Source organism: Olegusella sp. (genome assembly GCF_057238325.1).
Genome location: NZ_DBHHGF010000008.1, coordinates 1 through 57,671, shown reverse-complemented (window position 1 = coordinate 57,671; position 57,671 = coordinate 1). Strand labels below are relative to the sequence as shown.

General features: G+C 44.4%; 44 protein-coding genes and 1 tRNA gene (1 of these 45 running past the window's edge). 29 read left to right on the top strand and 16 right to left on the bottom strand.

All coding sequences use genetic code 11. The features are described 5' to 3' along the window. The 3 genes from ACO5JD_RS06820 to ACO5JD_RS06810 form a co-directional block, all read right to left on the bottom strand. Positions 1-842, bottom strand: partial view of a glycosyltransferase gene (locus ACO5JD_RS06820; RefSeq protein WP_484988648.1) — the 5' end (the start) only. It extends 1,309 nt beyond the left edge of the window; 842 of the gene's 2,151 nt are visible here — the first part of the coding sequence; it begins with the start codon at positions 840-842; its stop codon lies beyond the left edge, outside the window. 63 nt (positions 843-905) lie between these two features. Next, entirely contained in the window at positions 906-2,045 is a 1,140-nt protein-coding gene (locus ACO5JD_RS06815; protein WP_484988646.1) for a CDP-glycerol glycerophosphotransferase family protein, read from the bottom strand. Positions 2,046-2,054: 9 nt separating this feature from the next. Beyond that, positions 2,055-3,371 (bottom strand): CDP-glycerol glycerophosphotransferase family protein, encoded by a 1,317-nt coding sequence (locus ACO5JD_RS06810; protein WP_484988644.1) that lies wholly within the window; start codon positions 3,369-3,371, stop codon positions 2,055-2,057. A gap of 283 nt (positions 3,372-3,654) precedes the next feature. On the opposite strand from ACO5JD_RS06810, the gene ACO5JD_RS06805 reads away from it, so the two are divergent. From ACO5JD_RS06805 to ACO5JD_RS06780, 6 genes are all read left to right on the top strand, one after another. Further along, on the top strand, positions 3,655-3,930 hold the full coding sequence (locus tag ACO5JD_RS06805) for an AlbA family DNA-binding domain-containing protein (RefSeq protein ID WP_484988642.1): 276 nt from the start codon (positions 3,655-3,657) through the stop codon (positions 3,928-3,930). 27 nt (positions 3,931-3,957) lie between these two features. Continuing rightward, a complete protein-coding gene (locus tag ACO5JD_RS06800; protein WP_484988640.1) occupies positions 3,958-5,121 on the top strand; it encodes an ATP-binding protein in 1,164 nt (387 codons plus the stop codon). A 489-nt stretch (positions 5,122-5,610) separates the two neighbouring features. After that, the gene (gene tagD / locus ACO5JD_RS06795) at positions 5,611-6,039 is read left to right on the top strand and encodes a glycerol-3-phosphate cytidylyltransferase (protein ID WP_021625507.1); all 429 of its coding nucleotides are present in this window, start codon (positions 5,611-5,613) and stop codon (positions 6,037-6,039) included. Positions 6,040-6,053: 14 nt separating this feature from the next. Then, positions 6,054-8,207, top strand: a complete 2,154-nt coding sequence (locus ACO5JD_RS06790) for a CDP-glycerol glycerophosphotransferase family protein (RefSeq protein ID WP_484988638.1) — start codon at positions 6,054-6,056, stop codon at positions 8,205-8,207. 123 nt (positions 8,208-8,330) lie between these two features. Continuing rightward, positions 8,331-10,994 carry an RICIN domain-containing protein gene (locus tag ACO5JD_RS06785; protein ID WP_484988636.1) on the top strand — a complete coding sequence of 888 codons (2,664 nt, stop codon included), beginning with the start codon at positions 8,331-8,333 and terminating at the stop codon, positions 10,992-10,994. A 32-nt stretch (positions 10,995-11,026) separates the two neighbouring features. Then, complete coding sequence (locus ACO5JD_RS06780; RefSeq protein WP_484988634.1) at positions 11,027-13,144, top strand: DUF6541 family protein; 2,118 nt, start codon at positions 11,027-11,029, stop codon at positions 13,142-13,144. Here ACO5JD_RS06780 and ACO5JD_RS06775 read toward each other — a convergent pair whose 3' ends face one another. Together ACO5JD_RS06775 and ACO5JD_RS06770 are read right to left on the bottom strand one after the other, a co-directional pair. After that, complete coding sequence (locus ACO5JD_RS06775) at positions 13,145-14,335, bottom strand: Coenzyme F420 hydrogenase/dehydrogenase, beta subunit C-terminal domain (RefSeq protein ID WP_484988632.1); 1,191 nt, start codon at positions 14,333-14,335, stop codon at positions 13,145-13,147. Further along, a complete protein-coding gene (locus ACO5JD_RS06770; protein WP_484988630.1) occupies positions 14,332-15,489 on the bottom strand; it encodes a CapA family protein in 1,158 nt (385 codons plus the stop codon). The genes ACO5JD_RS06775 and ACO5JD_RS06770 overlap by 4 nt, the downstream gene beginning before the upstream one ends. A 133-nt stretch (positions 15,490-15,622) precedes the next feature. On the opposite strand from ACO5JD_RS06770, the gene ACO5JD_RS06765 reads away from it, so the two are divergent. Beyond that, a complete protein-coding gene (locus tag ACO5JD_RS06765) occupies positions 15,623-16,702 on the top strand; it encodes an NAD-dependent epimerase/dehydratase family protein (protein WP_484988628.1) in 1,080 nt (359 codons plus the stop codon). A 40-nt stretch (positions 16,703-16,742) separates the two neighbouring features. Then, positions 16,743-17,660, top strand: coding sequence for an ATP-grasp fold amidoligase family protein (locus tag ACO5JD_RS06760; RefSeq protein ID WP_484988626.1), 918 nt, complete (start codon positions 16,743-16,745; stop codon positions 17,658-17,660). Positions 17,661-17,665: 5 nt separating this feature from the next. Here the strand turns inward: ACO5JD_RS06760 and ACO5JD_RS06755 are convergent, their stop codons facing one another. Genes ACO5JD_RS06755 through ACO5JD_RS06745 form a run of 3 tightly spaced genes read right to left on the bottom strand, consistent with a single transcriptional unit; the run spans position 17,666 to position 21,279 of the window. Next, the gene (locus ACO5JD_RS06755; protein WP_484988624.1) at positions 17,666-19,195 is read right to left on the bottom strand and encodes a lipopolysaccharide biosynthesis protein; all 1,530 of its coding nucleotides are present in this window, start codon (positions 19,193-19,195) and stop codon (positions 17,666-17,668) included. 24 nt (positions 19,196-19,219) lie between these two features. Further along, positions 19,220-20,326 carry a glycosyltransferase gene (locus ACO5JD_RS06750; protein WP_156894143.1) on the bottom strand — a complete coding sequence of 369 codons (1,107 nt, stop codon included), beginning with the start codon at positions 20,324-20,326 and terminating at the stop codon, positions 19,220-19,222. Positions 20,327-20,340: 14 nt separating this feature from the next. After that, a complete protein-coding gene (locus ACO5JD_RS06745) occupies positions 20,341-21,279 on the bottom strand; it encodes a glycosyltransferase domain-containing protein (protein ID WP_021625497.1) in 939 nt (312 codons plus the stop codon). Between the two features lie 256 nt (positions 21,280-21,535). On the opposite strand from ACO5JD_RS06745, the gene ACO5JD_RS06740 reads away from it, so the two are divergent. Genes ACO5JD_RS06740 through ACO5JD_RS06715 form a run of 6 tightly spaced genes read left to right on the top strand, consistent with a single transcriptional unit; the run spans position 21,536 to position 27,421 of the window. Beyond that, positions 21,536-22,690: an ATP-grasp domain-containing protein gene (locus ACO5JD_RS06740; protein ID WP_021625496.1), complete on the top strand. Its 1,155-nt coding sequence runs from the start codon at positions 21,536-21,538 to the stop codon at positions 22,688-22,690. Between the two features lie 3 nt (positions 22,691-22,693). Then, the gene (locus tag ACO5JD_RS06735; protein ID WP_484988622.1) at positions 22,694-23,080 is read left to right on the top strand and encodes an EamA family transporter; all 387 of its coding nucleotides are present in this window, start codon (positions 22,694-22,696) and stop codon (positions 23,078-23,080) included. A gap of 2 nt (positions 23,081-23,082) precedes the next feature. Continuing rightward, entirely contained in the window at positions 23,083-23,439 is a 357-nt protein-coding gene (locus ACO5JD_RS06730; protein ID WP_021625494.1) for a DMT family transporter, read from the top strand. Beyond that, a complete protein-coding gene (gene rffA / locus ACO5JD_RS06725) occupies positions 23,439-24,575 on the top strand; it encodes a dTDP-4-amino-4,6-dideoxygalactose transaminase (protein ID WP_484988620.1) in 1,137 nt (378 codons plus the stop codon). Before ACO5JD_RS06730 ends, rffA begins: the two co-directional genes overlap by 1 nt. 44 nt (positions 24,576-24,619) lie before the next feature. Further along, positions 24,620-25,594 carry a glycosyltransferase family 2 protein gene (locus ACO5JD_RS06720; protein ID WP_484988618.1) on the top strand — a complete coding sequence of 325 codons (975 nt, stop codon included), beginning with the start codon at positions 24,620-24,622 and terminating at the stop codon, positions 25,592-25,594. Then, a complete protein-coding gene (locus tag ACO5JD_RS06715) occupies positions 25,595-27,421 on the top strand; it encodes a DUF6020 family protein (RefSeq protein ID WP_484988616.1) in 1,827 nt (608 codons plus the stop codon). A gap of 7 nt (positions 27,422-27,428) precedes the next feature. On the opposite strand, the gene ACO5JD_RS06710 is transcribed toward ACO5JD_RS06715, so the two are convergent. Continuing rightward, the gene (locus tag ACO5JD_RS06710; RefSeq protein ID WP_021625490.1) at positions 27,429-29,924 is read right to left on the bottom strand and encodes a YfhO family protein; all 2,496 of its coding nucleotides are present in this window, start codon (positions 29,922-29,924) and stop codon (positions 27,429-27,431) included. Positions 29,925-30,017: 93 nt separating this feature from the next. On the opposite strand from ACO5JD_RS06710, the gene ACO5JD_RS06705 reads away from it, so the two are divergent. Then, positions 30,018-31,961: a glycosyltransferase gene (locus tag ACO5JD_RS06705; RefSeq protein ID WP_484988614.1), complete on the top strand. Its 1,944-nt coding sequence runs from the start codon at positions 30,018-30,020 to the stop codon at positions 31,959-31,961. A 16-nt stretch (positions 31,962-31,977) separates the two neighbouring features. Here the strand turns inward: ACO5JD_RS06705 and ACO5JD_RS06700 are convergent, their stop codons facing one another. From ACO5JD_RS06700 to ACO5JD_RS06690, 3 genes are read right to left on the bottom strand one after another with little or no spacing between them, the layout of a single operon-like run. Then, complete coding sequence (locus ACO5JD_RS06700) at positions 31,978-33,021, bottom strand: glycosyltransferase family 2 protein (protein ID WP_021625488.1); 1,044 nt, start codon at positions 33,019-33,021, stop codon at positions 31,978-31,980. After that, on the bottom strand, positions 33,021-33,365 hold the full coding sequence (locus ACO5JD_RS06695) for a DUF2304 domain-containing protein (RefSeq protein ID WP_021625487.1): 345 nt from the start codon (positions 33,363-33,365) through the stop codon (positions 33,021-33,023). Before ACO5JD_RS06695 ends, ACO5JD_RS06700 begins: the two co-directional genes overlap by 1 nt. 13 nt (positions 33,366-33,378) lie before the next feature. Next, positions 33,379-34,059, bottom strand: coding sequence for a glycosyltransferase family 2 protein (locus ACO5JD_RS06690; protein WP_021625486.1), 681 nt, complete (start codon positions 34,057-34,059; stop codon positions 33,379-33,381). A gap of 145 nt (positions 34,060-34,204) precedes the next feature. On the opposite strand from ACO5JD_RS06690, the gene ACO5JD_RS06685 reads away from it, so the two are divergent. Beyond that, a complete protein-coding gene (locus ACO5JD_RS06685) occupies positions 34,205-35,185 on the top strand; it encodes a glycosyltransferase (protein ID WP_484988612.1) in 981 nt (326 codons plus the stop codon). An 86-nt stretch (positions 35,186-35,271) separates the two neighbouring features. On the opposite strand, the gene ACO5JD_RS06680 is transcribed toward ACO5JD_RS06685, so the two are convergent. Further along, the gene (locus ACO5JD_RS06680) at positions 35,272-38,577 is read right to left on the bottom strand and encodes an RICIN domain-containing protein (protein WP_021625484.1); all 3,306 of its coding nucleotides are present in this window, start codon (positions 38,575-38,577) and stop codon (positions 35,272-35,274) included. A 174-nt stretch (positions 38,578-38,751) separates the two neighbouring features. Here ACO5JD_RS06680 and ACO5JD_RS06675 point away from each other — a divergent pair, with 174 nt between their 5' ends. From ACO5JD_RS06675 to ACO5JD_RS06640, 8 genes are all read left to right on the top strand, one after another. Beyond that, entirely contained in the window at positions 38,752-41,340 is a 2,589-nt protein-coding gene (locus ACO5JD_RS06675; protein ID WP_484988610.1) for an RICIN domain-containing protein, read from the top strand. Between the two features lie 30 nt (positions 41,341-41,370). Beyond that, positions 41,371-43,986 (top strand): RICIN domain-containing protein, encoded by a 2,616-nt coding sequence (locus ACO5JD_RS06670; protein ID WP_484988608.1) that lies wholly within the window; start codon positions 41,371-41,373, stop codon positions 43,984-43,986. A 30-nt stretch (positions 43,987-44,016) separates the two neighbouring features. Continuing rightward, entirely contained in the window at positions 44,017-44,337 is a 321-nt protein-coding gene (locus tag ACO5JD_RS06665; protein ID WP_021625481.1) for a VOC family protein, read from the top strand. A 339-nt stretch (positions 44,338-44,676) separates the two neighbouring features. Continuing rightward, positions 44,677-45,339 (top strand): class B sortase, encoded by a 663-nt coding sequence (locus ACO5JD_RS06660; RefSeq protein WP_021625479.1) that lies wholly within the window; start codon positions 44,677-44,679, stop codon positions 45,337-45,339. After that, positions 45,336-45,872 carry a hypothetical protein gene (locus ACO5JD_RS06655; RefSeq protein WP_021625478.1) on the top strand — a complete coding sequence of 179 codons (537 nt, stop codon included), beginning with the start codon at positions 45,336-45,338 and terminating at the stop codon, positions 45,870-45,872. The genes ACO5JD_RS06660 and ACO5JD_RS06655 overlap by 4 nt, the downstream gene beginning before the upstream one ends. A gap of 95 nt (positions 45,873-45,967) precedes the next feature. After that, entirely contained in the window at positions 45,968-46,885 is a 918-nt protein-coding gene (locus ACO5JD_RS06650; RefSeq protein WP_035438186.1) for a hypothetical protein, read from the top strand. Between the two features lie 16 nt (positions 46,886-46,901). Next, on the top strand, positions 46,902-47,318 hold the full coding sequence (locus ACO5JD_RS06645) for a hypothetical protein (protein WP_484988606.1): 417 nt from the start codon (positions 46,902-46,904) through the stop codon (positions 47,316-47,318). A 5-nt stretch (positions 47,319-47,323) separates the two neighbouring features. Then, positions 47,324-50,455, top strand: a complete 3,132-nt coding sequence (locus tag ACO5JD_RS06640; protein ID WP_484988700.1) for an RICIN domain-containing protein — start codon at positions 47,324-47,326, stop codon at positions 50,453-50,455. Between the two features lie 91 nt (positions 50,456-50,546). On the opposite strand, the gene ACO5JD_RS06635 is transcribed toward ACO5JD_RS06640, so the two are convergent. Continuing rightward, the gene (locus ACO5JD_RS06635; protein WP_484988604.1) at positions 50,547-52,088 is read right to left on the bottom strand and encodes an L-lactate permease; all 1,542 of its coding nucleotides are present in this window, start codon (positions 52,086-52,088) and stop codon (positions 50,547-50,549) included. Positions 52,089-52,325: 237 nt separating this feature from the next. Between ACO5JD_RS06635 and ACO5JD_RS06630 the strand changes: the two genes are divergently transcribed. The 4 genes from ACO5JD_RS06630 to ACO5JD_RS06615 all read left to right on the top strand — a co-directional run bounded on the left by ACO5JD_RS06630 (position 52,326) and on the right by ACO5JD_RS06615 (position 55,180). After that, positions 52,326-52,946: a hypothetical protein gene (locus ACO5JD_RS06630; RefSeq protein ID WP_484988602.1), complete on the top strand. Its 621-nt coding sequence runs from the start codon at positions 52,326-52,328 to the stop codon at positions 52,944-52,946. 76 nt (positions 52,947-53,022) lie between these two features. Continuing rightward, on the top strand, positions 53,023-53,637 hold the full coding sequence (locus tag ACO5JD_RS06625; RefSeq protein WP_484988600.1) for a DJ-1 family glyoxalase III: 615 nt from the start codon (positions 53,023-53,025) through the stop codon (positions 53,635-53,637). Between the two features lie 15 nt (positions 53,638-53,652). Beyond that, on the top strand, positions 53,653-54,987 hold the full coding sequence (locus ACO5JD_RS06620; protein ID WP_484988598.1) for a Y-family DNA polymerase: 1,335 nt from the start codon (positions 53,653-53,655) through the stop codon (positions 54,985-54,987). Continuing rightward, positions 54,974-55,180, top strand: a complete 207-nt coding sequence (locus ACO5JD_RS06615; RefSeq protein WP_484988596.1) for a hypothetical protein — start codon at positions 54,974-54,976, stop codon at positions 55,178-55,180. Before ACO5JD_RS06620 ends, ACO5JD_RS06615 begins: the two co-directional genes overlap by 14 nt. A 761-nt stretch (positions 55,181-55,941) precedes the next feature. Here the strand turns inward: ACO5JD_RS06615 and ACO5JD_RS06610 are convergent. Further along, positions 55,942-56,017 (bottom strand) — tRNA-Thr (locus ACO5JD_RS06610). Positions 56,018-56,121: 104 nt separating this feature from the next. Here ACO5JD_RS06610 and ACO5JD_RS06605 point away from each other — a divergent pair. Further along, positions 56,122-56,922, top strand: coding sequence for a radical SAM protein (locus ACO5JD_RS06605; protein WP_484988594.1), 801 nt, complete (start codon positions 56,122-56,124; stop codon positions 56,920-56,922). A 5-nt stretch (positions 56,923-56,927) separates the two neighbouring features. Here the strand turns inward: ACO5JD_RS06605 and ACO5JD_RS06600 are convergent, their stop codons facing one another. Further along, a complete protein-coding gene (locus ACO5JD_RS06600) occupies positions 56,928-57,428 on the bottom strand; it encodes an HD domain-containing protein (RefSeq protein WP_484988592.1) in 501 nt (166 codons plus the stop codon). Positions 57,429-57,671: the final 243 nt, after the last annotated feature.

The window sequence follows — 57,671 nt, the reverse complement described above, 5'->3', positions numbered from 1 at the left end:
CGTCGAGCAAAGTGACGATAAATCTGTGCGTCTGCCTGGGGATAACGATCAAAGATAGCGAGCATATCTTCCATGCGTGACAAAGGAATAGTGTAGTCAGTGGTAAACATCGAAGAGTTCTCATTAGTGCGGCGGTAATGGTAGTACGCTTTGGGTACCCATACCAAAGTTTTGGCACTCAGCGCCGTGTCAAAAAGCCAAGGATTATCTACCCATCCCGCGCCACGTGCCTCGACAAAGTGAATATTGTTTTGGATGAGATATTCACGACGATAAATACATGCCCAGACTGCGGGATGATCCCACACAGTTAAAGCGAGCTCGGGCACTGTGCCAAGTGTGACGCGATAAGGCAATCCTCCATAGCTTGGAGGAGTGGTTACCGTTGCAGGCTCATACTCATTGGCATCCCAATAATGGTAAAAAGAGGAGCGAACTATATCAGCCTTTTTTGTTTCTGGATGCTGAGTGAGATATTTTTTTGCAGCAGGCATGATGTCTTGTTTGGGCAGGGTATCTAAATGTGCATAATGGTAGAGTTCTTCAAACATATGGATATCAACGAAGTCATCAGGTTCAAGAATGCCAATATACTCGCTCGTTGATGCAGCAATCCCTATGTTGACTGCGCAACCATAACCACCGTTTTCCTTGTCAATAAGTTTAAACTGTGGATAACGATTGACATAGTCCTGCAAGATAGCAAGTGAATTATCAGTAGAGCCATCATTGACGCAAATGATCTCAATATCTTTTAGAGTTTGTTGAGCTAGCGAATCTAAGGCTTGTCTGAGGTATTCTTCCTCATTGTATGTAGGTACGATTACCGATACTGCAGCCATCTGATATCCTTTGTCTCGCTAGTTGTCAGTACTAATTATTATCGCAAATTATATGAATTGGTTTTATTTATCTATATGCTTGCAGATGAGCTGAATAACGCGTTCGGTTGAATGCCTATTAAGCCCAGTAAAGTAGGTATTGATAAAGTTGGCAAACTCGGACTGGATATAGCGTAGTGCTATTGGATTATTTAGTACTTCTGCGATTTCACTTGCCAGAGCCGTACCAAAGAGCTGATTATCTTTCATCGGATCAATATTAAGACCAGGTGAAAGACGATACTCTTCGTAATCAGGCATATAAAAAAGTACGGGACAACCAACAATACCAGCTTCAAGAGCAATTGCAGAATAATCAGATATGACAACATCTGCTAGTTGTAGTAATTCTTCGGTTTGATGACCAAGCATTACAAAAACATTTGAGGGCAGTTCCTTTGGGTTTTTAAGAGTAGTAAGAGGATGTTTGGAGACAATGAGGTTAACAGGGAGCGGGGCGATAGAGCGCGCTAATTTACAAATAGCATCTTCTGCCCAGTTATCTTTGATATGAGCAGTGCGAAGAGTGGGGGCATACAGGATGTTTTTATTGCCATTACAGAGCCAAGGATAGTCTTTTGCTAGGAGTTTTTTCACATGCTCCTTTGAAGGGGCTGCATACAGATTATCTATGCGGGGTAATCCCAAGGAAACTATTTTCTCTGCTGGATACCCAAAAGCTTCCGAATAAGCTTGCTTGCTTCCTAGACCAGTAGAGACTATGAGGTCATAGTTTTGATGCATATGAGCGAGTTTTGCATAGGAACTCGAACGACCAGCAGGAGTATCGAGACTTTGGTAACCAAACTTTTTAACTGCTCCCACGGCATGCCATAGTTGAATGACAAAAACTCCCCGTCGCTTTGGGGGGATACAGATGCAGGGGTTGTAGCCGTCAAGGATAACAACCCTCGAGGTGCAGGCATACCAGAGCTGGTTACACATAGGGCCTATGAGCTGCATGATTCCATGTTGTTCAGGTTTAGTACAGCGAATTATAACGGGGAGCGCAGTGTCTATCTCAGCTAGTTTGTCCTTGAGCATGAGAAAATCCACAGATGGCTTGCTTCCTTGGCGTGAAAGCATAACGACACGCCTCTGGAGAGGGAAATGCCTAAATATCCATGCAAGCAGACGTAAGCCTATGCCTAATACCCTCAGCATCTTGTTGTCCTAACGCTGAGCAGTATTCAAGTTAAAAATATGTTCGATGGCGCGCTCTGCTGCGTGGCCATCGTCTTTGGGGAGGAAGTACTTACGGAAGCGCTTATATTCCTCACCATAGCTTGTTTGCCAGCTATTCAGTTGTTGTACGGCGTTGACGACTTCTTCGCTGGTAGTACACTTGGGCCCTGGAATTTTGTGTGGATCAAAGTAAAAACCACGTACATGGTCATCATAATATTCAAAGTCGGGCCAGTAGAAAATCAGCGGTCTATCAGTAACAGCGTAATCAAAGAACACCGATGAATAGTCTGTCATGAGTGCGTCAGCTACGATATAGAGATCGTTGATATCGGGTACAGATGCCGCGTTATAGACGAATGAACCATACTTTTCAAAATCAAATTCGTTAGCGATGTAATAGTGTGGACGGAACAAAATACGCCACTCATTGCTCAGCTCTTTTTGAAGTAAGTCAAAGTTGATGAGTGTGTCTTGAACGTAGCCAATTCCCGCTTTATAGTCGTTGTCACGCCAGGTGGGAGCGTAGAGCAAGAGTTTCTTGTTGCGTGGAATGTCTAGTTCGCTGAGCACAGCTTCTCTTGCTGCAGCAAGAGAACTTTCTGACTCGCAGGCACGGGCGACACGATCATTGCGGGGATAACCAACCTCTAAAACAACAGAAGGACGGCGTTCTTCTTCAAGTCCAAAAGCGTCGCTAAGGTGCAGCGAAGTAAAAGGAGAAGGAGAGATGAGATAGCTCCATTTGGCGGAGTCCATCTTAAAGCGATCCGCTAGTTCAAGCGTAGTATTAAGGGCATTTGTGGTATCTACTTGCACATCATAACCCAGTCTTTTGAGGGGCGTTCCATGCCAGCATTGCACATAGACCTGGTCGGGTTTGGGTTGCACATACTCCGGGCAACGAGCATTAAAAATCCAGTACTTTGCACAACCGAGTAGGCGCTGGTATTCCTCGGTACTGCGTTGGACAATATGTGCGCGAGCTAGGCGAGGATCATTTTGGAACTGCTGGAGCCTGTCCTCGCGGAAAATCCACCAGAACTCATAGTCATCAAAACGAGAATCTGCACAGAGTGCCTCGTAGATAGCACGAGGGGAGTCTGCAAAGGAACGCCCCATAAAGCAGCTAAATACGACAACCTTTGGATCAGTTTTGATGTTTGCCGTGAGTTTTGCATAGGTGCGACCTTCATGAGCCCACCACTTTGCGCGTGCCTTTTGACGAGCTTTGGGAAAATACCTAAGTACTGCCTTGCCCGCGGTACGTGCTAATTGGCGTAGTTTCATTTTGGCTGTATTCACGCCAGTCCCTTCATGATGTGTTTTCTGTTAATCCGAGTATAGGTTAAGGCGGATGCTTTGGGGGAGGGATGGTAGAACCTGACTTTTGCAGTGAATTTCTCCCATTTCCGTGGTTTAGTTTGGGAAAAGGGGTCTATTGTTGTGACGATGTTTGTGTGGGAACTAGCTGGCTCCTCGGTTTTCTCATATCAGTCTGTTTATTGGAATGTTACCCCCGTCGGTAGCGTTTCGCTCTGCGATAGAATTAATTATGAATTGTTACCACATGGATGCGGAATGGTATATGAGCACAGACATTGACATTGCGTTGCTTGTAGAAGAGCTTCGTCATCACGATTCGGAAACCGAGTGGATTGAGTTCAAGTCAAATAATTCTAACCCAGAGATGATTGGGCAGAGAGTGAGTGCTTTGGCAAACTCCGCATGCAGACTTGGCGTTCCGACTGCTTATATAGTGTGGGGCATAGATGACGAGACACACGAGGTGACGGGCAGTTCGTTTTGCTATAGGCTCGAAAAGAGGGGCAATGAGGAGCTTGAGAATTGGCTCCATCACTAGCTTACGGATAATGCCTCTTTTGAGTTTATGGAGGCAGAGATTGATGGCAAGCACGTCACAGTGCTCATGGTGCGTGCAGCCTTCTATCACACGGTTGACTTCGAGGGGATTCCGTATGTCAGGGTTGGCAGCTACACAAAAAAATTGCGGGAGTATCCGACTGTCGAATCTGAGGTTTGGGATCGCATTACTAAGTCAGATTTTGAGAGCGTTACTGCGAAAGGTGGGCTTGTACTACCCGATGTGCTCTCACTACTTGACTACCCAAAGTACTTTGAGCTTCTCAACGCTCCGATGCCTCAGTCCCAGCAGAAGGTTGCTCACTACCTCCGCGAAGATGGGATTCTGTTGCGTCAGGATGACGGACGCTATGCCATCACGAATCTGGGAGCCCTCCTTCTCGCCAAGAGACTTAGAGATTTTCCCTCTGTTTCTCGCAAGGCTTTGAGACTTGTGCAGTATGAGGGACATGGACGTACCGAGATGTTACGTAGTAGAGACTACGAGGGAGGCTACGCTGTTGAATTTGAGGCGGCAGTTGAGATGGTCATGGCTCTCACACCCGCAAGAGAAGACATTATCGGTGCTGTCAGACAGCAGATGACAGCATACCCAGAGCGGGCAGTGAGAGAAATACTTGCCAATACCCTTATCCATCAGGACCTTGCTGTGGTGGGAAGTGGTCCAGTCGTTGAGATTTTCTTTGACAGGATTGATTTCACGAATCCAGGAATGTCGCTTGTCGATCTCATGCGTCTGGTGGATAACCCACCTAAGTCTAGGAATCAACGTCTTGCCAGCCTTATGAGGCGCTTCCGTTTTTGCGAGGAGCTTGGTACTGGATGGGATAAGATTATCTCCTCGTGTGAAGCATCGTATCTTCCTGCACCGAAGGTAGTTGAATATGAGGGAGCTGGAGGAAGCTTGAGGGTATCCCTCATGTCCTATGTACCTTACCGTTCGATGGATGCTTGGGATCGCATGATGGCATGCTATTGGCATGCGTGCATCTGCTTCACGAATGGTGATGTTATGACTAACAAGTCGCTCCGCTCTCGTTTTGGTGAAGGGGGACCTAGCCAATCTACCGTCTCGAAGCTGCTTGCGGCGACAGTGGATGCGGAATTAATAAAGCCAGTTGATCCGTCAACTGCTCCTCGATATATGCGGTACGTGCCTATTTGGGCGTAAAGCTAACTTTCCCACAACTTTCTTTACGCCGCCCATCTGCAGGTAAAGGCTTTGTAGTGTCGTCATATTGATTGCCCGTAACTTTCTTTTGCCTGGTTTTGGTTGGTTTCTAACTTTCCTGCAACTTTCCTAATATGAGTAAATATGCAGGCTAATGATTGAAATATTGTGAAATAGCGAAACTTATACAATAAATAGACTGGGTTTCACTTTCCTCGCACAATTTTGTGTCACCGATTGAAGCTGTCCTATTCAAGAAACTCTACTTTAAAGATGTAAAACGAACTTCCTCGGATGGCTACGATTTAGGGCAATGTCTTTACCATTACTACCTCTGGCTGTTCCTAGGCTTTTGCAGTTGGTCTAGGTACGTCTTTCTGGTTTTCTGTTAATCCGAGTATAGGTTAAGGCGGATGCTTTGGGGGAGGGATGGTAGAATATGTGTGTTGATTTATCTGCGAATACTTGAAGACTTGGGGAAGGCGGCCAATGCCTTATTTTTCTGGAAACGGTGAATATACTGGTCTTAAGCGTGTGTTGACCTATGGCACCTTTGATTTGCTGCATTACGGTCATATCCGCCTACTTCGGCGTGCAGCGGCACTTGGTGATTATCTTGTGGTGGCTCTCTCGACTGACGAATTCAATGCAGGCAAAGGCAAGACTTCGTTTTATGACTATGAGACGCGCAAAGAGATGCTTGAGGCTATCCGTTATGTTGACCTCGTAATTCCCGAGAAAAGCTGGGAACAAAAGATTGAGGACGTACAAAAGTATCACATTGATACCGTGGTAATGGGTGGTGACTGGGCTGGTTCTGATCGTTTTGAGTATCTCAAGGAATACTGTGATGTGGTCTATTTAGATCGCACAGAAGGTATTTCTACTACCGACGTAAAAAGCAGACTTCAGTCTTAGGTGGATTGTTTCTTATGAACTTTTATAAAGACGCTGCTTTAATCGCAGAGTCGGTAGATTTTGTTTCAACGGAACTGGCGCGTGCTCAGCTACGCACACTGGTAGTTGAGGTTTCTTGCGAAGAGGAGTTACTTCAAATTAGATTTCCTCGCGAGTTCGACTTGCGCGATCATATGTGGCTTTATCTGATAAAACGAGAAAAGGTACTTTGGGCACAAGAGCTTACAGATGTGGTCATTAGTTCGCATTTAATTTCGCTTGACCTACGAAATTGTCTTAGATATTTTTGTGAAAATGATATTAGACGTGCTTCATTTGGTCTGCTTGTGTCAGATCAAAAAGGCGATCAGTTTTTTTCATACAGTTTATCTCTACCATTACAAAGTAATACCAGTTATTGTGATTATGCTGCGGATTACTACCCATCGCTTATAACAGAAGCTTTCCACGAAGCTCCCTATCCTACATTTTCACATCAGGTGGGAAATGAAAGTGCGCTTGCAGTTACGCCCTACGCAAAGAAAGGCAATCGCACATTATCGCTCCTAGCTTCTTGGGAGGATGAGGTTCCCTCAAATTATCTGTTTGGCAAATTACTCTCTTTGAGCTGTGGCTTGGGAGGTAAAGTTTCTATACAAGTGGCAATTCCAAAAACGGAGTTTTCTTGTAGTGGTCTGGAATTGGTATATAGAAGTGTTTCGGAAGTTCTTGTTCATGAATTAAAAGTGGAAATTAAAGTACAGGTTGATCGAACTATCATTTCTACTTCTTTTTTCCCTGATAAATTAGGAGTACAGGAAATATACTGGGATTTTTTTGTCACAGTTTCAAAAGGTGGAAAATCCTATCGTGTGTACGTCAAGGTTCCCAAAAAAATAACGCATCGTTTTATTTTGCGTGGTACTCGAGTGAAACTCCCAGACGGGTTAATCTTTTTTCCCTACGCAACAGCAAAAGCTGGACGCCTTGCTTTTACCTGTAGGCCATCGTCTATCTATGACAGTTTTGCTACGAGAATGCGCTCACTATTAGCGGTTTTGCTTGCTCCTGTCGTAAAAGAAATTATAGGGAAAAGAAATATTTGGTTGGTATACGAGAAGTTTTGCTCGCTTGCAGAGGATAATGGTTACTACTTTTTCCGATATTGCATGGATGAGCTACCGACTACCGAGAATAAAGACATCTATTATGTTATAGATAAAAATGCGTCGGCTTATGCAAAACTAAAAAAGTACGGTCGTCATATATTGAATTTTATGGGTTTTCGTCATCTCCTTTATTCGCTTCTGGCGAATCTTTATATCGGATCTGACTCCAGCCAACATCTCTATCAATGGCGCGCTATGCCCAACATCATTCAATCGCGCATGCGGAAGAAAGATATGCTGTTTTTACAGCATGGCGTCATTGCGATGAAGCGCGTAGATAAGGGTTTTGGTGCAAGTAATTCAAGTCCTATAAAATACTTTCTTACTTCATCCGAGGCAGAGCGGCAAATAATTGTAGATTACTTTGGTTATGCAAAGCAGCAGGTTGCAGTATTAGGTTTATCACGTTGGGATGTGATTGAGAATCATGCTGATATACAGCATCCTATGATACTTGTTATGCCTACTTGGCGTCCTTGGCTCGAAGAACAGAGTATGGATGTTTTTACTACAAGTGAGTATTTCAGAGCATATTCTCAACTCTTGCATAATGAACATCTTCAGTCCCTTCTTGAAGAATACGATGCTAGCTTATATTTTTTTATACACCCCAAAATCAATGAGTTTACTGAGGCATTTCAAAGTGATAATGTGCGCATACATTTGGTGCCATTAGGACAACGTCCACTCAATGAGCTCATCATGGAATGCTCAATGCTGGTAACGGATTATTCCAGTGTGTGTTGGGATGTTTTATATCAGAATAAGCCAGTAGTCTATTACCAATTCGATCAGGCAGATTTCCTTGAATACGTAGGGAGTTATATAGATTTCAATACGGATTTGCCTGGATCTATGGGGCAAAATGTTGATGAAACAGTTCAGGCTATTGAGGAGGTTCTGGACAATAAGTGTGTGGCATTAGACGAGAATCTTAAGAAAGCGAATCAATGGTATGCCTATCGTGATAAAGAAAATCGTGCACGTACATATCGTTTTATAAAAAAACAAGGTTACTAATTTACTAATCTTCTCCTTGAAAGCGCCGAAATAATAAGTTGCGCATAGGTTTCGTGTTACTATCTTCATAACTTTGTAAAGACTGGATGATAACGTCGGTCTGTGCAGGAAGGATGAGTATTCATGCACAAGAACTTAAAAAAATCTATTGTAGTATGCGGTTTAGCTTTTGCCCTAGGAGCTGCTGCCCCGGTCCTTGCTTTTGCAGAAACTGATAGCCAGGGAGAGGCGGCCACAGCTGCTAGCAGCATGGCTTATGGAGATTCAGCTGTAGTTGCTGAAGCTCCATCGGTGGCATCTACTGAGTTCAAAAGTTCTGATTCTGTTGTAGTTGGAAGTGATGTTCTTCCTAATTCGGATGTTGAAAATTCAGCTCATGAAGACAATCAAATAACTGAAAATTTGAATACAGAATTGACTGAGAACGCAAAGGAAGTTTCTGCTTCTTTAGAAGATGAGAAGTCAAATGCAATTGATGCTGATGAGGTAGAGCCGCCCCTTGAGGATGGCACCTATGTAATTGGCTCTGGAAATTACAAAGGTCTTTCCAAGGTTGTAGATGTTTGGCATAACAAAGAATATAGCCATGCAAATGTTCAGCTTTATGAAAATAACAATACTGCCGCTCAGCAGTGGGATTTTGTCCACAAAGGCAATGGGTATTACACCATTGCTAAGCACGGTACCAAATTGATGTTACAGGTCACTGGGGAGCAGGGTATTGTTAAAGCAAATATTGAAATCGATGCTGAGAAAGAAGATTGTGATGCTCAGCTTTGGTTTTTGAAGTCTCTTTCCAATGGTGCGTATAACCTTGTTTCTAAACTTAATAAGAATCTTGTTATTGATGTATATGGTGGTCGGGTTGAAAATGAATCCAATGTTCAACTTTACCAATCCAATAATACTCAGGCGCAGCGTTTTTATATTTACAAAGCGCATCCTGAGGTTGCAGTAAGTGACATTGATAAGCCTTCTAGCGCTCATTTCATCACGACAGCGAATAATCAAAACTATACTATTGGCGTTAAAGGCGGCTCAAAGTCAAATGGCGCTAACGTCCAACTTGAGAAAGTAACCTCAAACTCACAGTTGCAGAAGCTGTATTTGCAAAATGCGGGCGATGGTTTTTACTACATCAATTTGATGGGAACTGGCAAAGTTCTTACTATGAAAAATAGTGTCGTCAATGGATCTAATGTATACCAAGATTCTAAACGAGGTCTGAATAATCAAAAGTGGGCTTTGCGCAGTAATCCTGATGGAAGCTTTCGCTTGATCAATAAGGCGACGGGTCTTTTGTTAGACGTAAGCGGAGGAAAAAATCGTAGTGGTATCAACCTCCAAGGCTTTATAGCGAATGGTACGTCCGCTCAGAATTTTAACTTACAAAAAACGAGTCTAATTGATGAGGGAATCTATACCATTGGTAGCTTCATTAATCCAAACAAGGTGTTTGACGTTACTTCTGGCAGAAATACCTCAGGAACAGCAGTTAGAATGTTTAGCTCCAATGGCACTCGTGCGCAGCGCTTTGAAATTAAGAAAATTGATGGATATGAGAATGTGTATCGTTTTCGCACCGCAGCATCTGGCGGTTGGTTAACTTTCAATCCTGAAAAAGGATTTATTCAAGATGGCGACAGTACCACTGTAGCTAATGAACATAATCAGTGGGATCTTGCTTGGAATGGTAATGCATTTTCATTATATAGCCTTGCAGTGCCAAATAGGGTTTTAGGTCTAGGTAGTGGGCAAGTTCATGATGGAAGTTCCCTTTCGTTATATGAGCCTACAGACTCTTATTCGTACTTTGTTTTTAATCCTGCTCAGCTTGTTGCAGATGGCACTTACAAGATTGTTTCTCAGCTGGGTACTGTGCTTGGTGCTAATCGTACAGATAATAAAAATGGTGGCAACATTTCAGCAGGCAGATTTAGGAATTTTGATAGCCAGAAATTCCAAGTAACTAATGTAGGGAACAACGTTGTTACCCTGAAAAATGCTAACTCAGACAAGCTTGTTGAAATCTATCATGGATCAAGTGCGGCAGGAGCTAATGTTTGTCAATTCCAAAGCAATGGGACGGCTGCACAAAAATGGGTAGTAGAAATTGCTGATGGTGGTTGGTTAAGCTTCAAAAACCTTAAGTCTGGCCTTGTACTGGATATCTCTGGAGCTTCAAAGGCAGACGGAGCCAACGTTCACCAATGGGAAAATAATAATACTGCTGCACAGAAATGGATTATTCAAGATACAAGTCACTGGGATTTGAGTGGTGGCAAGTATGTTTACGTTAATGAAAAGGGTAAGAGAAGTAACTGGAAGTACTCTACCTATGTGACTTATCGCAAAATTAATAATCTATCGAGCGGTACCAAGTACATAATTACCATCGATCAGAGTCGTTTCTATGTCAATGTGTACCACCTTGAAAATGATACTTGGGTTCCCCATAAAATTTTCCGTTGTTCAGTAGGCAAACCTGAATCTCCTACGCCAAAGGGCTTATTCAGGACATCTGGTAAAAAAGCTTATTACGGTGATATGGGCCCCAATGGCATCATCTATGAAACTGGTGAGTATTACTGGACGGAATTCTACAAGACTTCGGGTATGGGGCCTAGTTTCCACTCGCTTTTGTATTATGCAAAAACTAAGATTCTGTATCCTTATGTCAATAAGCTTGGGGCTCGTCAGTCTGGGGCTTGCTGTCGTCTAGAGATTGGCAATGCCAAGTGGGTCTATGACAACATCACTCGTGGTACAACTTGCCTTTCGTACTAGAGGTCGTGCTTATAATGTGAGATGAGGAGAGGGTGACGACATTTGTCGCCATCCTCTCTTCTTTGTATTTGCAAACAAAGGAATTTGTCATGTGGCTTCATTTTTTTCTTGCGTTGCCTATTTGCCTAGTTTTTGTATGTTTACCTGGCTATTTCTTAATAAGAGCATGTGATTATGATCGTTTTTTCAGTCTTGCTTTAGCGCCCCTTGTGACGATAACGCTTTACACGGTAGTTGGCATAGTATTTGAAAAACTTGGAATCTTTGCTTCTTGGGTAAGCGTGGCACTTCCTTTGTGTTTGCTTGCAACTGTGGTACTGGCTTTTAGACGACTGCAGCGGAGGAGAGGGGAATTACAATTTTCGTCCCAACATCTAGGAACTATTTGCACATCTCAAAACTCTTTCAAAGGGGAACTCAAGGTTTTTTTACCTTATCTGTTGATTGCACTCTTGGTTTTTGGACTGTATTATCTTCGACCCTTGGATGGTCCGTCCTCCCTTACGTGGAAAACAGATAATACTGAACATCTCAATTTGGTTTGGCGTTATGTAAAATCTGGTCAATGGTCAATCTTTAGTTCCTCTTTATTTGAGGATATATCCCATGCATCCATTATGGGGAAGCCTTATTATCCAGCGGCGTGGCATGTGCTTGCCGCAATGATTACGGGCTTTACAAATCAAAATGCGGCGTTTGGGGCTAATGTTATCAATGCAGTTTTACTCGTACCTTGTTTTCCTGCGGGCATTTATTTGTTTTTGCGCACTACGCTTAAAGAAAAACCACTCGCCTTGCGTTTGGGAGCGCTTTTTCCTTTTGCCTTTGGAGTATTCCCTTGGCACATTCTTATTCCTCAGGCGAAGAATTCGTTTTTTCTTGGCGTAGTTCTACTACCAGCGTTTCTCGCTCTGTTTGTTATGGTGTCTGAAGATGCCTTAAAAAAGAAATATGAGCTGGGGAAAATCGCCATCTTATTTGCGGGTTTATTAGCTCTTGTTTTTGCTCATCCGAGTATGGCTTTTACCCTAGGTGTAGCTTTAATTCCATATCTCATGGGGATAATTTGGCGTGCATACATAAATAGATCACGTCATAATTCGCGACTTAGTGCAGTTGTAGCAATAGCAACGTTCTTACTTTTTGTGGTAGCGGCGTGGCGTATTTGTTATGAGATACCTCTTGTCAATTCCGTCGCTCTTTATGTGCATTATGCCTATGCCCCCCTTCGCGCTACGGTTATCGAAGCACTCTTCTTAGGTTTTAAAGATGTGCCTATGCAACCTCTGCTTGCATTGTTTGTATGGCTGGGTATCCTTTATAGTCTCTACCGTAGAAACTATCTTTGGATAAGTGGGAGTTTCCTCCTTTACTGTATTCTCTTTGTTATCTCAGCTTCTCTTGACGGTTCCTTTAAGCAATATATGACGGGATTTTGGTATACCGACTACAATCGCCTCGCATCTATTGCTTGTATTTTGGCGATGCCCCTTGCAGCTCTTGGTATGGAATCACTCGTACGTGTCACTCAACATTTATTTGAGGAGCTTGCGGTTCAGGATGGGCGAGACTGTTTTAAACGCTTGCTAATTCCCTGTATATTTTTTGTAGCATCGTTTGCGATGATTTTTTATCCCAATATCAAGGTTCCGTATGAGGATGTCACTATTTCGACTGCCTTTGGATATACGGGAAGCCGCGCTCATAGGTACAACGACATATCTCGTTCAATTTTGGATCAAGACGAGCGCGACTTTCTTACTAGGGTAAAAAAGATCACTAAGGATGATCTTGTATTGAATGTGCCTGGTGATGGCAGCGCGTTTGCTTATCCCTTGAGTGATATTAATACTTATTACCGTCGATTTGATGGAGGTAATACTCCTGAGAGTGAAGTCATTTCAGACAAAATCAATGAGTATATGTACAACAGCGAAGTGCAAAAAGCGGTGAAAAAGACGGGCGCACAGTACCTTTTGCTTTTAGATAAAGATTTTGATGCTAAGCATGGTAAATCGAGTCTCTTTGATAAATTCCACAGCAGAGATTGGAAAGGCTTCGTGTCACTTACTGATGAAACACCAGGGTTTGAAGTGATACTCGCCAAAGATGATATGAGGTTATACAAAATCGATGCACTGGCAGATTAGTTAAGTTCCAAGAACTCTTTTTGCGAGTTTAACTAGTTGTGTGTCAGAAAGCAGGTCAAGGTAATAGTACAAGCCAAGTTGACGTTTGGTATAGGCTTTAGCTTGGGCAAAGTTTCCCTCACGGAACATTTCAAGTACCTGAGCTCGGTCCTCTGGAGCTGCTTGGGGCTCACAAATGGCGGCGCCGTGAGATGCGACCTCGTCAATAGTAGAGTCTTCTAAAACAAGTTGTGTTGCTTGTATGAGTGCTTTGCCCTTTTTGGTATTTGCAAGCACTGCCGAGATGCCATAACGCTCATTGAGTCTACCGTCCTTAGCTGACAAGAGTTCAGGGCGAACTTGCTCAATACCCCAGAAGTCTCCAATGGAGATATCCGAGATGCGTTCGGGACTGGCATAAGGACAACTGTGACAGGACTCGCGATAGAACTTCGAATTTTGGAAGAGATACCAATACGCTTCCTGAAAAGTAGTCTGGCGAATTACTTTGCCAGACTTGAGGGTGACTTTTGGTTTGTAACCAGTGCCACGTTCTTTATCACGAAAGATATATTCATCGATATCACTGTGATACTTGTCTTTGAGATATGTGAGATAGCAATTGAGCTGGTCGAGTGAGGTGTTGCCATGACAAAAAATATCTACTGTGGTGAGTGTCTCAAATTTCTTTCCAAGATAGCCGTAAAGTCCTGCGACCTGGCAGGGAAGCCCTGAGAAAAGGATGCGCTCACCTTGGCGAAGTTTTCCGCGAATTTCTTTGAATACAGGATATGCGCGACCTTGTGCATACTTAGAACCCTGTAAGCAGGGCAGATCTTGTGAGTCAGTTACAGCAAGATGAGAGATGTCTGCTTGAGAATTTTCGAGCTTCATCGTGGCACCATAGACGCTGCCCCCCTCAGCTAAAAATGCTGTTGCAAGCTCAAAAAAAGCACCGCCCGAGGCTGAATGCTGGAGCACGGCAGCGTTTGGTGACTGCGCTGCATACACTGTCTCTTGTTCCCTTTTTTCAGGTGGATTCAGCACGGGGCATACTTTGAGACAGCGCTTACAATTAATGCAGACGTCCTGATTGATATGTGAATGTAAGAAACCATCAGGGGTAGTCTCCATAGTGATAGCGCTGACAGGACAGGCTATTGAACAGGCACCACAACCTGTACAGCGATGAGGAGGTACTACTTCGTTCATGATTTTTCCTGCCATTCACTTTGAATCATGTCACGGAAGAGCTCCTGATGCGTCTCACAGCTTACCCAGTTATCCAAAATAAGCCAGTCGGTTTTGTCAAAGCGTCGGCGCATCTTCCACTTGCGATAGCGTCCGCTTGTAAGCTTGTTAAGACCAGCATAGATAAGTGAACGTCCAAATTTACCAAGAAGCCTATCAAGATAGAAACCCTTGCGTGTCTCAAGATGCGTTCGATAAATCTCGGTATAGCGTTTTTGGTCTTGTATTTCTTGTCCGCGCAGTTGAAAAGCTCCAAGAATCTCAGTTTTTTCTTTATCAGTAGCCAAGCGAATAGTGTTTTGCGGTTTGATACGCAGATTGTAATCGACTCTAAGACCATCTTTATCAATAGTTACCTCGAGTAGGAGTCCAGAGTAGCGATATTCATTGAGCGTAGGACGAGCAAAAAGAAAATCTCCTTGTCCATAGAGGAGAGTTTTGCCCTGATAGTTTTCTGCACAGCCGATGCAGTGTGTATGTTGGCCAACTACAAGATCGGCACCAGCATCGACAAATTTTTTGAATACCCGACGTTCAGTAGGTAGGGGATAGCGATACTCAATCATGCCACCGTGATAAAAAACGATGAGATAGTCACAGAGTGTTTTTGCCTTGCGAATATCATCGAAGCTTTCCAGTGGGTCGTAGGGATTGACGCCTGCTTTTTGCTCACCGGCGGCATTAAATTCATGCTCAGCACAGGCATAAAAACCAATTTTGAGTCCTCCATGCTCGAGAATATAGGGTTCACGCGCTTGGGTTAGATTTACACCTGCGCCAACATGGGCGATATTGTTTTGCTCAAGAATATCAAAGCTGTGCTGAATACCTTCCTTGCCCAGGTTATTAATATGGTTATTTGCCAATACAAAGAGATTGGGATTGATAGCGGTAATGCCTGGAAGGCAGGATACAGGTGTGGTAATAAGGGGCCCATGTTTTTCGATAAGAGTGCCCTTGCCCTCAAATACAGTTTCAAAGTCAAAGACGCGATAGTCAAAAGTCTTGAGATAATTCAAAAGCTCAGAGCTATAGAGTGCCTCAGCATCGCCTTGCTCAAAAAGATCAAAATTTTGTTTGGTAGGGGCGAAGTCTCCACCTATCAAAAGTTTCATTTCAGATCCCTTCGTTTATGTTGCGAATGCCGTAGCGACAGCCTTTTGATGGGCGTGAATGCTAGTATACGGTATTGATTATATGGGGTTTAACGCATGTAGCTGAGCTGGCGCCAAGAGTAATGGAGTAAAGATGAGTGACATGAACTTGCAAGGCAAGATAGTACTGGTAACGGGCGCTGCAGGTTTTATCGGATCGAATCTTTCGGAACGTTTGCTGGGATTGGGCTGTCATGTTGTTGGTATTGACAATATGAACGACTACTATGACGTTTCACTTAAGGAATGGCGCCTAGCAAAGATTGGTGAGCGTGCAGAAGCAAATCCTCAGGCTTCTTGGGATTTTATCCGAGGTTCGATTGCAGATAAAGCTTTGGTTGATTCCCTTTTTGAGCGTTATCAGCCTGATATTGTGATGAACCTTGCAGCGCAGGCAGGTGTGCGTTATAGCATTACGAATCCCGACTCCTATATTGAGTCAAATCTTATTGGCTTTTACAACATTCTTGAAGCCTGCCGACACAGCTACGATGGGGGAGCATGCGGTGTAGAACACCTAGTCTACGCATCATCGTCGTCAGTATATGGCGGCAATACCAAGGTACCCTTTAGCACTGATGACCGCGTGGATAACCCCGTATCTCTTTATGCTGCTACCAAAAAATCTAATGAACTGATGGCGCATGCCTACTCCAAGCTCTATGACATTCCCTCGACGGGACTGCGTTTCTTTACGGTCTATGGTCCAGCAGGGCGTCCTGATATGGCGTATTTTGGTTTTACTAATAAGCTTTTACAGGGCGACACTATCAAGATTTTTAACTATGGGAATTGTAGTCGTGACTTTACTTATATCGACGATATTGTCGAGGGTATTGTACGGGTACTTGTCCGTGCTCCTGAGCGCAAAACAGGCGTAGACGGACTGCCAGTGCCTCCCTATGCCATTTACAACATTGGTGGCGGTCGTCCCGAAAGTTTGCTCGACTTTGTCAGCACCCTGCAAGAAGAATTGGTGCGCGCAGGTGTGCTGCCTCAGGGTTTTGATTTTGAGGCACATAAAGAGCTTGTAGCCATGCAGCCAGGAGATGTACCTGTGACTTATGCAGATACCGAAGCTTTAGAGTGCGAGTTTGGCTATCGACCTGAGACAACTCTGCGTGAAGGTCTGCGATCTTTTGCCGAGTGGTATCGCGATTTTTATCTCAACTAGGTCTTGCGAGCTTGAATAAAAATTTGAAAGAGAGAAGCATATGAGTTTTGTCGGTAAGCTAAAAGAGGCCTATCCCGTTCGTTGGTTGTACTTTGCTTTGAAATTTAAACTTCCCATGCAGCTTATGGGCGAGCGCAAGGTTGAGGAGAAGATTTTTACGCAGGTATTAGGCTATGCTCCTAATCTTGATAATCCGCAGACACTCAATGAAAAGATGTGCTGGCTCAAGCTCCATGATCACCGCGATTTTTGCACGATGGTGGCGGATAAATATCGTGTTAGAAGTTATATTGCTGAGCATTTTGGTGAAGAGCATCTGGTGCCGCTGGTAAGAAAGCTTAATTCTTGGCAGGAAGTCACCAAAGAAGCGTTTCCAGATTATCCCACGATTATCAAATGCAATAGTGGCGCGGGCACTTGGAAAATTGTTCGAGATCGCAATAAGGTAGATTACAAACGTCTGAGGGGTCGTTGTCATGCATGGATGACGCTCAACCATTACTATGAAACGCGTGAATGGCAATACAAAAATATTCAGCCTTGCTTGCTTATCGAAAAGCTTCTTATGGATTCTGAGGGGCGGGTGCCAGCCGATATTAAACTGCATTTCTTCAATGGGAAATGTGCCTTTGTATATAAGGTTATCGACCGCGAGGGTGATAACTACCGTGCTTTCTTTACACCTGATTGGAAACTTCTGCCATTCCAGTTCACTTCCAAAGCTAAGTACAAAAAAATCACTAAACCAATCGTTGAGCCGCGCCCACAATGTCTCGATGAAATGCTTCGCATTGGCACTGAGATTGCAAAGAATTTTAAGTATGTCCGTGTCGATTTTTATGACATGGGCAAACAGTTCTACTTCAGCGAAATTACGCTCTATCATGGCGCAGGCTACAACCAGTTTTATCCCGCCGAGTACGCTGACGAGTATGCGAAGCTGCTTGAGATTGGTTAGAGCTTCTAATCATTGCTGAAATGAATGAGATGCTTTACTAGGTTCTTCTCGGAATTATTAAACGAGAAGAGATAAGCGGTTATCAAGAAACCAAGACTGAATATAAGAATGCCTAGGATTAGAGGTATCCAACCAATGGCACTGACGCCCATCCTGTAGCGTGACCATGCAAAAAACATGATGCTTGCGTAGGCAACTAGAGGAATTGTTTCACGGATGATATTTTTCCAAAAAGTCATCATATCGAGATGAATTTTTGTCTGGTAATACCAATTAAGGATGCATCCACTACTGATAATGATGGCAATACTGCTAGAAATAGCGGCACCTATGCCACCAAAAGTCTGGGCAAGAATAAGAGTGAGGATGATATTGAGTGTTGCCGCAGTAAGATAAACCATGCTTCTAAATCCGTATTTATTTATTACCTGAAGTATGGTTAAACCGATATTTTGCATGAGGTCAACAGTAAAAGGTATCATAACAATCACAGCAATGAGATATGCCTCAACGTAGCTAGGGCCTGCCCAAAGTATGATAAATTCTTTGCCAAAGACAATGAATCCGAGCAGTACGAGAAGCAGGGGATAAAGTGCAATTCGTGCTACACGGGTAAAGAGCTCTGATATTGCTTGAATATTTTTGTCTTTGTGCCACAATTCACTTACCTGTGGCATGAAAACTGACGATACAGCCATACCCAGTGACAAATAGATTGTATTAATGGTCATACCGACGGAATAAACGGCTACGACTGAGGTGCCATACAGGTATCCCAGTATAAGTTGATCAGTTTTCCAAAAAATCTGATCCGCGATAGTGCTTAGCAGAATATTTCTGGAGAAACGCATAAGTTCTCGTTCAAGGTCTCGATCATACTTGCGGATAGAGGTATCCATACCAAGTTTCTTGATAGCATAGCTTCGCTGTACAAATCTTAGTAGAGCATTGAGGGCAACCTGCGCGGCACTCACTGCAACTGCGTATGGCATTGCCTGAACCACTAGCAGCACGGTAATTGGTTGAAGTGCAGTTAAAGTAAGATTTGATAGCTTCAGGAAAACGAAACGCTCATGAGCTGTAATAACGGCAATGCTAAGAGTGTTATTCATGGTCAGCATTAAATTAAAGGCGAGCAAACCTATGATAATGCCACTTTCATTTAACTCCCAGGGAGATAGAGATGTCACATAGACCGTGCGAACGATGAAGATGAGAGCTGTAGCAGCAACGACAACAACAATGTTTGCTGTACTGTAGATTTTTTTGGAAATGCCAAGCGTTTTTGCCATGCCTTCTTTATCGCCAAGAGCAAAAAACTTGCAGTAATACCGAGTTACGCCAGCAGCAAGCATTGAACTGATGATATTGAGGTATGCAATGATTGATCCGATGAGTTGATATAGACCGTATTCCGCCTGACCAATGGTGCGTAGGAGTAGGGGAACATATAAAAGGCCAACTGCCATTGCAACAAAGGTATCTGCATAGGATACAAGTGCTCCTATTTCCCTCTGTCTTGATGAGTCTGTCATGTGCGTTGTCCTTCTTCTTGATGCTTAGTGTTGATAGGGAAAGTAGATGTCTCTGATTTTTTTTATAACCGTAGTGGATTTAAATTGTGTGCAATCATAGTCGTGATGTTTACATAGACCTTGCGAGTAGTCATTCACGATGCGTCTTGCCCATATTGCAGCTCCGTCTTGCAAAGGCAGATAGCTGCACCCGCCCACATTGGCATCTCGCGGCACTGTATCGGAGACGTAACATCTCACTCCCATAGCTTGTGCTTCCACAAGGACGATGCCGAAGCCTTCATGTCGAGAAGGTAAGAGTAGAGCTGAACTACCACTAAGTAATTCTGGGGTATTTGCATCACTTGGATACAAGTGGACAAAATTGGTTAGTCCTGCTTCTTCAATGGCATGATGCAGACGAGATAATTCAGAATCATCTCCAAACCCTACAAGGTTTAGCTGGGCATCTGCAATGTATTCTTGGATATGCCTGAGAACTGACACACTAAATAACTGGTTTTTATTTTCGATAAATCTTCCAATTTGTATGAGTGTCAGTCGGTCGTTATGAAGGGAATACAAATTTTTGTTAAAGCGCTGAGCATCATAGGCATTGGGAATGATAATGAAAGGAGCATCTGGGCCATACAAGCTACTGCATGCCTTAGTTGAGCACCCAATTAATGTGGTTGCATATTGGCAAATGAGATTTCGTCTTTTAAGGTCAATATGCCTACGAAGTATGTTTTCATTAGCAAGAGAGAGCTCGACATGTGCTTGGATGATACGTATGGGTACACCAGCTTCAGCTGCTGCCTTGAGACACAAAGCACCTTCAAAGTCGTTATTACAATGAATTACCTCGTAAGGTCCATGCTCTTTCAAAATCTCTTTAACCCTTTTATAGAGATGCTGACCCCGAAGATAGTAATCTGAGTAGATGAGAAATGGATTTGATCCTTCATAATGAGGAATGCGAAAGATGTTTCCATATGATTCAAATTCGTCGTCATAATAACGACGCTCTGATGTAAAAAGTAGCATGTCAAAGTGACAGTGTGACTTAAGCCCCCGCACAATACCCATCATCACTGCTTGCACTCCGCCATTACCTAGACCTTCACAAGAGACCATTAATACTTTTTTCACCAGATAATCCTGTTCTAAGCGTCATGGTTTTTGATGAAAACCTTTGAATCTCGATAAGCGTTATGCCCCATAGTAGCTACATACTCGATAGGGATGTTGTTTTTCCACAATACGTAGGGCAGGGCAAGCTGATCGCGGCCGCTATCAAAGCGGCAGTGTTCATCCCACCATTCAGCTATTAGTTTCTTACTAAGTGTGCTATGCAAATCAACTGCGATAATATTGCATTCGAGTAAACCATAATCTAGGGGAAACCCCTGTGCTTTATAGTTGTTAACCTGCGCTTGCATTTTTGGAAGAGACCCTTTTCCTAATGCGTTGCAGGCAATCATTTCATCAGCAATTGAGTTACGAGTTCGGTGGTAATGCAAGGCAATACCCGCTTGAGGATGAATCATATCCGCGTAATAACTCAAATCAGAAATCACTTGAATATTACCGTCAATATAGATTGAGGCATCATACGAATCCCCAAATAGTTCGTGGGGGTGAAATTTGATATAGCGATTAATCAAAGAATTATTAGCTAACCTTTGGATTTCAGAAGGAATAGGACGTATGTCCCATTTTGTTGAGTGAGGTACTTCTGAACCAGAAAGGAACATAACGTAATCTAATTGGGGCACATCCATTAGTGGCTCGAGGGGAACGTCATATCCACCAGTGATGCATGAGTACACGACTACCTTTTTTGCTCTACTACCTGGACGTAAACTCTTTTCCCATGTAGTGGGATCCAAGTTTGAGCGAGGCTCATGACGAGGGGCGCGGGCAAAACGTCGGGAAGTGAGCCATGCGCGAAAACCACTTCGAAGATGATCAAAGGTCAAAGGATGCGTGAGCTTGTGAATATTATTTGCGCGAATCCCCGCCGAATAGATATCAGAATCACGAAGCTCGATAGTGCGTAGATTGAGAGTTTCAACCAAACGTATAACTTCGTTTTGGTCCATACACTCCTCCGTTACAAAGCTTTACAAGAGACAAGTAAGCAACAACATCTAGTCCCAATAATGGCATAGTTGTCCTTCAGCTGGCTAAGCGGATTGGCAACAGACATGGGCTATACTTCATTTTCATCATGGCAACTATGGGGATTCTTCCTAAATAGTGCATGGATGACATCGTTATGCATGTTACTCCATATGATTGGCATGGAGGATGGCGTGTTATGTTCGCAGATTTTGCTGGAAAGGTCGGTGTATTTGCATGCCGAAAAAGATTGCCATTATTGGAGCTTCAGATTTCCAGAACCCCCTCATTCTCAAAGCAAAAGAACGCGGACTTGAGACTCATGTGTTTGCTTGGAAGGATGGTTCGATTGGTGAGAAGACCGCTGATGTCTTCTACCCGATTTCAATTACTGAAATCGACGAAATTTGCGATATTTGTAATAAAGTTGGAGTTGAGGGTATTTGTACTATTGGATCTGATTTGGGAAATATTACCGTTGCACGGGTTGCCGAGCGTTTAGGATTGGTGTCAAATTCTGTTGATACGGTAGAAAAATCTACAAACAAACACTTGATGCGTCAAACGTTCGAGCGTAACGGAGATCCTTCTCCTAAAAGCCGCCTTATTCGTGCGGGCGAGCCTATATTAGATTTTGGTATGACTTATCCACTCATAGTTAAGCCTGTAGATCGTTCGGGGAGTCGTAGTATCACAAAGCTTGATGCTGCTGATATGACTGCTCTTCAAGATGCGGTAGAGCGTGCCATTGACTCATCTTTTGCGAAAGAAGCTCTCATTGAAGAATGTATGGATGGTGAAGAATTTAGTGTTGAATATATTTCTTGGAAAGGAGAACATCATTTTCTTGCGCTGACCAAGAAATTTACCTCTGGAGCCCCGCACTTTATAGAAACCGGCCACCTTGAACCTGCGCCAGTTTCTGAAGAAATCTATCAGAAGATTAAGTTAATAGTTCCTCATGCACTCGATAGTTTGGGCGTGCAATATGGTGCTTCTCATTCGGAACTCATGTTGCTTCCCACGGGGGAAATAAAGATTGTTGAGATTGGAAGTCGCATGGGTGGAGACTGCATTGGTAGTAGTCTTGTCCCGCTTTCTACAGGCATTGATTTTGTTGGGGCGGTTATTGATTGTGCATTGGGAAAAAAGCCCAATATAACCTCCTTACATACAGCAGCTCATGCCATGATTCGCTTTATTTTTGATTCGAACGATATTGCAACATTGAATATCGTTCGAGAAGCATGTCCTGAGTTAGTTGAATTTGTGAGTTCTTTTGGGGATATGTCAACAGATATCGTTGACAGCGGTTCCCGACATGGGTTCTTTATCCTTAAGTCTTCTCAATTGGAAGACCTCATACCCTTCTTACCCGTGGAGAGGCATTAATTTATGAGTCCATCAAAGCTAAAAATCTATCTTTTATTGCAACTTCTGTTGATATTTTATTCTCTCAGCACCGTATTAAGTAAAGTTGCTTCAGGACTCGCTTTTCCCAGCATTCCTTTTGTGCTGTACTATAGCGGCATTATTGGTATTTTAGGCATTTACGCCTTGGGCTGGCAGCAAATTATCAAGTATCTTCCTCTTACGACTGCATATGCGAATAGAGCAGTCACTGTGGTGTGGGGCCTTATCTGGGGAGTGCTTATTTTTCAAGAACAGGTAAGTATTCCTAAGCTTATTGGTGGGCTTATTGTGCTTATTGGCGTTGTGTTGTATGCCACAGCAGATGCAAATAAAAAGGATAGTGCAGCTAATAATGGAAAAGAGGTATAGTCATGGAAAACCTAGATCTACGCTATGCCTTTATTCTTCTTTTTGGGGTATTTATTGCAGCAGTAGCTCAGGTGTTGTTGAAGAAATCCGCTATGCGGCACTATAGCTCAACAATCAAGGAATATCTGAATCCATTTGTAATCGGGGGCTATATCATTTTTATAGGGTCAACTATCATGTCGATCCTTGCCTATCGAGGCATACCGCTTTCAATGGGTCCCATGCTGGAAGCTACCAGCTATATCTATGTAACTATTTTTGGCGTTACAATCTTTCATGAGAAAATGAATCTGCAGAAGTATATAGCATTAGTTTTCATCGTGTGTGGCATTGCCATTTATTCGCTGGGAGTAGCGTAATGATTAATTTTAATGTACCACCTTTTATTGGGAGCGAGATGGCTTTTGTGCGTGAAGCTGTAGAGGATAATCACAAGATTAGTGGTGATGGTCCTTTTACTAAGCGTTGTCATGCTTGGCTTGAAAAGCGCTTTAAAGCTCAAAAAGCACTACTTACCACCTCAGGTACTACTGCGCTTGAAATGGCTGCTATTTTATGTGATCTTCAACCTGGCGATGAAGTAATACTTCCAAGTTTTACTTTTTCTTCTACTGCTACAGCCTTTCAGATGGTTGGCGCAACTTTAGTGTTTGTTGATATTCGCCCTGATACCATGAACATTGATGAGACAAAAATCGAAGCTGCTATTACTGATCGCACACGAGTAATTGTGCCAGTGCATTATGCCGGTGTTGCTTGTGAGATGGATAGCATCATGAGCATTGCACGCAAATATAATCTTTTGGTTGTAGAAGATGCAGCCCAAGCGGTAATGAGTAGCTATAAAGGCCGCGCACTGGGTACTATCGGCACTTTTGGTTGTTACTCTTTTCATGAAACAAAAAATTACTCTATGGGTGAGGGTGGTGCTCTGGTCATTAATGACCCTATCTATAATGACCGCGCAGAAATTATTCGTGAAAAAGGGACCAATCGCCAGCGCTTCTTCCGTGGTCAGGTTGATAAATATACGTGGGTAGACCGGGGGTCGAGCTATCTTCCTAGTGATATCAATGCTGCATATCTCTGGGGTCAACTGCAGGTTGCGGATAAAATTAATGATAGCCGGCTTGAGACTTGGAGTTATTATTGGGAAAAGTTGCAACTGATTGCTAAAAGGGGAGATATCGGGTTACCTCATATTCCAAATGAATGCGTGCATAATGCACATATGTTTTATGTTAAATGTGCCAACCTTAGTGAGAGGACTGCATTAATTTCCTACCTTAAGGAGCGGGGTATTCAAGCAACATTTCACTATATTCCCCTGCATTCAGCACCAGCGGGCAAGTTGTTTGGTCGTTTTAATGGGGAAGATGAGTTCACAACACGTGAAAGTGATCGGTTGGTACGACTGCCTATGTATTTCAACCTAGCTGACGAAGATAAACGAGCGGTTGTTACTGCAATTTTGTCTTTTTACAACAGTAATTAGCGGGTGCTACCAAGATTAAAACAATAGCGGTTCAGGGGGATAGTGTGCTCGTTTCAGTTATAGTACCTTGTTTCCATTCGGAGGAAAGCCTTGATGATGTTGTTCGTTTGACACAGGTTGAGTTTGAAAAAAGTGCTGTCTATGACTGTGAATTCATATTAGTCAACGACAATCCCCCTGATAAAACCTATGACAAGATTTGCGAGCTTGCGTCAGCATATCCCAATGTTCATGGCGTTTGTCTTATGCGTAACTTTGGGCAACATAGCGCTTTAATGTGCGCCCTTAACTATGCTGAAGGGGACTTGGTGCTTTGTATGGATGACGATCTGCAAACACATCCATCTCAAATCCCCTTACTACTTAGTGCAATGGAGAGTGGTGAGTATGATGTGGTATATGGCGTTTTCGAAGAAAGACCCTCACTAAGTCCTCTTAAGCGTTTTTCGAGCTGGCTTAATAAAGTTACGGGAAATATCCTGCTTGAACAACCTGCAGATATGAAGACATCAAGTTTCTGGATGTGCACATCTCAAATCAAAAATCAGATGATTAAATTCCATAACTACAATCCTTTTGTGGATGCACTCTTTACTCGTATGACCACTCGAATTGGTAATGTGACGGTAAAGCATCACCAACGAGAGCATGGAAGTTCTGGTTATACCCTTAGGAAGTTAATCAATTTATGGCTTTCCTATTTTAATTACACCAAACTTCCGCTTCGCATGGTTTTTTGGATGGGCATGTTTTTTGTAGTGGTGGGCTTCGTTGCAGGAATTGTAGTCATCATTCAAAAAATGACGGATCCTCTTATGCCAGCGGGGTGGGCTTCTATCATTTGCCTACTCCTCTTCTTTTTTGGCGTAGTGCTTTTTGCTTTGGGGATGATTGGTGAGTACGTAGGCAATATTGTGCTCTCGGTTAATTCAACCCCACAGTATGTAGTTCGTGACAGGGTTAATTTTCCTGTTGGAACGGAAAAGAACGATACCCAGCATCCAGAAAAGGATAATTAAATGCAGGATAATGGGATGCGTAGAGCCGAGCTTTATCAGATAAAAGTCCTCACACTTTTTTCTGCATTAATTTCTTCTTGTGGAGTGCTCCGTTATCTCGCATCTTTTACAGCTGAGAAGAGCGTCCAAGGCTCACTAGTATTGCCTATCCTTTGCGTTGCCTTCTTCCTTTTGTGGAATTGCATTTTTACATCAAAGCACACGCCGAAATATCTTATATCTTCTGCTGTTTTGAGTTTGATATTTTCATTTTGTATGGCTCTGGGAACTCAGTTTATCTGGCAAGATAGATTTGTCCATCTAGGGTCAGTACTAGGGAATGCTCTACTCTATGTGTTCACTTTCTTTCCGTTGGTACTTTATTTATTAGAATGGATGAGTAGCTGGGGGCATGCCAATCACACCCCTATCTCTGCTAGTAAAAAGCATGTTTATCTGGCATTTAGTCTGATATGTGTCTTGTGGTTTGCCGCGTGGCTTGCGCTCTGGCCAGGTATCTACGAGGCTGATTCTCCTGAATGGTATCGAGGGATAAGTCAAGGCATACTACAAGCAAAATGGTCTATTCCTTATCAGCTGCTCTTTTATTTTTTTGTTCATACAAGTTGGAGTATAGCTGGTGCTTATGAATTGGGGTTTGCAGTACTTACACTTCTGCAGTTGGTCTTTATTCTCTATGTAGTATGGCGTATCCTCAATTTTTTAAATACTCGTCTTGGTTATAAGGCGTTGGGATTTAGTACAGCGTTCTTTTGTCTCAACTTAGGTCTTGTAATAATCTCTATTTCAGTTTTACAAGATGCACCCTTTATGGCAGCTTTTGCTATGTGTTTGATGCTGCTATTTATAGCGGTAAACGAATCAGAGAAATTTTGGCAATCTTGGAAATATCCCGCTCGAATGATGTTTTGGGCACTTTTTCTCTGTCTGTGTCGTAACAATGGTTTCTATACCTTAATTTTTGTTTTAGTAGCGCTTGCTTTAGCATCGCCAAAAGTATGGCGCGTAAGGCTGTTATCCGTTGTCTTTATGGCATGCGTGGGTTATCTATTGTTTCATGGCCCGATACTTAGTTTGATGGGTGCGCGAAAAGATACTACCATTACGGAAATGATGAGCGTTCCTGCAACACAGCTCGTCTATGTATGGAACCATGAGCAAAATACCCTATCTGAGGAAGATCTTAATCAACTCTATACGTATATGCCCGAGCACTTTCTCAATTCTCATAATTATTTTCGTGACAATAGAATTTCAGATCAGTATAAAGCGCACCTTAATACCCAGTTGATTAGCAAGGATCCTAAGGGCTTTATTGCGTTTTGGGCACATTTAGGTTTGAGACATCCGCGTAGTTACATCCTTGCCCATCTTGAGCTTACATATGGTTTGTGGTATCCAGACATTAAGTACTATGATGCCAAAATGACTCATGCTTATATTGACTATGTCGATTTTTCACTTCCTGGGTCTGACTATATAACTATTGAACGGCAAAGCAAATTTCCTGTGTATAAGCATGTGTTTGATAAATTATTCGGAGATAAGGTATTCCCAAAAGATGAGCAGCGATGGAGTATGCCTTATGCTCGTCTGCCACTTTTGGCCCAGATATGCAAGTCTGGACTCTATGTGTGGTCACTGCTATTGTTGCTTGCTCATGTTATATGCGAACGGAAAATGCAGTTAGTTGTTCCTTTGACACTTTGTTTTGGCTTACTTGTCACCCTTATATTCGGTCCAGTTGTTTTATTCCGTTATATGTCCCCGCTGATATTTTCTGCTCCAATTTGGTTATGTCTTCCTAGTTTGGCAAGAAGAGCCTAATATCGCATCAGTTAACCCTGCGGTTGTTCCGAATATCTCCATCAACAACGGATTTATTCTTAATGAGGTAAATAACGAATGCGGCAGTGAAGACAATTCCCGCAATACTTATCAATATTCCAGGGATAATGCCAGCAGGGATATAGTAGGCATGGAGCACATGTCTGCCTGCTGGGCAGTTAAAGCCGATAAAGCCATAATTTGCGGAGAAAGTTTCTAAAGGCTTGCCATCAAGAGTAAGATTCCAGCCTTTTGTGTGGGGTATAGCAAGACAGGCAATCCCGTCACTGTTAGTGTCGATGATGCCACTGATAGAGTTATCACTAGCAAGCTTTAGTTGTACTTTTGTCTCAATCTTGTTTTGGTTGGAAGAGATATTGAGTAAGCTTATCTGGCTGTCTTCTACAATGATACTGTTATCAAGTGCTTGCTGCCGTTGTTTAATGTTAAGCTTCTCTGCATCTGATTGGCTTAGCACAGAATTTCTGAGATAAAGAGGGCTTACTATGGTTCCCCTAAAGCTTATCTCGTAGATATATAAGCCATTAACTTGTTCTATTTGCTTTGCCCAGCTTGTTTTTGAGGGTAGTGGGTTCTGGCAGATGAGATAGCGAATACCAGTAATAGCCATCATGCGGGAGCTGGTGGAGTCTATAGGGAAGGTATAACAGCTGAAATTATTTGTCCGATGAGATATGGCTGTTGGCCAGAGTTTATTAAAGAAATCTCCTAGTTCACCATCTTCTGCACTGTTATAACTAGAAATGCCTGCGTAGTTAAAGCTAAGTGCATCATTCCATTTTGTAAGACTGTGAAAATCGCGCTCTACTCGATAGAAGCTATTGTCACGGGCTTGTAGCTTAGACAAGGCAGTGATTGTGTTTCCACTAAGCGCCTGACTTGCCGCTGGTGGGAATTTATTACTTGGTACTATGCGTGGATTACGATTAATTTCCGAAAAGGAATCTACCAGAGAACTCGAAATAAATAATGCACAGACACCAAGTGTAAGTACTGGAATCCAAGTTTGTTTTTTAAAACAGAGGATAGTCAAAAGCGTTGAAAGCGCCAGAATTACAATGAAAAACATGCATTGCAATCGAGAATTGATAGTTTTATTTAAGGACCACATGAGTACAAGGGCTGAAAAAAAAATGGAGAACAATAGTGGAATGCATGCGGGTTTGCGCTCAATAAAACCTTTCTCAAGCCCTATTGCCATTGCACAAATTAGTATTGCATCTATGCTGAGGGAGGCACGGTAGGTGGGATAACGAAATATCGTGATAAGTGAAGGCAGGAAGAAGTTAATCGAATAAAACGTGATAAATAGTAAGGCACATGTAGCGGCAATACGATGCCTTGTGCTCGTTTGACTGTATACCCAATAGAGAAATTGGCCTAATAGGATATATACGCCGCAGCCTAGCCCGCCTTGGAAAAATTCCAACTCATTGTTATTGGGCATAAATTCATAGTTTGTGCCGACACTTATAAGTGCATTACCCATAAGTCTGCTACATATGAACCCAATACCACGGGGTGACATAAAGCTTGATAGCATACTAAGAGCGGTACCCTTTGAGGAAGCAGCTGTTCCACCTACGCGGCTTGTTTCGGCAATAATGTAGTAGGCTGCTGGAAAGAGCATGATGCCGCTTAGCAATACACCAGTAAGTACGGACATTGCGCACAGCAAGAAGCGCTGGAAATAATGTCCCTTTTGATTTTCCTCAATTATGATAAGAAGGCGTAAGGCAACGTATATGGGTGAAAAAATAAGTGTCATAAACGCAAAATAGACACTAAAGCAAATATAAATCGCAGAGGTGATACTAACTAATGCGAATGCACCAGCTGATTTGCGTTGCATTAGATCTTCAAGACCCAACAGTATCAGTGGTAACAATACCCAAGCGGTACCAAAGAAATAATGCTTGCCCACAGTAAAGAGGTAGCCAGCAAAAGCATAGCTAGAAGCACCAAAAATACGTGCAAGAGGAGTTGAGCAAAAGCGAGTCAAAAAATGTGAGAAAAAAAGACCAGCACAGAACACACGACAGGCGAAGGTAATGGCGAGTGCTTGGGCCAAGAATTCTTCACCAAAGACAAGGCATAGTGGAATTAAAACGATGTTAAAAGGATCCATTAACCATTCTTGATTAGCGAGGAAACTTGATCCCATACCAAAATGGTGGGACCAAAAGGGTAAACCACCGACTTGCGCATTGTGAATAATATCCAGATAGTAAGGAATGTACTGATCAAATGTATCGTTTACACTGCTTCTAAAACCAAGCGTAACGTTAGCGGTTCCAAGGATTTGATTTCCAAGAATAGCTGCTGTGCCTAAAATTAATATTGAGAATAGAACAAGTATTTCAAAACTACTACGATGCTTTTCTTTAGCCAGAAGCTGCCTAGAGTAGTGACAACAGAGAAGTAAAAGTACGAAGGAAATAAGAGCTATCCCAGCAAGGTAGAGATAATTTCTGAGATGCATGAGAACTCCAAGCTCTTGAAATGAAAAATGTTGTCTTCATAGTAATGTAATAAGGGATGATTTTTTGTTGTTCATATATAGCTAGGGTGAAATATGGCTGTTTCAATACAGATTTTATTAGCAAGCTATAACGGTGAGTGTTTTATTGAGCGTCAGCTGGAATCGCTATTAGTGCAAAATTATCGCGATTGGGAGCTCTTGCTTTCAGATGACCTATCCCAAGATGCTACGACTGCTATTGTGGCCCGTTATGCCGAGCATGACAAACGAATACGCGATGTAGCCAATACTGAGGCTCATGGAAATGCTCGAGACAATTTTTTCAGTTTGGTAGACAGGGCAACTGCTCCTTATATTGCATTTTGTGATCAAGATGATGTATGGCTTGTAGATAAGCTTGAACGCGAGATAAAGGAGATGCATTGTTTAGAGGAGCGGTACGGAAAAGATGTTCCGCTTCTTGTCTTTTCTGATTTAGCCGTTGTTGATGAGTCTCTTGAGGTGATAGCATCATCATTCCAGGACTTTTCTGGACTCAATTCCAATCGAGTCTCACTTGCAAATCTCCTTGCACAAAATGTTTCTCCTGGCTGTGTCATGCTTGTTAATCGAGCTTTATACCATGATACATTGCGCCTGCCTAAGATTCGCAGCTCGATTATCATGCATGATTGGTGGTTTATGTTGACGGCAGCCGCTTTTGGTCATATTGGCTATGTGTCAGAAGCAACGATGCTCTATCGACAGCATGGAAATAATTCAGTAGGTGCTAGTTCTGCTTCTGCAACTGGTATTTTGCAAAAATTAGGAAACTATGTACATAAGCTACTACCCAGTACTCAGCAGCTGGATAGTGTGGATGCACGAGTGCGGCAAGCTGCAGCTTTTTTGCAATGTTATGGAGAACAGCTCGATACGACAGAAAAAGACCTCTGCCAAGGAATGGCAGAACTTTTAGGTTTTTCGCCACTTAAGCGTTTGAGTTGGTGCCATATGCATGATGTGCTTAATGCGACGGTTGTAATGAGGGCAGGTATGGATTGGGAACTTGCCTTATATGAGGTAGGACGAAAAGCGGAGCCAGAGATAAAACCACGGGAATTGGAGTCAACAGATTTGCTTGATAAAGGTGATCGTCTTGTAGTTAATTCCCGCGTGGCTGTTGTTATGTCTACCTATAATGGAGAAAAATACTTAGCCGAACAGATTGATTCTGTGCTTGCTCAAGATAAAAAGGTTGATCTTTTTGTGCGGGACGATGGGTCTACAGATTCAACGCTGGAATTGCTAGAGGCATATGCCGCAAAAGGCTTGCTGCAGTATAAGGCTGGGGAGAATAAAGGTGTTGTTGGTTCATTCTTTGACGCTCTGACGATGCCAGATGATAGCTACGACTTTGTAGCTTTTTGCGACCAAGATGATGCGTGGCATACAGACAAAATCAGTCGAGCAGTGCGAATGATTGCAGCACGAGATCAGTCCGTTCCTCAACTGTATTGCAGCGAGTATAACTTCTGCGATGAGGATATGAACTTTATTGCTCGATCGCAGCTCAATCGCATTGGAGTTTCATTGCCGACGCTCCTTGTAGAAAGCGTGTGTTCAGGCAATACTTCTTTGATGAACAGAACCCTTGTCCAAGAATTGCTTGCCAACGGTAGTGAGGGAGTGTATACCCACGACTGGTGGATGGCGCTTGTAGCGGCGGGCTTGGGTGAGATTTACTTTGATGACTTTGCATCGCTTGATTATCGGCGTTTAACCTCCAGTGTTAGCCCTACAGGTAGTGGGGGTTTAACTTTATTGGCGTTTCGTATCAAAACATTTCTCGGCAAAGGGCAATTGAGCGAAATAAAGAAACAACTTAAGCATTTTAAGGAATGCTATGCTCAGCGTCTGGATGCAGATGACCTCGCTATGATTGATTGCATACTTGATGGCAAACGACTCAGCAAAACCATGTTTGCTGAGCGTTTGCGGCAGAAACCGACCGAAGAGCTTGCAGTGAGACTACTTTTCTTATTAGGTCTTTTGTAATTGAATCCGGGATGATTTACCACTTGATATCGATGTGTAGAACATCAATAGCGAAGCGGTAAAGCCCGAGAAATGGGCCGAGTAGATGTGCCTTGTAAACTTTCTGGGCTAGCCATAGTCGTTTAAATGCTCCGCCCTGCTTTTGAGCATAGGCAAAAGAAATATATGGATTTTGTCTCCATGTGGGGAAATGTTTGTCTAAGAAGTCAGTACAGACTTTTATTTGCTCAGAGAGATTGATGCTCTTGTCGCATGAAATGCGGAACATCATGGAAATACCCAGATGCTCAAAAGCTACTGCATCAAACGCCTGAAGTAGTTCGAGACTGGCTTTATGGCTCTCGTAGAGCTTGCGAACCTCAAGAAAGGCATCATAGCCAGTTTGCAGCTTTTCTAAAGAGATAGTGTTGATAATCGAATCAAGACGAATCATGTAATTCACGAGACTATGAGGTGTAAAGACAATGGCTCCATGCATCTCAAGGAAAGCGAGCATCTGAAAAAGCATATCGTCGAGAACTTTTGGCGGTACTTGTAGGTCGCACATGGAACGTAGAATAGAAGCACGCCAGAGTTTGTTCCAAGGCGCACCATTCATCTCTATTAACCTGCCAGGGTCTTCATCAATGCTAAAACTCGGTCTTTTAAGGCACATTTCATGGGTGATTTTTTTACCTGTCTCCATGTCTATGCGACTGAAGCCACATACAGCAAGATCAGCATTTGAGGATTTTGCTGCGTCATAAAGCTTCTCAGCAAAATCAAGTTCGGCATAATCGTCGCTATCAAGGAAGCCAATATATTCGCCACGAGCTTTTTTTATTCCATCCCAGCGACCACGCCAAACACCCTCGTTCTGCTTGTCAATAACGACGATACGCCCGGGATAACGTTTTTCGTAATCATGCAAAATGTCGATACAGTGGTCGGGAGAGCCATCGTTAATGCAGATAGCCTCTACACCCTCCAGCGTTTGATTTACAAGGGAATCAAGACAACGGGGGAGGTATTTTTCAACCTTATAACACGGGACAATGATGCTGACACGTATTGAATTCATTACTTACTATCCTTGTCATTTGAATCTCGTAAGGCAATTTCTTGGGCAAGTTGGTTGACGCGGTCTTTAAGCAGAGAAAGCTTTGCGGAAGTACGGAATTCTTTAATCAATAAAAGAGCTGTGATTGCAGCAAACACAAGGTTAGCAGGGGATTGGAAACCAAAAACTCGTGCGAAGAAATAAACAATTTGTGGGAAGGCACCTAAAATGACGAGAAACAAAGCAAGTGCAATCCAAAAAAGTGAGTCATCAATAAGGATTCTTTTTTTGTGCACCGAATGAATAACTATTCCCAGTATAAGTAAGGCGCCGGCTAATAAGAGAATTTGCTGAAATATGGGCATGATTTCCTAACTCCTACCTAAACCATACAAACAGAACAAGGGATGCCAGTGTTCTGAGCATGTATCGAGATGCACGGAAAGGATTGAGATAACTTGTTCCTCCTTGGCGCTGACGAATGGAAATAGGTATTTCACAGACGGTAACACCATTTCGAAGGAGTAAGGCCATTGTGTCTGGTTCTGGTTCGAGGTCAAAGCCTTTTGCAAAGAGAGGAATCATCTGCTTGCCATACATGCGTAGTCCACAGGTGGGGTCGGTGATTGTGATATGAGTCGCCATGCGAATCATGTGGGAGATAATCCGCGAACCTACATTCCGCAGACCTGCTGCCTTTTCTCCAGCAAGATAGCGTGAGCCTAAAACAATGTCACAACCCGTTTCTTCAAGTTTTTTAGCCATGAGTGGGATATAACTGGGGATATGCTGTCCATCAGAGTCAAACTGAACAACTGCATCATAGTGATGTTTCAAAGCGTATTTCATGCCTGCCCTGAATCCAGAAGCAAGCCCTGTGTTAATGGGCATATCTATGTGATTAAGTCCAAGCTCATCGCAAATTTCCGGAGTGTGGTCTTTTGATCCGTCATTAATTACGAGGTAGTCAACATTAGGGCAAACCTCTTCGAATTCCTTTACGGTTGTCTCGAGGCAGTCTTCCTCGTTGTATGCTGGAATTATTGCAAGTATTTTCATTAGCTACGTCCTAGATTTGCAGCTTTTTACTAGTAGAAGCATACCGTATCTTTGTTTAAGAGTGCGTGTTGTATGCCAATATCATTAGTTGGCGCAACGAATTGAATGATAAGATTCAAGAGATGCTACCGATGGATGGAGATGTATGTCTGAACCGAATGCAAAAGTGTTAACTCCAGAGAAGCCAGTTATAGCAGCGCTCGTCCCCTGTTATAACGAGGAACTGACAGTTGCAAAGGTTGTAGATGACTTTCATAAGTATCTTCCCGAGGCGACTGTGTATGTATATGACAATAATTCTTCCGATCGTACCGCTGAAATCGCTCGCGAACACGGGGCGGTTGTTCGTTTTGAGGGTAGGCAAGGTAAAGGCAACGTCGTACGCCAGATGTTACGTGATATTGATGCGGATTGCTATGTAATGGTTGATGGGGATGATACTTATCCCGTAGAGCAAGTACGCGAAGTAATTACACCTATTCTCGATGGAAGCGCAGACCATGTGGTAGGCGATCGTCTTAGTAATGGAACCTATGGTGCAGAAAATAAGCGGGCTTTCCATGGTCTTGGAAACAACATGGTTCGTTGGGCAATTAATAGGCTCTATGGTTTTCGTTACGCAGATATCATGACGGGATATCGAGCATTTTCTCGTGCTTTTGCAAAGACTTTGCCAGTGTTCTCACCAGGCTTTGAAATTGAGACAGAGCTTTCTATACATGCAGTTGATAAACGTTGGCGTATTGTTCAGGTGCCAATTAATTACCGTGATCGTCCAGAAGGTTCCTTTTCAAAGCTCAATACGTTTTCAGATGGTGCAAAAGTTTTAGGAATGATCGCAGGTCTTTTTAAGGACTATAAGCCCTTACCGTTTTTCTCAATTCTTGCCGCACTTTGCATCATCATTGGTCTAGTCTTGGGCGTACCTGTTATTTGGGAATTCCAAGTAACACGTCTTGTCCAGAGATTCCCTACTGCAATTCTCGCAGTGGCGTTTTGTGGCTTGGGAGCTTTATTGCTTTGTTGTGGTTTGATTTTGGATACGGTTGTTAAGAGCAACCGTCGTGCGTGGGAACTCCAAGTGACCGCAGAGTATGAGCGCGAGCGCAGATATCCACTGAGCTAACATTTTCTAGTTAAAGAAATGTGATACAAAAAAGCCTCTCATTGAGAGGCCTTTTTGTATATGGAATGATTCTGGCTCTATAGTACTTAATGCCTTGCTGCCAAACCGTTCCAGTCTGCAGCGTTGCCATAAAAGACATTCATATCCAGATATTTACTATAGTTTGGAAGCTTTCCTTTTGAGGTGTACTGATAGAGGGTAGGTTTGCTCCACTCGCGTTGGCCATCTTCGGCATCGTTGTAAATGAGGGTGGGATTATCTACGTGACCTTTTACATCATTATCATAGTATTTATAGAGGTACTGAGCCATCCAAAGACCATAACCTGCGTCGGCAACGCTCTGCCAGTTATAGCTACTGCCAGTAACGCTTTTGCTCATATAAATAAGAGGCTTTACACCACCAGTCAAGCGCTTTACTTCATCAAGGAATGCCTTTGCATATTTTGGACCCTTGCTGATGTTGTTTTGACCTGTAACATCATTGTTTTCCCAGTCAAGGAATAGCACCGCTTTGCCGATATAGTTGGTTTCCCCAGCCTTGCCCTTAATAGTATCAACAAAGTAGCGTGCCTCATTAATGGCTCCCTTTGTTGTGTCTACAAAATGGTAAAGACCAAGTAACTTGCCAGCGGCAAGGGTTTCATCGGCGTGCTTGCGGAAGTAGCGATTGGTGTAATCAGTACCCTGTGTTGCTTTTACGATGATGAAATCTGCGGGTATGCGTGCGATATTAATGCCAGCATCTCCATCACCGCTAAAGATATCAATGCCATGAAGACGCTTTTGTTGTGGGATATTAGTAAAAAGAAAACCTTGGGTAGAGTTGTTTTCTGACCAATTTGTTAGGTTAAGTCTACCGTTGACTGCTGTGATTGCCTTTAGTTGGCTAGAAGACATCAAAACAATTGAATCGGTTGTATCATCCCAGCGAGGAAGCCATACAGTGCTGGAATTATTTGCTGCAGTTTGGGTGATTGTGCCAGAAGCATTTGCAGTGATAAACAATTTAGAATTGACGTTCTGCAGGCGATAGCTGTCCTCACCAACAGAGATTAGTTCAAACTGTTGTGCAGCGGTTTTGTTAGTAGTGTAAATCTGTACACGTGTGCCGCTTACTTTTGAAGCACCTTGAACATCCATTACTTGATTGGACTTGGCGAGAGTGTTTTCAGGGTCAACATAAATGGTGTAAATAGTTCCATTTTCAAGTAGAGCTGAATTTACAAATAAAAAGCGTTGAGCTAAGGAATTATTGTTGGTATATGTTTGGATTTTTGCTCCAGCAGATTTACTACCACCTGCGATATCCACAACAACATGTGCATCAAGGGCAGATTGCAGCATAATTCCTGATTCCGTCATTACAGGTAGCCAACGTTGCGCATTGCTATTGTTGCTGCGGAACTGTTGAATAATGGTACCGTTAGTAGTCTTACCAGAACGAATATCAAGTGCTTTACCGGTGGCAACATTAATGAGCTTGATAAAGTTTCCATCCCAACTTAGTTGCCACTTTTGGTAATTATTAGCTTTTTGTACCTTACGGGTTGTGATAGCGGTGCTGTTATTGTGACTACCGTCAACGACAGCCAAAACATTGCCATTGTTATTTGTAGCAATAATTTTGTAGGTACCATTGTTAAGCCACTGGTCTACATGCTTAAATGTCCAGCGTTGTGCACCGCTAGCATTTGAAGTCCAGACCCGTACGTTTGCACCACTGGCAGTTGAACCTCCACTTACGTCAAGTGCCAGTCCTCCTATTGCGGAATAAATTCCGTATAGACCATTATCTTCACGGATGGTCCATTGTTGAGCATAGCTATTAGCGACATCGCCTTGTTGAATATTGGCACCTTGTGAGTTTGAAGCGTCCTTTACTTCCAGACACTTACCACTTTTTACATTGGTAAAGGTGTAATAGCCGTTGCCGTGATTGTAGCGAACGTAAAAGTACTGCGATCCATCGGTCTTTTTATTGCCCTGCTGGATATTCTCTCCACGAGTGATAGAGCCAGAATTTACCTCGAGCGCAAGATGCGATTTGAGGTTTTTGAGTTCATAGACACCATCTGCAATATTTTGATTGATTTGTGAGAATGAAAAATATTGAGCAAGGGTGCCGTTGCTTTTGTAGAGCTGGAGCTTAGTGCCGTTTGTGGTTTTTGCAGCAGTGACATCTAATACCATATTAGAATCTAGCGCTGATACTACGGTAAATATGCCGCTGCCATCAACAGGGCTGAGTTTCCAAATTTGGTCTGAGGCATAGCTAGCATCACGCTGGGAAATAATACGGCTAAGCTTTCCTTTACTAGTATTTGCAGAAAGGAATTTGCCCGATCGTACGTTTTGGATGGTATAGCTATCTTTACCTGCCAGTTGGATACGCCAGCGTTGACTTGCTGAATTATTGGAAGCATAGATGGCAACAGGTGCGCCATTTTTGTTGCTGCCACCAGGGATTTCAATAGGTTTCTGGGCATTAACATTGTTAATTTCATAAAGACCATCACTTACAGCGGCTACTATCCTCTCGAAAGAAAAAGCCTGTGTAGCATCACCATCTGCGAATCCTAGTTTTAGAATTCCTTCTTTTGTATCGAGTACGAGGTTGCCATTTAGGTAAGCGCGAAGTACAAAGTAGCCTTTGCGACCTTCATCGGGGACGATTTCCCATTGCTGCGCTTTAGTGGAATTTTCAGTATATTGTTGAACTTGGGCACCTTCGACTGCTTTTGCAGCAGGAATATCAAGGTATTTTCCCGACCGAAGATTTTGTAGGGTGTAAAGACCGCCTCCTAATTGCGTGACACGCCACACTTGTGCACCAGTTCCATTAGAGCGATAGGTCTGTACCGCAGCGCCATTATTTCGAGAGCCGCCACGTACGTCCACTACTTTGTTAGGATCGGTAAAAGTTGCAATTTCATAGAGACCATCGGTGACTTCAGCGGGAGTATCTGTATCCACTGCCTTATGCATGAAGTTTGTTTCGGTGTCAACTGAAGATAGTTCAGTAGGAGTGGATTTTGTGACTTCATCAGTTGAGCTTATTAGTTCGTTTTTTGGGACTTCATGTGCGGCCGTAGTCTCATCTTGTAGCACTTCCGCTTCGGTAACTGTTTCATTATTTGTAGGGAGAGATGATTGAGTGTTGTTTTCCTCGGAAACAGGAATAGAAATAAGTAGATTAGAAGCGTTACTATTGGTGGGATTTGTTGTGGTTTCTTCAATTGCTGTAGGTACAACTTCGCTGCTAGGTGTTTCATCTAGAGCAAAGGCTATGCCAGGAGTTGCTAACAGGGGAAGCGCAACTGCCATAGCTGCAATAGCATGACGTTTACGGAAGAAAAAACATTTGGTATGTGGCGTAGATTTATTAGCCATCGCTTTTTCCCTTCGCTTTGGAATAAGGCAAATCAAAACCGACAAAATGAACTACTTTATGTAGGCAATTCCAAGTCCAGCTTATGTAATTTAGTCATAAGCATTTTCGGTCGAATGCAAGTTAGGATATATCATAAGTATGTTTTCCCTGTAAAACAGGTATAGGAGACGCAAATGTACGTCAATCGTTTACAAATGAAGCAAATACCGCTAGTGCTTGTTTTGGGATCTGCTTTAGTCTTGAGTGTGCCCACCTTTGCTTACGCTGAGGTTAGTGATGATAATACCTTGACACCGTCTGTATCTGAAGAAGCCGTTTCTGCAGGTCTGAACTATGATTTGGATTCTGAAGAAGACCCAAGCCAGTCAGTAGTCCAACTAGAACATACTACCAACCAAGCCAAGTCTAATCAGCTAATAGATGCTACAAAAACAAGACTTGAGACCACTACGATGTCTTCTAATGCCATTGAAAACGAGGATCCTTCTGCAGAAGTTCCTTTGAAAGACCATTCTTTTGTTATTGAATCTGCCGTTGCTGGCCGTGGTTCTGTAGATGTAAAGGGTGGCTCCAAGAAAAAAGGCGCTAATGTACAGCTTTACGAGGCAAATGGTACAGGTGCTCAGGAGTGGAGCTTCCAAGCCGATAAAGATGGTTACGTTATCAAAAACAAGCAGAGTGGACTCGTATTGGATGTCACTGGTGCAAAAGCGGCAAATGGCACCAATGTGCAGCAATATGTACAAAACGGTACTGCGGCACAGCGCTGGTATGTTGATTGGGTGAATGAGCAAAAAGGTCAAGCGCGTCTGCGTTCTGCTTTGGTGGGTAACTTTGTACTTGATGTCAGTGGCGCTCGTAGTACAAACGGTACTAATCTTCAGATTTATAAATCTAATGGGACAAATGCACAGATTTGGAATCTGGTAGATGTCCTTGCGGGCTTTGCTGGTGTGAGTGACCCAACAGAGTCTTTACATTCTGCGGGAAATGCAGGTGTGCAGCCTGAAGCAGGGTCGTATACATTCACTTCTCGTTCAAGTTCTCTTGCGGTTGATATAGCTGGAGCCTCTAACAAGGCTGGTGCAAAAGTTCAGCTATACCGCAAGAACAATACGATGGCTCAGGGTTTTTATCTTTCTCGTGAAGGTAAGTATTGGCGTATTCGTAATGACAAGTCGGGCCTTTCTGTTAGCGCTTCTGCAGCGGATATTGTCGCGGGCACTATGTTGGCACAGCAGATGAGTCAAAAGAATAATCTCTATCAGCTGTGGGAGTTAGTATCCGATGGTGCTGGTAGCTATTATTTTGTTAATGCAAAGACTCGTCATGCTCTTGCAGATTCAGGCTCGGTACTACAAACTGCAGACGTTGCAGCTCAATCATCTGCCCAGCTTTGGGGTTTGTCCAAGTGGAATCCAAGTATCACCCAAGGCTTTTATCGTATTAATAGTGTTAGCAATTCTTCCCAAGTGCTTGATGTGAGTGGTGGCAGCACAAAAGTTGGCGCCAATGTTCAATCGTATTCTTGGAATGGGGGATATGGACAGAGGTGGCAACTCAAACAAGATTCAGTTGGATGGCAGCTTAGAAATATCGGCTCTGGTTTGTACCTCTCACATGATGGTCACAATGTAATGCAGGCAACGGCGGATAAAGCAAGCTATTGGTCACTTACTTTTGGTTTGGGAGACTTGGGTTCGTGTGGTGGGTTTAGACTCCAAAGTGCTTTGGGTGCGGTTCTCAATATTGCAGGTGGTGTTGCTAAAAACACAGCAAATATAGAGCTGAAGCAGCAGAATGGGTCTGATACACAGCTTTGGATTTTTGAGGGTACCCGAGTTTTTGATGGCGAGGGTTGGTATGAAATTCGTGCAGCGGGTAACGGCGATTTAGCTTTAGATGTGAGTGGTGCTTCGGGAAATGATGGTGCTAATGTTCAAATATACAAAGCAAATAGCACCGCTGCGCAGACATGGCATATTAGTTCTCTAGGGGGTAATTGGTACCGTATTGTATCTGCGAACTCAAACAAAGCTCTTGGTGTTAAGGGTTCTGTTCAGTCTAATAGGGCTAACGTTGCCCAATACACAACAAATAATGTACTGGGACAAAAATGGCAGATTGTCTTTGGTGATACTGGTTTTACCTTTGTGAATGGCTCGGGTAAGGTGCTAGATATCGCAGCGGGTCAGCTGTTATCAGGGACGAACGTCCAACAGGATCAAAATAATGGAACGGTGGCACAGGGTTGGTTGCTTCGCAAGAGTAAAGCGAAAGGTGTAGGTGCTGCTATTGAGCAGTTTTCTCAGTATATGGTAGCCATGGCAGAAGATGATAAGCATGGGTATGACCAAGCTTATCGCTGGGGTGAGCGTGGTGATTATGATTGCTCTTCATTGGTAATTTCTAGTCTGATGGCTGCTGGTTTTAAAACAGGTAGTGCTTGTTGGACGGGGGACATGCGTTCCAATCTAAAAAGTCGCGGTTGGCAAGTACTCTACATTAGTGATGTGCGAGATCTTCAAGCGGGAGATGTCCTGCTTTCCGATTTGAACCATACTGCAGGAATCGTTTCGAATACTACCGAAGTTGCCGCTCATCAAAATGAGTGGGGTGGTATTACGGGTGGTAAACCTGGTGACCAGACAGGTTATGAGATTTGTACTCGTCCTTTGGCGTACTACAGTTCAATGGGGGGATGGAAAGATCAGTGGTGGGATGTAGTATTAAGACCGACGTCTAAGTCAATGCGTGTATAAATTTGTGCTAGCACTTTTAGGAGATGGGATATGCAAAACAAGCTTACGGGTCATTTAGCTCTTGCAGCTACAGGTGCAGTGTTAAGTCTTTCATTAGGTATACTTGCACCTCAACTGGCACTTGCAGAGGATGCGACCGTTTCAGAGCAGCCAAGTTCAATCGAACAGCCAGCAACCGCTAGTCGTGAGTTGCCCGTAAGCGTTAATGAAGAAACAGATGCCGAAAAACAGACGGACACAGTTTTTCCCGAGGAAAAAGAGTTAGCACTTAGTCCTGTAGAACATACTAGTAGTACGAGCACACCTACGACAGGGACAGTTGCAGACACGCCTGCTGAGGAAGTTGAAGACGGAATTGATGAGTTGGTGCCAGGCCTAGCTGATGGCGACTACGTAATTTCTTCTTCTCGTATTCGTGGTGTTTTGGATGTTGAGGGTGGCTCAAAAAAAGAGAAGGCTAACGTTAGACTTTGGGATCACAATCACACAGCGGCTCAGTCTTGGCGTGTGGCAACGGTGGAACGTGACGGACATCAGTGGCGTACACTAACGAATATCGGTAGCAATAAGGTGCTGACGGTTGATGGTGATAAAGCCGCTAATAGCGCAAATATTTATCAGAAGAGTTACGACGGTAGTTTGTCGCAACTGTGGGCAATTATCAAAAACGAGGATGACACCTTTTCGCTCTGGTCTGCTTTGGGCAATGGCTTTGTTGCAGATTTGAGCGGCGGCAAGACTACACCAAAAACAAATTTGCAGCTTTACCGTTCTAATGAAACTGTCGCTCAGCGTTTCAGTTTTACTTCTCTAGTAGGAAAAGCGCCAGCAAAAAGCGAAAAGCTCAACGAAGAGTTTTACACCTTTAAGAGCGGTAATAAGGCTGTAGATGTTCCTGGCGCAAGCAAAGATAACGGCAGACAGCTACAAGCGTATCAGAGTAACAACACGGTTGCTCAGGCGTTTTATCTGAAGCGTGACGTAAAGACAGGTTATTACCAGCTACTCAATGCGGGCTCAGCTAAGGCAGTACAGTTAGACCTAGGTGATATTTTACCTGGAGGCGCAATACGTCAGCAGCAGGCTAGCGATAGTATCTCCCAGAAGTGGGCGCTAGTGCCCTCTGAAGGAGGCTGGAAACTTGTTTCTGCCACTCGTGATGATTTAGCACTTGCATTTGTGGATGGTAAGCTTGTAAGTCAACGCACGGCAGACGCTACCAGCTTTATTGTTGATGCGTATCGCCCAAAGGTAGCTGAAGGTGCCTATGTTATTTCCACTGCAAAAAATGCTAGCTATGTGCTCGATGTGGTAGGTGGTTCTTGGAATACAGGCACTAATATTCAGCTGTATCGTTCTAATAAAACTGCAGCTCAAAAATGGTATATTCGCACGCTTACCAATGGTAATGTCACTCTGCAGAATATCAATTCTGGCGAGTATGTTGTGGTACAAAAGAGCAATGCTCAGCAGGGTCGTCAAGCTGGTGTACTACGTGAATGGGTTGTTGGCGCAACTTTAGGTAATGGTTTTGAATTCCGATCTGCTCTTGATGGCAAGGTGCTTGATCTGAATGGCGGTAAAGTTGCTAATAGTTCCAATATCCAAACATATCACCGTAATTTAACTGCTGCACAGGGTTGGACGCTTACCAAAACAAGCTTTGCTCCTAATGAGGGCTTTTATGAAATAGCTTCTACTGTCTCCCCGATGCTACGTCTTGCAGTAAAAGGCGCCTCCAGTGCCAATGCCGCAAATGTTGTGATGGCTACCGATAATAATCAAGTGAGCCAACTGTGGTGGCTCAAGTCAGTTGGTAATGGTTGGTATGCCCTTGTCAATTGCAATAGTCTCAAGGTTCTAGATATCAAGAGTGGTTCTGCTGCGCGTGGTGCAAATGTGCAGCAGTACACTGGTAATAACTCTGCTGCTCAGAAATGGCGTTTTGAGATGGGCGAGTATGGCCTGCGGATTGTCTCTGCGTTGGGCACAGTTTTGGATGTGGCAGGTGCTCAGAATTATAGCGGTGTCAATGTGGATGCCTATACTTCCAACAATACTGTTGCCCAGGGTTGGCGTTTCCAAGTAAAAACTGCACCTAATAAGCTCGGTTACCAAAACCCCTCATGGATGGTTCAGCTGAGTCCAAATACAGTGTGGGGTGCATGGCGTAATTACGGATGGCCTTTCAACTACGCAAGCCCCTCAAGAATTTCGCGGACTGCTTCGCGTAGTGAGTGCGTTGAAGCCTTTATTAAACGCGCGAAGGAGTATTTGGGAACTCCTTATATCTGGGACTATGCCTGTGCGCCTGGTGTTGGTGTTGACTGTGCAGGCTTGGTTCTGCAGTGCGCATATGCCTGTGGTATGAACTTTGGTTCGATGAATCCCTATAACCACTATTACAAGGGCCTCAATGGTGGCTATCACGCGGCGTATGCTAATGCCTTTTGGGAAAGGGGAGACCTCCAGCATATATCATCTCTGGGTAGCCGTAAGCGTGGTGACCTCATTTCCTGGCCAGGCCATATTGCCATCTATCTTGGTAACGACCGTATGATTGAGGCTGCCCCTGATGAAGGCGTCGTTAATAGGAGTATGTGGCGCTACAGTACTCCTCGTGGAATTATTCGTCTGTTCAACTAGTGAGCTAAGTTATTTAAGAAGGAGACATACATGGCAAAGCACGAAGCAAATGGTGCCAATCAGCTTCCACGTATTTCTGCTGATATGTTGCCTGATCCTGCTCAGAGTTCCATTGAGGGAAATGCTATTGCTGTAGAAGCAACGCCTGATGTGCGCAGTGGCGTACATGCTGATATTGCAATGATTCGCACCAATGGTGGGCAATCGATGATTGACTTTGTGTTGGTAGATACTCCTCCCGCAGCTGACGGGACTGCTTCTGGCGTGTTGTCCTCTCGTGTATTTATGAGTAATGAGAGTTTGGTAACCCTAAGAGATACGCTCATTGAGTACACGCAAAACTGGCAGTAAGCAAAGCGTCAGCACTATAAGCTTGCATTCTTGTGAAAGGACTGTGGATATCCACAACCCTTTCTTTATGACTTTTTCATCTTTGGTTTTTAAATCGTTATTGCGGCTTTTAATTTACCAGCGAGTCCAAGCTGCTGTTGCTAGACTGCCTGCAGCTGTCAGTCAGTAAACCAACAAGCTAAATCCAAGCTGCCCCCTCTACAGTGCCCTTTATCAGAGTTGATGGGGGTGACTATGTTGCGGCGTTATACAAGACGTCCTTGGTATAAGACAGTTTTGCTTTCGACAGGGATCTGCTCTCTGGGACTTTCTGCAGGCATAGTTGTTTCTCTTGTACTTATGCGTTTTGCAGCAAATGATGCTCAGCGCTATCTCGCATCGGGGTCACAAGTAAGTGCGGAGCAGTCGGTCGATGTGCAGGATGAGCCAATTTTCCCTGTAGTGGATTGGGAGACTCTGCATAGCGAGCATCCAGAGGTTGTTGCGTGGCTAAGCGTGCCTGATACACCAATCTCATTACCTATTGTTGCAGCTGATGTAGATAAACCACTTTTTTATCTTACACATGATTTAGAAGGTAGAAAAAATATTTATGGATGTGCCTACCTTGATGCAGCTTGCAAGGGCAATGTATTAGCGCCGAATGCAGTGATATATGGACATCATTCACCAGACGGTGCAATGTTTGCTCCATTGAGTAAGTATCTTGATGCTTCATGGGCAAAAGCACATAGCCAGATTTTGCTACAGACCCCTACAAGAAAACTGTGTTTGCGACCGGCTTTTGTGAGGGTAGTTAACGCTGCAACAGAGGGTCCAAAGCTCAGATTTTCAGATAAACAAGATTTTGTTGCTTGGTATCAAGACGAGCTTTTAAAAGCTGACATTGCGCTTGATAATACGTCCCCTCCAAATCATGTAATTAGCCTTGTTACCTGCAGTTATACAAGCTGGTCAAACGAGAGAACCATCATTTATTGCATCGAAGGAGACACTAGATGAAACAAATCAAAAAGAGAGTACGACTATGGCAGATTGCGCTTGGAGTATGTGGCATTGGTCTCGCAGCGGTAGGAGTTGCCTTTGTCCTTACAGGGCAAAACTACCTTGCTAATGCGGTGGATTATGTGGGTGACAGTACGGGATTGCACAAGTCAAATGCGGATGCACACGCCGTTATTGAGGAATATACCAGTTTTCAGAGTGTGCCCGATGTGTTTTGGGAATCTGGTGCTAGTCGAGTGGGGTTGTTGCTTGCAAATCCCCAGGGTAATCCTGTTGATATGGTCCCTGTGGTCTACGTGGATTGCAATGATGATGGCAAATTTTCTGACAACGAAATCGTATGGAATGCCAAACACAAAGATAAAAACCCTCAGAGCCTGGCTCCAGGAACTCATCTTGATGAGATAGATCTTGAGCGCGAAGTTCCTACAGGGGAGCACAAAGGCCAGGTAGTTTTTTCGGCATTTCATATCAAGACTCAACAACAAGCAAATGGCATGACCATGGACTTCCGTGTAAAGGTGGGCTAGTCATGTCTAAGGGTTTTCGATATTGCTGTCGGGCTCGCTCACCGTAGCTCTTTCGCTGTTTTTGAAGATATACATGCTGAGAAAGGATGTCCCAAATGCAAATAAATATTGCTCATCTGCTCCACTCTGCCCGTACAGCTGCCGTCATAAGCGCAGGTATTGCTTGTGCTTTGTCTTCACTGCCAGCTGTGGCAATGGCCGAGCAAGTAAATAGTGAGCCGCTTGTGCATAAAGGTACTCGAGCGCCTGTGACTTATGGCTGTGACTTTACGGACAATATTCAGATGAATGGTCATGTCTATGTTGCAGGTGATTGGACTGCAACGGTGCAGTATCGCTCTGCTCTGGTAGATGACAAAACTCAAATAGCTAATGAGGGTGGACAGACTCCAGGTACGAGTGGCCAAGGGAGTGAGATAGGACCCGATTCAGACTTTGCTCTTGAAGGCTATCAGGTTTATGACTCTCAGACCAAAACCTGGAGTGCTGCCAAGGACAAGGGTCGTGCCAATGACGGCAAAGTTGATTTGCTGTATTCCACCAAAGATGGTGCTTGGGTAGATGGTGCCAGCGTAGATGGTGACGATAAGCCTGACGGTGGAGGTGTTGAACATGCTAACGGTACGTATCTGTTGACGGTACCTACTGCCATTAAGTACAGCGGTATGCGTGTTGGCACAGTTGATACCTCTGATGACTACATCATTAATGTTCAAGGTGCTTTGCCTGCAGGTAAGGCAGTAAAAGTCTGGGCAGAGACAGGCAAAATTTTGCAGGGCCCTCGCGATGGTGGTTCTGAAATCAAAGAGACAACTTCGATGAAGTCTCCCAATGGTATGGGTGAGCAAACTTTGGCAGCAGGTGAGTATGCTGCAACCCTGAAAGGCGATGAGGCTCCCGAGAGTGGCTATCGTATCGTCTCTGCGCGTGAGGCTTGGAACGAGAACAAGGATGCTGAAGCTGGCCAGTCTGCAAAGGTTGCCAGTGAATTCAAAGATATTGTGACGCAGTAGGCAGGGGCTGATACGCATGATTGCAAGAAGAAGAGCAGGGAGTGTGCCAAGCCCTCCTGTGATAAGCCTGTTTGCTGCTGTGGTTTTGGCTCTTGCTTTGATGGTTTTTATAAGCCCTGGGATAGGTTTTGCCCAAGATACTGAGGCTATATCTGTAGAAGGCGGACAGCTGATAGGTGACCAGACATACGACTTGCAAAGCGACCGGTGGAGTGGTTCTAAAGAATCTGGTACTGCCAACAATGGAGCAATTGATTTATCGCTTTCGGTAGAGGATAGCCCGCCATCTCAGCCTGCAGAAGAAAAGACAAGCTATGGCAAAACAGGCATTGACCTTATGGGATATGTCCTTGCGGCTACGGGTTTTGCCCTTGCTGGTGGGGCTGCTTTGCTTGCAGGCAAAACTACAACACAGATCAGTCGAGAGAGGTGAGCAAAATGACATGTGAAGCAGGTACTTCCGTGCGTGTGTATGTACAAGATTTCTATAGGCACGAGCGAGCTTTTGCGTACAGGCTTGGACGCGCTTTGTTAGTTGTAATGCTCACCTTTGCGTTGCTTGCGGGTTTTGCTGCTTGGGCTCCAGAGGTCAAAGCCGCTCAGCGCATCCAAGATGGCGTGTATGTCATTGCGAGTGCCAAAGATGATTCTTTTGTTTTGGATGCTGCTGGAGGGCACACGACGGTGGGTACTAATGTACAGCTTTACCATCGTACCAATCGCAAATGGCCTCTTTCTAATGAAAATCAGTGCTGGAAGATTAGCTATGATGCAAAGACCAAAAGCTACAAAATTGTTGGTTTGCTGAGTGGAAAGGCTTTGGGTACTGCAAGGGTAAAGGATTCAAATGTTCAGCTAGCCTCCTTGCCTATTCAGTGGACCATTGCTACAGATGCAAAGGGTTTGAGCACACTGACTTCCAATTACGGAGGAAAAGTGCTTGATCTTAAAGGTGGCAAAACCGAAAACGGTTCGAACATTCAGCTTTATAAGTCAAATAACTCTACTGCTCAGAAATGGCATCTTTATCGCGTACCTTCTCAGCTGGCGCACAATAAGGTCAAGACAGATATTACAACTGAGGGAATCGCAACTCTTAGTTGGGATGCGGTACCTTATGCCAAGGAATATCAGGTATGGGCACAAAGCTCTGGGGAAGATACTTTTGCTGCTAATGAGGCTTGGTTTGCGCTGACTACTACCAGCGATACCCACTGTAAAGTTTCGGGTCTTGGTTCTGGCTTTAAGTATCGGCTACGTATATTTGCGCTTGGCGAAGGACGTGTTGGCGCAACAGGTGATGCTCCCAGAGAGTTTATTCTCGCACCTAAACGCTCCGACAAAGTTATTTCAAAAGATTCAGCACTGCGGATAGATGGCAATAGCTTTGAACTGAGAACTGTCGATCTTGACTCGGGTGATGTGCATAGAGCACATCTTTATGCAGATGGTTCTTTGGGAGCGGTAGATAGTACTGCTTTGGAGTTAACACATAGTTTTGAGCTTGCTGACTGTTTGGCAAATGATGGGCTCGTTGGTCCTGGTGCCCTGCGTCCACGTTTGCTATCGGTAACAGGCGCCCCTCACTATAAGAGTTATCGTCAAGACAAACATTCTCGTACCGAAGGAGTATCGGTAAATGCCTTAAATGACACCATCCATAGCTATATTCCTTTTCAAATGGCAAATCAGTATGTTTGCCAGTCAGGTTTGCTTCTGGAGACTGAAGGCATGCGTGAGGGTCAGCGCATGACTGCTGGTTTTGATTTTCCTATTGTAGGTACTTATACGCGTAAAGATGGCAAACTTATTCCCGTGGGGGCAACTCTGACAATTTCAGGCTCGGCTCGCATTGATGAGTATGCATCCAACGGCGCGGCTGCAAACTATAACAACGGCCAACCCTTAATTGATGTGGCCGACTTGTTGCGTGGTGGCTTTTTAGCGATAAATCTAGGCGATATAGATGTGTCTATTGTGGTTCACGAAGTATCAGACGAGCAGATACGTTCTGCTTGCGATGCGTACTTCCAAAAGAAGCAGTTGCAAAATTACCTGCCCGCAGCAGATTGGAATGATAACGGTGTTCTAGGAGAAACAATCCCTATTAGCAACTCGTACCTTACCCTAGAATCTCTCAACTACCCAAGGATTGCGGTAGGTGATACCAATGCAGGGGAGTTTTCAGAGTCTAAATGGGTGCTGAGCACTCGTGTACTTGCCGATGGGGTTACAAGCAAACTCAAAGCGATTGAACTGGTCGATCGTGACTGGTCAAGAGCTGTAGGGCAAGTGGTCTCGCATGGCAATGCGATGAATATTCAGGTTCAGGATGATGGCACCATCCACTGTTATCCCACCCAAGGATTTCCCAACAAAATAAAGGTAGGAACTGATACGGATACGATTAATCCCGAAGGAGCCAATCCCTTCTTTGCCAATCGTGCTGTGAGTATTTGGCAGGATGGAGCCTTTGCGTTTAGTGAGTCGTATTTAGGTGCACAGACGGGTTGGACTTCGTTTTCTACCAATAGTCTATATGAGTCCAGTCGTACGCCTGGTGTGCATAAACTGACTTATCTGCCGCATCAAGGTGTGATTGAAAAGTTTGGTGAGCCTAATGAAGCGGGAAATTTTGAGCGAGATGATCTTCATAAGGACGATGTGGTAACGCTTCCTATGGCGCAGAGAAAAGGCTATAGCTTTAAGGGCTGGTATCGCATGGAAAGCTCTGACAATCCTTTTGCACAGCTTTGGGAGGAGTCGAAGGCCAAAGACGAGGCCTTTTCTGAAACGGAGTTTGAGCAGGCTTTTGGAAAGGAAGGTAGCCTTAGCAAGGATGCTCTGCTCAAAGCGGATAGCGATGCGTACATGCCAGACGGTGATTTGTACCTACATGCAGTTTGGGTGCGCAAGACAGCGCGGTTGAATTTTGATATGAACGGTCATGGCAAGCAGATTGAGGCCCAGACGTTGGGATTTGAGGATAAAACTCAAGAGCCTCCTATTCCTCAAGCGACTGGTTGGCAATTTGGTGGGTGGTATAGTTCGGATAGTTTTGATGAGGTATTTGAATTTGGGCAGACCCTTGAGCATGATCAAACGGTACATGCTAAATGGATTCCTGCAGTATGGAAGGTTTCTATTCCCACAGATATTAGCTATACCAATCAACGTTTGGGCAAGGTTATGGCCTATAACGAGCTGCCCATCAAAGCGGCAGGTTGGTTGGGTAGCGCTAATAATGTTTTGCTGAGTGCAGATAAGCCAGCAGACATGCTATCGGTGGGAGGAGCAAAAGAGTATATTACAGTAAAAAGTGATATCGCTACAGGTAAAGGCCTTAGTTTTGAAGCTCAAGCTGATGGAGCGATAAATGGTTCTGCTCAAGATATTGTGAGACTTCAGGGGGAAGTTTATACGGTTGATACTTGGAAGGGTTTTGTGCAGTACCACGCTACAGCGGTAGGGAAGCGACCTTTGACAGAACTTGAGGTTGTAGATGCAGACGGTGATGGCATAAGTGATATTTGTCCTGCTGGAGAGGCTCCTCAAGTGGTGCTACCTTAGCGCTGTTTTGCTTGTGAGATAAAAAAAGATCCGACACTAGATTGGATTCTAGTGTCGGGCTTATGCGTGTCATGCAATTGTGAGAAATGCTTTACCAGCCAAGAAGTACGCCCACAAAGGTGAGAATCGACATCAGTACGGCATAGCCAAAGGCATAAGGGGCTACGCGACTGAGTACTTCTCCATCACGACCAGAGAGTTTAGGTGTGGCGCAGCCAATAGCAATGTTTTGCGGACTGAGCATCTTGCCTGCGGAAACGCCAACAGAGTTAGAGGCGGCAAGCCAAATAGGATTGGCATTGATGGAATGTGCCGCTTGTACTTGCACGTTACCAAAAAGTACTTCGCTGGAAGTTCCAGAGCCAGTTACAAAGGTGCCCATAGCGCCGAGCAAAGGTGCAACGAGGGGATAGAAGCTACCAAGTGTTCCCACAAAGAACGCAGCGATGCTGGCAATCATGCCTGAGTAGCCCATAATTTTGGCGCAGGCGAGGACTGAAAGCATGGTCAAGATGGTTTTACTCATCTGTTTGCAGGTTGCAATGAGTACCCCCCAAATTTCATAAGGCTCGCAGCCTTGGGCAAAGGCGCCAAGAATGCCACAAATGAGAATGAGCACACCAGGTGTATTAATCCACGAGAAGCTAAGCGTTGCTGTGGGATCGCCTCGATAGATATTGACAGTGGACTTGATTGCAGAAAGAGGGCCATTGATTATTGGAACGAGTTTGCTGGTAAAGACAAGGACGACAAACACAAGAATAAAAGGACACCAAGCACGTAATGCCTGATCCCACCATACATTGATATTCTCTTTGGGTTTAAGTGGTGGGTAGAGTACATCAATCTTGTCGTTGGTTGCGCGGGCAACAAAAAACGTTGCAATGAGCGAGATGACCGAAGCCACGACCATGGGCAAGTCTCCACCGATAACGGCCGCTGTTGCAATCTCGGGAATAGCCATTGAAAGACCTGCAGTGAGTGTGACGGGAAGTAGACCGCGCAGTGCGCGAGGTCCGTCTCCGATAATCATGACTATGATGAAGGGCGTAGCAATGACAAAAGGAGCCACCTGCAGGGCCTGAGTAAGAGCAAGGGCAGTACCATCGAGTCCTGTAATTGCCGCAAGGGTGGTGGTGGGGATACCGATGGAGCCAAACATCGTTGGCGTGCCGTTTGCAACAAGGCATACCAGCACAGCTTTGAGTGGGTCAAAGCCCAAAGCAATCATCATTGAGCTGGGAATGGCAACGGCAGTGCCAAAGCCAGCCATACCCTCAAGGAAGCCGCCAAAGCACCAAGCGATAAGTACAGCTAGTACGCGCTGATGAGAGCTGACCGAAGTGAGCATGACCTTGATGGTCTCAATAGCACCTGTATGAACGGTAACGTTGTAGGTAAAGACTGCTGCGATGATGACAATGACAATCGGCCAGATTGCCATCGCGATACCTTCAAGGGCGGCAGTTGCCATATTGATGAGCGGCATATGCCACCAAACAACTGAAAGTACGGCAGCTACCAAAAGCGCGCCCGCTGCCGCGAAGTGAGCAGGCATTTTGATACCTACAAGCGCGATTACAAGCCAAAGGATAGGGGCCAGTCCAAGTAAGAAGGGGATGAGGAGATCCATAAGGCTCCATTCGCTTTTTGTGTGTCCACAAAAAATGCGAGACGCACAGTTAACAGGTACTTTGATTATAGGCGGACTCATGGAGAGAGTTGGAAATTTGTATTGAGGAAGTCATGTCCTGTCTAAGAGATAGACTTATAGCTAAGGCAGCCAAGGGTACTTTTAGGGCAGCCAAGGATGTTTTGGTGGCAGTTAAGAATACTTTGCCCGCACAAGAAAGCTTGTGAGGAGTTATATATGGGTTTTGGAATTACGCATATGTGGTCGCAGCGCAGCAGTGAAGGCAAGGCTCATCGAGGCCTTCTTATTGCGTTGCTTGTTTTGGTTTTGGCTTGCGGTGCAGGAGGATTTGAGCTGTATCGCGAAGGGCATGCAATCAAATCTCAGTCAGCAGATATCTTGACTAGTATGAAGACCCTTAGCAATCAGATGACAACAGGGGACTTTGAGGGTGTGGCTACAACCTCTGCAAAAATTGAAAAACAAGCGGCTCAGGCGCGTTCAACGGTGGAAGGACCTCTCTGGCAGATTGCCTCTCAGCTACCTGTTATCGGTGAAGATGTCAAAAATGTTCGCGCACTTGTTGATGCACTCTCTGATATTTCCGAGAAGGGTATTAGCCCTGTTGCCCAGCAGGCAAAATTGGGCAATGTGCCTAGACTCGGTGAGGCTTATGCTCGGCTTGATGCAGAGATTGAGAAGGCAAAAAAGACCGTTGATGAGCTTAGTCGAGGCTCAAATGATGAAGTTAACAACGCCGTTGCGCGTGCGAAAGAATATCTAGAGCGTGTACCTGACTTTAGTGAGGTCGGAGCCACAAAAGAGTCTGGCAAACGTAGTTGTGATTTGGATAAGTAGGGTGCACAGCTGTGTACAGCTAGTTTTACGAGCTGACTACTGGGGGATGTTGGGCTTAAAAGAAGGAGAGAGAGCCATGGAGTCAAAGTTTAAGAAGAGCTGTGACCGTCGCGTTGCAATCTTTTTTGCTGAAGGTCTTGAGGAAGTTGAGGCCCTAGCCCCTGCGGATATTCTTTTTCGCGCGGGCGTTCCTTGTGATTTAGTAGCAGTTGGTCCTGATTTGCTTGTCCAATCGAGTCACGATGTTTATGTGCGTTGCGACCGTAGCATTACAGATGCTGATTTTGACTTTGGCAATTATGATTTGCTTTTCCTGCCTGGTGGTATGCCAGGCACGCTCAACCTTAAGGTCTGTGAACCCCTGTGTGCAGCACTTCTCCGTTTTGCTGAAGCAGGACGCGGACAGGGTAGTGCTGGCAAGCAGCTAGCCGCTATTTGTGCTGCTCCTTCTATTTTGGCTGAGCTTGGTTTGCTTGAGGGTAAGCGTGCTACTGCCAATCCTGGTTTTCAGGATGTACTAAGCGAGCATGCTGCCCACGTATGTGCTAATGAGCCTGTTGTTGAAGATGACAACATCATCACTTCTCAGGGTATGGGCACGGCAGTAGATTTGGGCTTGGCGTTAGTGCGGCGTCTTTGCGGCAAGGAAACTGCCGAGCGCGTGAAGTCTGGAATTGTCGTATTGCATTAGAACTCATATCAGCTCATGGCATTGCAACGCCACTATCTCGTAATTGATTTGAAGTCGTTTTATGCCTCGATTGAGTGCGTTGATCGGGGCTTAGATCCCATGACAACCAAGCTTGTTGTGGCAGATCCCACGCGTACGGATAAGACAATCTGCCTTGCTGTGTCACCTGCGATGAAGGCCCTGGGTGTGCGCAATCGCTGCCGCGTATTTGAGATTCCCGCAGGTATTACATACATCACGGCACTTCCTCGTATGCAGCGTTATATCGATGTGTCTGCTCAGATTTACGGCATTTACCTGCAGTGGGTTGCTAAGGAAGACATCCATGTCTATTCCATTGACGAGGCATTTCTTGATATTACAGGCTACCTTAGCTTGTACCATTGCACACCACGTGAGCTGGGCGAACGCATACGGGAGAGTGTTGTGAGGCAGACGGGAGTTCCTGCGTCTTGTGGTTTAGGGACCAATCTATATCTGGCAAAAATCGCTCTTGATATCATGGCAAAGCGTCGTGCCGATTTTTTTGGTGAGCTTGATAAGCAGAGTTACAAGATAGAACTTTGGAATCATCGGCCACTGACTGATTTTTGGCGGATAGGGCCTGGTATTTCGCGCCGCTTAGCAAAAATGGGCATTACCTGTATGGGAGAGTTGGCTCTCGCATCCCAAGACCCAAATCAACATGAGGCACTGTACCAGGAGTTTGGCGTTGATGCTGAGATTTTGGTTGATCATGCGTGGGGGATTGAGACTGTGGGGATGCCTCAGATAAAAGCATATCGTTCCCGTGGGCATTCTCTTTCTAATGGACAAGTGCTTGCCGAGGGTGTTGATAGCCGCACGGGTTTGATTCTTGCCAAGGAGATGACCGAGCGCCTTACACTCGATTTGGTTGAACGCCAAGAAGTCGCCCACTCTTTTTTGGTGTGGGTTGGTTTTGAGTTGAACGATGAGGAGCGACATGCAGTGAGGCATGTTGGTACTCGCGGCGCTGTTATTGGGTATGGGGTCCATGCTGGCAAAACTTTTGTTGCACCTACAGATTCACGTAGAAATATCATCGATGCTTTAGTAGAAGTCTGGCCTCAGATTGCAACTGCCGAGCGTCGTATCAAGCGTATTGGTGTTGAACTTGGTGGTGTTGAGCCTGCGCAGAGCACAGGACAACAACTTTCTCTGTTTACTAATACGGCTGTCGAGGAGCGCGAACGTTGTAGGCAAAAGGCTATAAATGCTATCAAACAAAAATATGGTAAAAATGCCATGCTCAAGGCGCTGGATTTACTTCCCGAAGCTAATGCTCGCGAACGCAATATGCAGATAGGAGGTCATCGTGCCGGATTATAAGAGTCAGTCTTTCCGTCCTAATCCTCCTAGTGGTCGTTCGCGCATGCCTCTTGAGCAGCGTGCCAAAATTTTTGTGCCCTTTGATCCGCTTGGTGGCTTTAGCGCAGCCTTACGTGCTGTGGAGCTTGAATCCGAAGCCTTTCCCTATGAGGACAATCACATTCCAACATCTAACGACGATGTTTCGGCATAAAGTGCGTTTGCAGGGTTGAGTTTTCTTCTAGCGACAGCAAGCTGAGCTAAATCTAAGCCAAGTCAAGCCCGGTGTATTGCCGAAGAGTATCTGCAGCGAATTAATTTTTTGACGTGTAGTGGTGTGGCAGCCTGTGCCACGTCAGATACGGCGCAATATATCTGCGATCCTTTGACCCCTCTTCGCTCTGAGGCACGATGTGCGCCATTTAGGGTCGTTATTGAATAAGATATTATATTGGAAATATAGACCTAGGCCATTTACCTGCAGGTTTGTTATAACTGCAAGATGCGGCAAAACACGGGAAAACAGCTGCCTTTCAAAACAGCTCTTCTACCAGCAGAAATGCTGAAACACAAATTCCAGCAAATGGCGCACATCGTGCCTCAGAGCGAAGAGGGGTATGAAAATATTACTTTTCAAAAGACGATACCTAAGATAAGTCGTAAGATCGTCACTCCTCTAGGGATACCAACCACAAATGGTTCAAGTGTCGAGTGGGGATGGTGAACTTTTTCCCGTGCTACCACAATTTCAATAGATAGTTCGTTTCGAAAGATGGTTCATCTTTCGAGTTTTTGGAAAATCTGACCAGCGATTTTACACTTGCTTACTCCGAAGGATGAACCATTTGCGGTTGGTAGTTGCGGTTGGTATTGTGGTGTGTGTTTGCGGTTGGTATCCTGCCTGCACTCCAGATAGCGCAGCTTGCATGTGTTGCAAAATAAAAAGTCAGCGGAGACCGCTGACTTGGAAAATTCTGGAGCCGGCAATCAGACTTGAACTGATGACCCCCGCTTTACGAGAGCGGTGCTCTACCAACTGAGCTATGCCGGCGTGTCAGTGTTGACGCATTCGTCAAGCAGCTAACTACTATACGGAGCAAAGTGTTTTGGCGCAAGAGCTAATACGTGCGAATTTTGCGGATGTGAGCTAGTCTTGTGCAGATTGCATTGGAGGACATTTTGGCAACCTATCTTAATCCGCCACTGGTCTTTGGTCCTGTACACAGCCGCAGACTGGGTATTTCCCTCGGTCTTAATCTCATGCCAGGAGATGGCAAGATTTGCAATTTTGACTGTATATACTGCGAAAATGGTTCGAACGCCGAACGCAAAACAAGTGCTGCTTATCCCAAAGCAGCAGAGTTGGCAGATGCTTTGGAGAAAAAGCTTCGCGAGATGGCAGCCAAAGATTTACTGCCTGATGTGATTACGCTGGCGGGAAATGGTGAGCCAACAGCAAATCCAGAGTTTCCCCAGGTGGTTAATGCAGCGGCGAATCTTTGCAATCAGCTTGCCCCAAAGGCAAGGCTTGCAGTATTGAGTAATGGTACCTTGGCACATGTTCCGCGTATTCACGATGCCCTACTGCAGCTAGACGATAATATTCAGAAGCTTGACACTGTAGATATGCCCTACATTAGGCTGGTCAATCGTCCCACGGGTAGTTATGACGTACAGCGCGTAATTGAAGCACTTGCGGCTTTCCATGGACGGGTAATTGTGCAGACAGCCTTTATGAGGGGTAGCTATCGAGGACAAGATCTGGATAATACAACTCCCAAATATGTACAACCTTGGCTTGAGGCCCTTCGTTATATCAAACCTCAGTCGGCTACTATTTATGCCATATCCCGCGGCACGCCTGTGGAAGGTATCGTTCATGTAGGACCCGAAGTGCTTGACAGGATAAAGTCACAGGTAGAAGCCTTGGGAATTCCCTGTACAGTTGGCTATTAGTGTGGCTATGACTGTCGCATGCGTCCTGCAATGGTCTCGCGAGTCGAAACCATTTTGTCAGCAAGACATACGAGCCAGGCTTCGCGGTGGTGTGGCGGGCAAGGTGTTAGTGGCCACATATGATGGGCAATCAAATCTTTTTCGATATCACTAAGCTCAAAATCTTCCAGCGCATTGGCAAGAGCAAATCCTGGATGACGAAAGCCATGTAGTTTGGAATGTCCAGGTTCGTGCCAATCGTAGAGGTAGTAGTCGTGCAAAATGGCACCACGTACCAAAGCATGCTCATTGCAAGAAATATGCCAGCGACGTGCTAGTTTGAAGGCTTGCCATGCCACAGCTTCTACATGCTCTAGGGTATTCGTTGTGCCGTGCTGGATAAACTGAGCCATCTGCGGCACTCGTGCGGAGGCAAGTATGGGTTGGGCAAGCAGCAAAAATTCGGCGTGTAGAGCTTCTTCTCTTAAGGAGAGATTCATAGTTTCCTGCGCGTTTTGCTTTGCCACGTCGCCTCCTTATGTTGCTTGCAGCCACCTTTAGCCCACTTGATTTTTGTGTTGCGGAAGTTATTGTGCCATATGCTTTCCTTTCCTCGTATTTCTTCAAAGATTTTCAAGACTGTTTCGTCTACCGGCAGGCTGGGAGTAGGGGAGTACACTGCTGCACATCCGCAAAGCAGCAAATGCTGCAGAAGGGAGACCAGCTATGGCTTGTCAAGCATTTTCAAGAGGAGATTTAAGGACAGTTTT

Coding starts and splice junctions, on each gene's coding strand:
- ACO5JD_RS06815 (WP_484988646.1), bottom strand. CDS start 2,045: ATGCTGAGGGTATTAGGCATAGGCTTACGTCTGCTTGCATGGATATTT.
- ACO5JD_RS06805 (WP_484988642.1), top strand. CDS start 3,655: ATGAGCACAGACATTGACATTGCGTTGCTTGTAGAAGAGCTTCGTCAT.
- ACO5JD_RS06800 (WP_484988640.1), top strand. CDS start 3,958: ATGGAGGCAGAGATTGATGGCAAGCACGTCACAGTGCTCATGGTGCGT.
- tagD (WP_021625507.1), top strand. CDS start 5,611: ATGCCTTATTTTTCTGGAAACGGTGAATATACTGGTCTTAAGCGTGTG.
- ACO5JD_RS06790 (WP_484988638.1), top strand. CDS start 6,054: ATGAACTTTTATAAAGACGCTGCTTTAATCGCAGAGTCGGTAGATTTT.
- ACO5JD_RS06785 (WP_484988636.1), top strand. CDS start 8,331: ATGCACAAGAACTTAAAAAAATCTATTGTAGTATGCGGTTTAGCTTTT.
- ACO5JD_RS06775 (WP_484988632.1), bottom strand. CDS start 14,335: ATGAACGAAGTAGTACCTCCTCATCGCTGTACAGGTTGTGGTGCCTGT.
- ACO5JD_RS06770 (WP_484988630.1), bottom strand. CDS start 15,489: ATGAAACTTTTGATAGGTGGAGACTTCGCCCCTACCAAACAAAATTTT.
- ACO5JD_RS06765 (WP_484988628.1), top strand. CDS start 15,623: ATGAGTGACATGAACTTGCAAGGCAAGATAGTACTGGTAACGGGCGCT.
- ACO5JD_RS06760 (WP_484988626.1), top strand. CDS start 16,743: ATGAGTTTTGTCGGTAAGCTAAAAGAGGCCTATCCCGTTCGTTGGTTG.
- ACO5JD_RS06755 (WP_484988624.1), bottom strand. CDS start 19,195: ATGACAGACTCATCAAGACAGAGGGAAATAGGAGCACTTGTATCCTAT.
- ACO5JD_RS06745 (WP_021625497.1), bottom strand. CDS start 21,279: ATGGACCAAAACGAAGTTATACGTTTGGTTGAAACTCTCAATCTACGC.
- ACO5JD_RS06740 (WP_021625496.1), top strand. CDS start 21,536: ATGCCGAAAAAGATTGCCATTATTGGAGCTTCAGATTTCCAGAACCCC.
- ACO5JD_RS06735 (WP_484988622.1), top strand. CDS start 22,694: ATGAGTCCATCAAAGCTAAAAATCTATCTTTTATTGCAACTTCTGTTG.
- ACO5JD_RS06730 (WP_021625494.1), top strand. CDS start 23,083: ATGGAAAACCTAGATCTACGCTATGCCTTTATTCTTCTTTTTGGGGTA.
- rffA (WP_484988620.1), top strand. CDS start 23,439: ATGATTAATTTTAATGTACCACCTTTTATTGGGAGCGAGATGGCTTTT.
- ACO5JD_RS06715 (WP_484988616.1), top strand. CDS start 25,595: ATGCAGGATAATGGGATGCGTAGAGCCGAGCTTTATCAGATAAAAGTC.
- ACO5JD_RS06710 (WP_021625490.1), bottom strand. CDS start 29,924: ATGCATCTCAGAAATTATCTCTACCTTGCTGGGATAGCTCTTATTTCC.
- ACO5JD_RS06705 (WP_484988614.1), top strand. CDS start 30,018: ATGGCTGTTTCAATACAGATTTTATTAGCAAGCTATAACGGTGAGTGT.
- ACO5JD_RS06700 (WP_021625488.1), bottom strand. CDS start 33,021: ATGAATTCAATACGTGTCAGCATCATTGTCCCGTGTTATAAGGTTGAA.
- ACO5JD_RS06695 (WP_021625487.1), bottom strand. CDS start 33,365: ATGCCCATATTTCAGCAAATTCTCTTATTAGCCGGCGCCTTACTTATA.
- ACO5JD_RS06690 (WP_021625486.1), bottom strand. CDS start 34,059: ATGAAAATACTTGCAATAATTCCAGCATACAACGAGGAAGACTGCCTC.
- ACO5JD_RS06685 (WP_484988612.1), top strand. CDS start 34,205: ATGTCTGAACCGAATGCAAAAGTGTTAACTCCAGAGAAGCCAGTTATA.
- ACO5JD_RS06680 (WP_021625484.1), bottom strand. CDS start 38,577: ATGGCTAATAAATCTACGCCACATACCAAATGTTTTTTCTTCCGTAAA.
- ACO5JD_RS06675 (WP_484988610.1), top strand. CDS start 38,752: ATGTACGTCAATCGTTTACAAATGAAGCAAATACCGCTAGTGCTTGTT.
- ACO5JD_RS06670 (WP_484988608.1), top strand. CDS start 41,371: ATGCAAAACAAGCTTACGGGTCATTTAGCTCTTGCAGCTACAGGTGCA.
- ACO5JD_RS06665 (WP_021625481.1), top strand. CDS start 44,017: ATGGCAAAGCACGAAGCAAATGGTGCCAATCAGCTTCCACGTATTTCT.
- ACO5JD_RS06660 (WP_021625479.1), top strand. CDS start 44,677: ATGCGTTTTGCAGCAAATGATGCTCAGCGCTATCTCGCATCGGGGTCA.
- ACO5JD_RS06655 (WP_021625478.1), top strand. CDS start 45,336: ATGAAACAAATCAAAAAGAGAGTACGACTATGGCAGATTGCGCTTGGA.
- ACO5JD_RS06650 (WP_035438186.1), top strand. CDS start 45,968: ATGCAAATAAATATTGCTCATCTGCTCCACTCTGCCCGTACAGCTGCC.
- ACO5JD_RS06645 (WP_484988606.1), top strand. CDS start 46,902: ATGATTGCAAGAAGAAGAGCAGGGAGTGTGCCAAGCCCTCCTGTGATA.
- ACO5JD_RS06640 (WP_484988700.1), top strand. CDS start 47,324: ATGACATGTGAAGCAGGTACTTCCGTGCGTGTGTATGTACAAGATTTC.
- ACO5JD_RS06635 (WP_484988604.1), bottom strand. CDS start 52,088: ATGGATCTCCTCATCCCCTTCTTACTTGGACTGGCCCCTATCCTTTGG.
- ACO5JD_RS06630 (WP_484988602.1), top strand. CDS start 52,326: ATGGGTTTTGGAATTACGCATATGTGGTCGCAGCGCAGCAGTGAAGGC.
- ACO5JD_RS06625 (WP_484988600.1), top strand. CDS start 53,023: ATGGAGTCAAAGTTTAAGAAGAGCTGTGACCGTCGCGTTGCAATCTTT.
- ACO5JD_RS06620 (WP_484988598.1), top strand. CDS start 53,653: ATGGCATTGCAACGCCACTATCTCGTAATTGATTTGAAGTCGTTTTAT.